Source organism: uncultured Rothia sp. (genome assembly GCF_963555405.1).
In the GTDB taxonomy this organism is placed as follows: domain Bacteria; phylum Actinomycetota; class Actinomycetes; order Actinomycetales; family Micrococcaceae; genus Rothia.
In genome coordinates, this window is the sequence record NZ_CAUVVO010000012.1 from 1 (window position 1) to 55,811 (window position 55,811).

Annotated in this window: 41 protein-coding genes, 1 tRNA gene and 1 pseudogene; 30 read left to right on the forward strand and 13 right to left on the reverse strand. The window is 58.4% G+C overall.

The window, feature by feature from the left end; genetic code table 11:
- Both RWL87_RS07770 and RWL87_RS07775 read left to right on the forward strand, forming a co-directional pair.
- A pseudogene (locus RWL87_RS07770) lies at positions 1–1,196 on the forward strand (type IV secretion protein Rhs); the annotation flags it as partial.
- A 39-nt stretch (positions 1,197–1,235) separates the two neighbouring features.
- The gene (locus RWL87_RS07775; protein WP_313969478.1) at positions 1,236–1,613 is read left to right on the forward strand and encodes a hypothetical protein; all 378 of its coding nucleotides are present in this window, start codon (positions 1,236–1,238) and stop codon (positions 1,611–1,613) included.
- Between the two features lie 80 nt (positions 1,614–1,693).
- Here RWL87_RS07775 and RWL87_RS07780 read toward each other — a convergent pair whose 3' ends face one another.
- The 3 genes from RWL87_RS07780 to RWL87_RS07790 form a co-directional block, all read right to left on the reverse strand.
- On the reverse strand, positions 1,694–2,554 hold the full coding sequence (locus RWL87_RS07780) for an IS3 family transposase (protein WP_313969479.1): 861 nt from the start codon (positions 2,552–2,554) through the stop codon (positions 1,694–1,696).
- Positions 2,554–3,069 carry a helix-turn-helix domain-containing protein gene (locus tag RWL87_RS07785; protein ID WP_313969480.1) on the reverse strand — a complete coding sequence of 172 codons (516 nt, stop codon included), beginning with the start codon at positions 3,067–3,069 and terminating at the stop codon, positions 2,554–2,556. The genes RWL87_RS07780 and RWL87_RS07785 overlap by 1 nt, the downstream gene beginning before the upstream one ends.
- A gap of 118 nt (positions 3,070–3,187) precedes the next feature.
- On the reverse strand, positions 3,188–6,220 hold the full coding sequence (locus RWL87_RS07790; RefSeq protein ID WP_313969481.1) for a choice-of-anchor M domain-containing protein: 3,033 nt from the start codon (positions 6,218–6,220) through the stop codon (positions 3,188–3,190).
- Between the two features lie 273 nt (positions 6,221–6,493).
- Between RWL87_RS07790 and RWL87_RS07795 the strand changes: the two genes are divergently transcribed.
- The 6 genes from RWL87_RS07795 to RWL87_RS07820 all read left to right on the forward strand — a co-directional run bounded on the left by RWL87_RS07795 (position 6,494) and on the right by RWL87_RS07820 (position 14,836).
- Positions 6,494–8,830, forward strand: coding sequence for a TIGR03773 family transporter-associated surface protein (locus RWL87_RS07795; RefSeq protein ID WP_313969482.1), 2,337 nt, complete (start codon positions 6,494–6,496; stop codon positions 8,828–8,830).
- On the forward strand, positions 8,817–10,568 hold the full coding sequence (locus tag RWL87_RS07800; RefSeq protein ID WP_313969483.1) for an anchored repeat ABC transporter, substrate-binding protein: 1,752 nt from the start codon (positions 8,817–8,819) through the stop codon (positions 10,566–10,568). Before RWL87_RS07795 ends, RWL87_RS07800 begins: the two co-directional genes overlap by 14 nt.
- 93 nt (positions 10,569–10,661) lie before the next feature.
- A complete protein-coding gene (locus RWL87_RS07805; RefSeq protein WP_313969484.1) occupies positions 10,662–11,753 on the forward strand; it encodes a choice-of-anchor M domain-containing protein in 1,092 nt (363 codons plus the stop codon).
- Positions 11,750–12,622, forward strand: coding sequence for an ABC transporter ATP-binding protein (locus RWL87_RS07810; RefSeq protein ID WP_313969485.1), 873 nt, complete (start codon positions 11,750–11,752; stop codon positions 12,620–12,622). The genes RWL87_RS07805 and RWL87_RS07810 overlap by 4 nt, the downstream gene beginning before the upstream one ends.
- On the forward strand, positions 12,619–13,473 hold the full coding sequence (locus RWL87_RS07815) for an anchored repeat-type ABC transporter permease subunit (protein ID WP_313969486.1): 855 nt from the start codon (positions 12,619–12,621) through the stop codon (positions 13,471–13,473). The genes RWL87_RS07810 and RWL87_RS07815 overlap by 4 nt, the downstream gene beginning before the upstream one ends.
- Positions 13,474–13,765: 292 nt before the next feature.
- On the forward strand, positions 13,766–14,836 hold the full coding sequence (locus RWL87_RS07820) for an alcohol dehydrogenase catalytic domain-containing protein (protein ID WP_313969487.1): 1,071 nt from the start codon (positions 13,766–13,768) through the stop codon (positions 14,834–14,836).
- Between the two features lie 506 nt (positions 14,837–15,342).
- Here RWL87_RS07820 and RWL87_RS07825 read toward each other — a convergent pair.
- Positions 15,343–16,680, reverse strand: coding sequence for a CoA-disulfide reductase (locus tag RWL87_RS07825; protein WP_313969488.1), 1,338 nt, complete (start codon positions 16,678–16,680; stop codon positions 15,343–15,345).
- Positions 16,681–16,890: 210 nt separating this feature from the next.
- Positions 16,891–18,456 (reverse strand): MFS transporter, encoded by a 1,566-nt coding sequence (locus RWL87_RS07830; protein WP_313969489.1) that lies wholly within the window; start codon positions 18,454–18,456, stop codon positions 16,891–16,893.
- Positions 18,457–18,664: 208 nt separating this feature from the next.
- Between RWL87_RS07830 and RWL87_RS07835 the strand changes: the two genes are divergently transcribed.
- The 6 genes from RWL87_RS07835 to RWL87_RS07860 all read left to right on the forward strand — a co-directional run bounded on the left by RWL87_RS07835 (position 18,665) and on the right by RWL87_RS07860 (position 26,903).
- The gene (locus RWL87_RS07835) at positions 18,665–19,243 is read left to right on the forward strand and encodes a TetR/AcrR family transcriptional regulator (RefSeq protein WP_313969490.1); all 579 of its coding nucleotides are present in this window, start codon (positions 18,665–18,667) and stop codon (positions 19,241–19,243) included.
- A 135-nt stretch (positions 19,244–19,378) separates the two neighbouring features.
- Positions 19,379–19,699 carry a putative quinol monooxygenase gene (locus tag RWL87_RS07840; RefSeq protein ID WP_313969491.1) on the forward strand — a complete coding sequence of 107 codons (321 nt, stop codon included), beginning with the start codon at positions 19,379–19,381 and terminating at the stop codon, positions 19,697–19,699.
- Positions 19,700–19,960: 261 nt separating this feature from the next.
- Entirely contained in the window at positions 19,961–20,773 is an 813-nt protein-coding gene (locus RWL87_RS07845) for an NrtR DNA-binding winged helix domain-containing protein (RefSeq protein WP_313969492.1), read from the forward strand.
- A gap of 475 nt (positions 20,774–21,248) precedes the next feature.
- Positions 21,249–23,036 carry an ATP-binding cassette domain-containing protein gene (locus tag RWL87_RS07850; protein WP_313969493.1) on the forward strand — a complete coding sequence of 596 codons (1,788 nt, stop codon included), beginning with the start codon at positions 21,249–21,251 and terminating at the stop codon, positions 23,034–23,036.
- Between the two features lie 416 nt (positions 23,037–23,452).
- Complete coding sequence (locus RWL87_RS07855) at positions 23,453–25,183, forward strand: ATP-binding cassette domain-containing protein (RefSeq protein WP_313969494.1); 1,731 nt, start codon at positions 23,453–23,455, stop codon at positions 25,181–25,183.
- Positions 25,184–25,433: 250 nt separating this feature from the next.
- Complete coding sequence (locus tag RWL87_RS07860) at positions 25,434–26,903, forward strand: RNA-binding domain-containing protein (protein ID WP_298699682.1); 1,470 nt, start codon at positions 25,434–25,436, stop codon at positions 26,901–26,903.
- 135 nt (positions 26,904–27,038) lie between these two features.
- Here RWL87_RS07860 and RWL87_RS07865 read toward each other — a convergent pair whose 3' ends face one another.
- Positions 27,039–27,662: a superoxide dismutase gene (locus tag RWL87_RS07865; protein WP_044150883.1), complete on the reverse strand. Its 624-nt coding sequence runs from the start codon at positions 27,660–27,662 to the stop codon at positions 27,039–27,041.
- 1,444 nt (positions 27,663–29,106) lie between these two features.
- On the opposite strand from RWL87_RS07865, the gene RWL87_RS07870 reads away from it, so the two are divergent.
- The 14 genes from RWL87_RS07870 (at position 29,107) to pknB (ending at position 48,438) form a co-directional block, all read left to right on the forward strand.
- Positions 29,107–29,658, forward strand: coding sequence for a MarR family winged helix-turn-helix transcriptional regulator (locus RWL87_RS07870; RefSeq protein ID WP_313969495.1), 552 nt, complete (start codon positions 29,107–29,109; stop codon positions 29,656–29,658).
- A 549-nt stretch (positions 29,659–30,207) separates the two neighbouring features.
- The gene (locus RWL87_RS07875) at positions 30,208–30,732 is read left to right on the forward strand and encodes a ferritin (RefSeq protein WP_049333759.1); all 525 of its coding nucleotides are present in this window, start codon (positions 30,208–30,210) and stop codon (positions 30,730–30,732) included.
- Positions 30,733–30,975: 243 nt separating this feature from the next.
- Positions 30,976–32,328 carry a Na+/H+ antiporter NhaA gene (gene nhaA, locus RWL87_RS07880; protein WP_313969496.1) on the forward strand — a complete coding sequence of 451 codons (1,353 nt, stop codon included), beginning with the start codon at positions 30,976–30,978 and terminating at the stop codon, positions 32,326–32,328.
- Positions 32,329–32,379: 51 nt separating this feature from the next.
- Positions 32,380–35,730, forward strand: coding sequence for a bifunctional lysylphosphatidylglycerol synthetase/lysine--tRNA ligase LysX (lysX, locus tag RWL87_RS07885; RefSeq protein WP_313969497.1), 3,351 nt, complete (start codon positions 32,380–32,382; stop codon positions 35,728–35,730).
- A 336-nt stretch (positions 35,731–36,066) separates the two neighbouring features.
- Positions 36,067–37,629, forward strand: coding sequence for an alanine/glycine:cation symporter family protein (locus RWL87_RS07890; RefSeq protein ID WP_313969498.1), 1,563 nt, complete (start codon positions 36,067–36,069; stop codon positions 37,627–37,629).
- A gap of 200 nt (positions 37,630–37,829) precedes the next feature.
- Positions 37,830–38,117: a PLDc N-terminal domain-containing protein gene (locus RWL87_RS07895; RefSeq protein WP_313969499.1), complete on the forward strand. Its 288-nt coding sequence runs from the start codon at positions 37,830–37,832 to the stop codon at positions 38,115–38,117.
- Between the two features lie 140 nt (positions 38,118–38,257).
- Positions 38,258–38,344 (forward strand) — tRNA-Leu (locus RWL87_RS07900).
- 228 nt (positions 38,345–38,572) lie between these two features.
- Positions 38,573–39,436: an FhaA domain-containing protein gene (locus RWL87_RS07905; RefSeq protein ID WP_311469286.1), complete on the forward strand. Its 864-nt coding sequence runs from the start codon at positions 38,573–38,575 to the stop codon at positions 39,434–39,436.
- Positions 39,436–39,900: an FHA domain-containing protein gene (locus tag RWL87_RS07910; protein ID WP_313969500.1), complete on the forward strand. Its 465-nt coding sequence runs from the start codon at positions 39,436–39,438 to the stop codon at positions 39,898–39,900. The genes RWL87_RS07905 and RWL87_RS07910 overlap by 1 nt, the downstream gene beginning before the upstream one ends.
- A gap of 3 nt (positions 39,901–39,903) precedes the next feature.
- Positions 39,904–41,673 carry a protein phosphatase 2C domain-containing protein gene (locus tag RWL87_RS07915; RefSeq protein ID WP_313969501.1) on the forward strand — a complete coding sequence of 590 codons (1,770 nt, stop codon included), beginning with the start codon at positions 39,904–39,906 and terminating at the stop codon, positions 41,671–41,673.
- Positions 41,666–43,126, forward strand: a complete 1,461-nt coding sequence (locus tag RWL87_RS07920; RefSeq protein WP_313969502.1) for an FtsW/RodA/SpoVE family cell cycle protein — start codon at positions 41,666–41,668, stop codon at positions 43,124–43,126. The genes RWL87_RS07915 and RWL87_RS07920 overlap by 8 nt, the downstream gene beginning before the upstream one ends.
- On the forward strand, positions 43,119–44,558 hold the full coding sequence (locus tag RWL87_RS07925; RefSeq protein ID WP_313969503.1) for a penicillin-binding protein 2: 1,440 nt from the start codon (positions 43,119–43,121) through the stop codon (positions 44,556–44,558). Before RWL87_RS07920 ends, RWL87_RS07925 begins: the two co-directional genes overlap by 8 nt.
- The gene (locus RWL87_RS07930) at positions 44,555–46,312 is read left to right on the forward strand and encodes a protein kinase domain-containing protein (RefSeq protein WP_313969504.1); all 1,758 of its coding nucleotides are present in this window, start codon (positions 44,555–44,557) and stop codon (positions 46,310–46,312) included. Before RWL87_RS07925 ends, RWL87_RS07930 begins: the two co-directional genes overlap by 4 nt.
- Before the next feature lie 47 nt (positions 46,313–46,359).
- Positions 46,360–48,438: a Stk1 family PASTA domain-containing Ser/Thr kinase gene (gene pknB, locus RWL87_RS07935; RefSeq protein WP_313969505.1), complete on the forward strand. Its 2,079-nt coding sequence runs from the start codon at positions 46,360–46,362 to the stop codon at positions 48,436–48,438.
- Positions 48,439–48,635: 197 nt separating this feature from the next.
- Here pknB and RWL87_RS07940 read toward each other — a convergent pair whose 3' ends face one another.
- From RWL87_RS07940 to RWL87_RS07950, 3 genes are read right to left on the reverse strand one after another with little or no spacing between them, the layout of a single operon-like run.
- Positions 48,636–49,268: an aminodeoxychorismate/anthranilate synthase component II gene (locus tag RWL87_RS07940; RefSeq protein ID WP_219100276.1), complete on the reverse strand. Its 633-nt coding sequence runs from the start codon at positions 49,266–49,268 to the stop codon at positions 48,636–48,638.
- A 15-nt stretch (positions 49,269–49,283) separates the two neighbouring features.
- Complete coding sequence (locus RWL87_RS07945) at positions 49,284–49,445, reverse strand: hypothetical protein (RefSeq protein WP_005507386.1); 162 nt, start codon at positions 49,443–49,445, stop codon at positions 49,284–49,286.
- A gap of 18 nt (positions 49,446–49,463) precedes the next feature.
- Positions 49,464–50,213, reverse strand: coding sequence for a class E sortase (locus tag RWL87_RS07950; RefSeq protein ID WP_303987398.1), 750 nt, complete (start codon positions 50,211–50,213; stop codon positions 49,464–49,466).
- A 159-nt stretch (positions 50,214–50,372) separates the two neighbouring features.
- Here RWL87_RS07950 and RWL87_RS07955 point away from each other — a divergent pair, with 159 nt between their 5' ends.
- A complete protein-coding gene (locus RWL87_RS07955) occupies positions 50,373–50,687 on the forward strand; it encodes a cell division protein CrgA (RefSeq protein WP_070684535.1) in 315 nt (104 codons plus the stop codon).
- A gap of 103 nt (positions 50,688–50,790) precedes the next feature.
- On the opposite strand, the gene RWL87_RS07960 is transcribed toward RWL87_RS07955, so the two are convergent.
- Complete coding sequence (locus RWL87_RS07960; protein ID WP_313969506.1) at positions 50,791–51,801, reverse strand: hypothetical protein; 1,011 nt, start codon at positions 51,799–51,801, stop codon at positions 50,791–50,793.
- Between the two features lie 14 nt (positions 51,802–51,815).
- A complete protein-coding gene (locus RWL87_RS07965) occupies positions 51,816–52,733 on the reverse strand; it encodes a LysR family transcriptional regulator ArgP (RefSeq protein WP_313969507.1) in 918 nt (305 codons plus the stop codon).
- A 163-nt stretch (positions 52,734–52,896) separates the two neighbouring features.
- Between RWL87_RS07965 and RWL87_RS07970 the strand changes: the two genes are divergently transcribed.
- Entirely contained in the window at positions 52,897–53,529 is a 633-nt protein-coding gene (locus RWL87_RS07970; protein WP_313969508.1) for a LysE/ArgO family amino acid transporter, read from the forward strand.
- 25 nt (positions 53,530–53,554) lie between these two features.
- Here RWL87_RS07970 and RWL87_RS07975 read toward each other — a convergent pair whose 3' ends face one another.
- Together RWL87_RS07975 and RWL87_RS07980 are read right to left on the reverse strand one after the other, a co-directional pair.
- A complete protein-coding gene (locus RWL87_RS07975) occupies positions 53,555–54,871 on the reverse strand; it encodes a D-mannonate dehydratase (RefSeq protein WP_313969509.1) in 1,317 nt (438 codons plus the stop codon).
- 164 nt (positions 54,872–55,035) lie between these two features.
- Positions 55,036–55,377 (reverse strand): hypothetical protein, encoded by a 342-nt coding sequence (locus tag RWL87_RS07980; protein ID WP_313969510.1) that lies wholly within the window; start codon positions 55,375–55,377, stop codon positions 55,036–55,038.
- Positions 55,378–55,811 lie beyond the last annotated feature (434 nt).

Here is a 55,811-nt window from a genome sequence, read left to right on the forward strand (position 1 = left end):
GTGGTAACCCGGTTTCTTTGGTGGACCCGTGGGGCCTGTCGCCGGTGTCGGTGGAAGACTTCAATAAACAGAAGGCTGTTGCCGTCTTTGTAAGGGATAGCTTGGAATATCTGGCTGGTGCCGCGATGGTTGCTACCGGTTTTATAGTTGCTGCCATTGCTACAGGTACTGGTCCTGTTGGTGGCGCTATCCTTGGTGGTATTTCCGGTGCGCTTATGGGTGCAGGCATGTCGGTATTTGATCAGAAAGCTTCCGGCGGAAAGGTTGACTGGTCAAAGGCCGGCAAGGAGGCATTTAAGGGAGCCATTACTGGTGCTGTAACTGGTTTGGTAACCGGTGGCTTGGGCAACTTGAAAAATTTGGCTACCGGAGTGACGAAAGTTACTCAAACGGTTGAGAAGGTTTCAAAGCTAAAGCAGGCTGCTTCTGCAGTGGTTGCAAAGGTAACTGCTCCAGTAGCAAAGGTAACTGCTCCTGTTAAATCTGCGCTCACTCCCTATGCCCAGAAGTTTGGAGTGGAACTGGCTGAAGATAAGATTCTCGAAGACGTAGTGAAAGATAGTGTTTCTGGAGGTATAAATAATGTAGTTTCATACTATCTGGACGATAATGTAAAAGATAAAAACCCATTGACCGCGCTAGGAATGTTTGCTTCTGGTGCTACCGCAGGTTTGGGAGGTGCCGTTTCCGGTGGAATTATAAAATCTGGGTTTGGTCTTCCTGGATATCATGATTCAAAACGCAGTCCCTTCAAGAACCTTGTACTGCCAGCAGCACCGGCACCTACCAAGCATCAGATTGCCCTGAATCAAACCTTCTCAAATAAGCCAAATAGTATTCTTGATAATGTTGCTGTTCGTGAGGTTGTTGAAAACTTTCGAGATTCCCTCATTGATGCCAGTGCAGGAATGGTTAAAAATGGACTTCAATACCACTTTGATTCAGTAGCTCAGGGTAAGTTAAAATCAGGAAAGGAACTTGAAGATAAGCTTAAAAAGGGATTCTCGGATGACCTGTTCAAAGGCTTAATGAAGGCCAAAGTAAAGATGAGTCCAACCGAGGCACAAAGCGCTCGCTCTGAAATCATCAATAAAGCACAAATGGCTGGATCTCGCGTAAAATCAGGTATTTCAGATTCTTTTGATTGGTCTGGAGAATTTTTTGATAAAATCGATTTAAATAAGTGGGACATTTAATGAGATTACCTTTTCCGCTGAGTTATAATAGGAAAGCTGATGGAAATTAATTATGCTCGCCGCCAAATAATAGGGTTGATCCTTCTGATAATGCTTGCTGCGTACATGTTTTTTGTTGTTCCTCAACATTTACGTGATGACAGTGATGGCATTACCGCAACCTGTACCGTGACTAAGGCATATTCGGTACCGCGCGGAGGAACAGTAAGTGGCAGAACTGACCTTACTCCGAAAGGTCTTTTTGAAACGGAAGAGTGCGGTACTCTCACTATGTTTGTGCCGCCGGAAGGTCGCAAGATTCCCGAGTATGTTGAGACCGTCAAACCTGGCAAAAAATATCTATTCCACGTCGCAAACTCATCTCCTGAAAAGGAACGCGATTTTGAGACGACCCGCTTTGAAGAAATCAAAGAATAACAACCTCATAAACTAAAAATAAAGCCCCCGCGGCCGGAGTGAACTGCGCCCCGAAACTTGGACGCTTTAAATACTAGCCGTTATGCGGCCTCCTGCAGGGCCTGATCCCGGTACTCTACCGGGGTCAGGCCCCTAAGCTTCACCTGGCGCCTTACCGTATTCCAATGCATGATATAGGCGTCAAGGTCAGCTTTGAAACTCTCAAAGGTCTGCCAGTCTTGGCCGCGAAAAAACTCGTCCTTGAGGTGTCCGAAAACTTGCTCGGTGGCACCATTATCAATGCAGTTGCCTTTGCGTGACATACTCTGGATAAAACCGTTCTCGGCAAGCGTGCTGATGTAAATCTCGTGCTGATACTGCCACCCCATATCCGAATGCAAAATCGGCTTAGCTCCCTCGGGTTTGGCATCCACGAGTACCTGAAGCATCTCTTGCTGCTGGACGAGGTTGGGGCACCTCGAGATGGAGTGGGCAACAATCTCCTTGCTGGCAAAGTCATAAACCGGAGCGAGATAGGCCTTACCGAAGGAGAGCTTAAACTCGGTAACATCGGTACCCAACTTCTGCCAAGGACCAGTCGCCGTGAAGTTGCGACCGATGATGTTGGCGAAACTTTGCCCCACAGACCCCTTGTAGGAGTTGTACCTGCGGTAGGCCCTCTCACGGCGTATACCGCAGCGCAACCCCATCTGACGCATCATCTTCAAAACCGTCTTATCAGCGATACGCACCCCTTCCTCAGCGCGCAGGCACATAGCTACCTGCCTGTGACCGCACCCGTTGGGGGTCCGCGAAAAGATCTGGGCAACCTTGGCACGTAGCCGCACTCTGGTTGGCTGCTGGGGGTGAGCCAGTGCGTAGTAGTAGCTCGACCTGGCAAGGCCTGCCACCTCGAGGAGGTCGTACAGCTTATGTCCATGCCCTGAAAGCTCGGCGACCACTAGGGCTTTGTCCCGGTTTGGGAGCGCTTCTGCGCCTTCAGGGCAATCGATTTTTTTAGGTACGCTACCTGCGCCTCAAGCTTGCGCACGCGCTCGGCGAGTTCCTCCTCACGCGTTGGCGGCACCGCCCCCACACCTAATCCCTTTGGCCTGCCCTTGGGCTTAGGCTTAAGCGCCTGCGCGCCGCCTTCACGGTACAGCCTGCACCACTGCTTCAACGGTGTTGCGCTTGCAATACCGAAGCGCATCATTGCTTCAGGCTTACTCATCCCACCATCAACTACAGCCTTCGCTGCGGCGACCTTGGTCTCATAGTCGTATCTGGCCTGCTTTACTCCCATGGCAAGAAACCCGCTCCTCCCGATTATGCGGTACATTTTCTGCCACTCTCTCACAGTCGCGGCGGACACACCAAGCTTCCTGGCGGTCAAACGATAGCCACATCCCTTCTCAAACATTTGCGCTGCCTGCTCCCGGAGCAGACGATCATGTCTTACTCCCAGATTTATAGACATGAAAAGCCTCCCATTTCCTGGACTTCAATTTCGTTGTCCAAGAAACGGGAGGCAGTTCAGAGTCATCCTCTCAGCCGCGGGGGCTTCACCGTATCAGCGCATCCTCACGCAGCGAACACTAGGAGGCGCGGCGGCGAGAACGCAGCACCATCACAGTACCCGCACCCAACACCAGCGCACCGCCCACAGCCACAGACACCGCACCAAAACCAGTACGCGCCAAACCGCCCTGCTGGGCGCCACCAGACGAAGCAGACACACCAGACTGACCCAGGGAACCGCCACCGGAACCACCGCCGGAGACACCACCCGGGTACACGCCGCCAGCAGAACCATCAGCCGAACCGTCAGAGGAGCCCTGCGCGTTCACGCCACCAGCGGCACCAGAAGCACCAGCCTGACCGGACTGACCAGCCTGCACGGCACCCGACTTGCCCGACTGGCCAGCCTGACCGGAACCAGCATTACCGCCAGCACCACCCGGGGTTGCCGAATCCACACGGCGCACACCACTAAAGTCGTCCGCAGCCGCGTTCGGGTCCTTCGGCACGGCAGTCTCAAACGAGCACGCATCCGACGCCTTCTTACCCACAGCAACCGCAAGCTGCTGCACCGGGCTGTTCACCTCAGTACCATCAGCCAGAGTCGCGGAATAGTGCACGTCAAACATGTACTGGCCGGGCTCAGAGAACACCCAGTTCGCGTGCGCGTGCGTCGCGTAATCAATGTCGATCGTGGTCTTGCCGGTCGTCGAATCCAGCAGCACATCCGCGCCGTTCAGCGACTCGGTGAACATGCCGAAGCGTGCACCCTCAGGCATGACCTTCGGCACCACGTGCAGGCGCACGGGGCCGCGCAGCTGACTGTAGTCAATGTCCTGCGTGTTGTAGCCGGGCCAGGGCAGGCCGCTCTGCTGGGTCTGCGGCAGGCCGTAGAAGGCGGTACCGACCGGGCCCATGAAGTTCAGCTTCTCATCAGCCATACGTTCGGTGCGTACACGGCGGGCGTTCTCGCTGACAGTCCACACGACCGAATCGAGCGGGCGCACCGTCGAATCGGCGTCAATGATGCCGCTGTCGTCGCGCAGACCCACGGACAGCTGGCGGTCCTTCAAGGTCGCCTGAATATCCAGGTGGCCGTGCGAAATCTTGGCGCGGCCGTCAATCTGGCCGGGCACGCACTGGTTACCGGGGGTTCCGGGAGTGGACGGCTGAGCAGACGGTGCCGGGGCGCTCGGTTCAGGGTTTGCGGGCGCGGGGCTGCTCGGTGCCGGAGTCGTCGGAGCCGGGCTGGAGGGCGCAGGCTCGCTGGGCACTGCGGGCACGCTCGGAACCTCGCTCGGCGAGGTCGTGGGCGCAATGCTCGGCTCGCTACTCGGAACCTCGCTGGGGGACACCGACGGTACGGTGCTGGGCTCAGCGGTCGGAGCCTCGGAAGGAGCCTCGGTCGGCTCGGCGGAGGGCGCGACGGTAGGCTCAACACTCGGCGAAGGATCCACCGGAGCAGGCTTGGGTGCATCACCAATGGGTGCGCTATCGGGTGCCAGCGCACCGTGTGCGGTGTACTTGGTGCCCGGCTCGTAGTTCGCCGCAACCTCGGTGGTGGAGGCGGAAGCGTTCATGTCCGGGTGGGTCAGCATCTTCACGCGCAGAGCCGTGCCCTTGTAGAACGACTCGTCACGGAAGGTAAAGCGCGCCACGCCATCCTCGACGGAGCCTTCCAGGTCGAGGTACGGGTACACCGGGTCGTCCTGGGCGTAGAAGCCGCCGCGCATGAAGCCGCGCACCTTCGGGTCCTTGAAGCGGACCTCAACGGTGCTGAAGCCGTTGCCGTTCGGGGTGACGGTCACGTCGTAGTCCATGCTGGTCGGCGTGTACTGCTGGGTGCTGAGCACGGTGTTCGCCGGATCCGGGATTTCCTCGGGCCAGGAGCCGTTACCGTCATCGCTGTACACGCTCTCAGCCTTGCCGGGCTCGTAGGCGAGCTTGTGCGAGATCCAGCGGGACGCCTCCGCGCTGTTCGCGTCGGAGGTGTCCGGGGTGAAGACCGCCTGCAACTGGGAGCCCTCGCTACCGAGCATTTCAGACCAAGTGGCGGTACCGTTCACGACCGGCAGATCGGTCAGGAAGTAGCCGTTGTTGTACAGGGTCAGGGTGCCCTTGAGGTTCTTGTTCGCGGCAGTGAAGGTGATGTCGCTGAGCTTGTCGTCAGCGTCCTTGTTCTTTGCCGGGTCGGCGTCCAGGCGGTGCGGCGCCACAGACAGCACGTACTTTGCGGCGTCCAGGTCACCGACGGGTGCCGCGTTGTAGCGGTCGACCGTGGGCACGGCGGTGGGAGTGCCGTCACCGAGCACCGGCTGCATGCCGCCAACCTGCCAGACCAGCTTCGACGGCTTGGAGCTGATGATGCGGCCGTCGGTGGAGCGCGCCACGGTGCGGTAGGTGACCACGTAGCGGCCCGGGCGGGTGAAGGTCGTGGTGTTGTGCGTGTGGCTACCCTTGTCGAGCAGCCAGGAGTGCCAGCCGTTGGAGCTGCTGGAGAGCATGCGGTACACGTCGGCGGGGGCGTCGTCCGGGTTGTAGCGGAAGAGCTCCATACGGCCGGGGCCCTCAACGGAAAGGATGTCGGTGGCGAACACGCCGTCACGGAAGCGTTCGGTGGGCACCTTAGCGGAGGCGCCCAGGCCAGCCCAGATGGGGTCCTGGTTGCCGGAGGTCAGGTGCGGTGCCATGTAGAGGGTCTGGCCGGGTTCGCCGAGGAACGCCAGGGAGGGCGAGTTGCCCAGGGTCATGGTGTACTGCGACTTGCCGTCGCGGCCGCTGTAGCCCTTGCCGACCCAGTTGACGGTCTTGTCCAGTTCGTAGGTGTCTGCGCCAGTCTTGTAGGGGTTCGCCTCGTTCATGAGGACGAAGGTGCCGTTCTGCTCGTCCCAGTATGCCTTGGGGGCGTCAACGTGGCCCTTGGTGGTGACGATTTTGCCGTCGTCGGGGCCTGCGGCGGCGGGCAGGGAGGGGGCAGCACCAGCGAGCGCGAGCAGTGCTGCGGCGGAGAGGAACGCGGCGGCACGGCGGAGGGCGGGCTTGCCGCCGGGGATGAAGAGTGCGGGGGTGTGTGTGGTGACCCGTCGTTGGGTCTGCTTCTGAGAGCTCATGACAACCTTTCTCATTTTTCTATTTCCTAGGGTAGCTCTTTTGCAAATAATTGTCATTTAGAACCTAAGTGAGTATAGTGATTCTCAGAAACACGTGTGCGCCGAGGCGCGCCCAAAAACGCACACCACGTACATCCACAAAGAGAAAAACACGGCAGAGCGCACCCCGGACGCAGGGGAGAAACCGGCAACAGGCCGCCGGACCCAGCACCGGGCAAGCCCCGGGGCATCGGGCAACGCGCCAGCCAACGAGCAGTCATCCAAGGAGCCACCATGCAAGGACGCACCAAACCTCTGAGCCTACTCAGCGCAACCACCCTCGGATGCACCCTCGCACTCGGGGCACCCCTCGCCCTCCCCCAGGTCGGCACCTTCACCGCCGCACAGGCGCAGGAAAACCAGACCGGCACCCAGGCAGGCACCGAGTCGCGCGGTTACGTCAACTACGAAGGCGACTACGTCATCGCGGGCGTACACACCGAAATGCTCAACGCATTCCTCGACGGCAACCAGTTCACCCTCGCCACCCTCGCAGACACCGGCCCCGGCCAGCAGGGACGATTCAACCCCGCCCGCACCGTCTTCCACCTGCCCGACGTCGAGGACGCATACACCAAGGTCGTAGCAGGCTACGACTACATTGCCCCCGAAGGCACCGACATCTTCTACATTCCCTCCACCCGCACCCGCGGCCTGCTCTACCCCGGTCTCGGCGCGGAAGGAATCCGCCCCGGCGCGCTCAAGGACAACACCATCAAACTTGAACTCGTGCGTAGCAGCGTACCCGAAGGCGGCCGCGCCGAAGTCTTCACCGAATCCGGCCGCGACAACCCGCGCGTCTTCAGCACCAACGACAAGCTCGCACCGCACACCATCACCTCTGGCGGCCACGAGCACCTCAGCTGGGCATTCACCCGCGCGGGCATCTACCAGCTGACGTTCCGCGCCACCGCAACCCTTGCCGACGGCACCCCGGTCAGCTCCGAGGCAACCTACACCATCGCCGTGGGCACTAACGCTGAGGAAGGCTTCAAGCTCCTGAACGCGCAGAACGCCGCAAAGGAAGCAACCAAGGAGGCCACGAGCGAAGCGACCGAAAGCCCCGAGGCGACCTCCACCGCTACCGAGAGCGCCACCAGCAGCCCCAGCGCATCTACCTCCGCGAGTGCTGAGGCGAGCGCATCTGCTGAGGCGAGCGCATCCACCGGTATTCGCCGCGTGGATGGATCTGTGAACGGTCAGAACGCCGCGCAGGTGACCGACCCGAACGGCGCGAAGGCGGCGGCAAACGGTGAGCAGGCATCCCAGGGTGGATCCGGTGTAACCGCTATCAGCGGCACCGACAACACCAATAACGGCTCTGACAAGGGTGAAAACAAGGACGGCAACGCCACCAGCGCGAAGGGATCCAGTGTGAAGGGCTCCAACGCCCAGAACATCAGCGCCCCCAGCAACGGCGGCGGCATTACCGGCAACGGTGTGCTGTCCTCCGGTCTGCCCGGTAGCCTGAACCAGCAGTGCATCGCCACCGAGGTTCCCGCCGAAGATGCCAAGGACTCTAAGGACTCCAAGGACGCTCAGAAGGACAACAAGCAGAGCAACCAGGCAGCCCAGGCACCGACCAGCATCCCCACCCTCGCTGTAGTCAACACCGCCGAGCACAGCGGCCGTGAAGAAGTCACCCACGGCCACTTTGACGTGGGCCCGATCCTCAACGGCGGCAACCTCACCAGCAGCGTGAAGGACGACCGCACCAGCCCCGCCCGCCACGTCTCCCCCGGCGCCCTCGAGTTCGTGCTCAATGACGCCGCCAAGATTAACCTGCCCGCAGGCATGGAGAATATCGCCCCGGCGGGCACCCCCGTGCACATGATTGGTGCAACCCAGCAGCAGGGCGTGCCCTGGCTCGGCTGGAGCACCCAGGATCCCGAACTGCTCAAGCAGCTCGACGGTCCCGTCACCATGAGCCTCAACGGTTTTGAGGGCCCCGGCACCATGTCTACTTTCCTCTCTGGCAACTTCGGTTCCGCCGGTCAGCAGGTCTTCGATTCGCGTAGCGGCGGCTCCTTCCAGGTGCCCGCAAACACCCACCAGCACAGCAACTGGGTGTTCACCGCCGAGGGTCGCTACACCGTGACCATCGGCTGGACTGCGCGTCTGAAGAACGGTCAGCAGGTCAGCAGCGAATCGGTTCTGCACTTCACCGTCGGCAACCCCGATAACGCCCCGGCAAGCGACAACGCGCAGGGTGCGGCGGGCGCCAAGCAGGACGGCGGCAACGCTAACAGCGCTAACAGCGCCAACAACGGCGGCGAGAAGAGCACCGCCAAGAACCCCGTCAACGGCACCGTCGACGAAGCCACCGGCATTGTCACCAAGCCCGACGGATCCAAGGTACGCATCGTCGGTAAGACCGCCTCCGGTGAGGATTGCGCCCTGACCAGCCAGGAACTCGCAAACGCACAGAAGGCAGCCGCGGCAGGTAAGCTGCCGAACACCGGTGTGGTCATCGACCCGTTCATGGTCAGCACCTCCATTCTGGCGCTGGCACTCGGCGCCATGATTCTGCGTTCGGCACGCCGAAAGGGCCGCAGCGGTGACGCCGCATAGCGGGCATACCGGCAAGGGGTCACACGCCTATAGTCGACGCGCCGCCCTCACCCTCGCCTCCCGTATCGCGGCAGGTGCCGGGGTGGGGGCTGGCGCCTTCGCACTGAGCGGATGCGCCAGCACCGAGAACGCCTCCTCCGACCGGATGCGCGTGGTCGCCACTACCCCGATTCTGGCGGATTTGGCGCAGCAGATTGCCGGCGACCGCGCCAGCGTGCACTCCCTCGTGCCCGCCGGTGCCGACCCGCACTCGTACGAGCCGAGCCTGCGCGATATCCGCGATGTCGCCTATGCCCGCTGCGCCCTGACGAACGGCCTGTTGCTGGAGCAGCGCAAGCTCTCCAAAATGGTTGAGGCGAACCTGCCCGCCGGGGTTGTGTCCGTAGCGGTTGCAGAGAAGATTGAGCAGTACGGCGGCAAGCTGGAAGCCATTGTTGAGGATGCCTCCCTGGATTCCATCTGGCTGGGTTTGCGCGTTGAAGAGGGCGGGCAGAACGAGTCTGCACCCGCCGATTCTTCGGATGCCGGCATGCGCTTTGAGGTGCAGAGCGTGCGGGCGCGCACCGCCACCGATTCGTCGAATGCGCAGTTGGCGGCGTTCATTACGCAGACCTTCGGTGCGGTGGAGATGCTGTGTGATTCGCATGCGCGCGGCGTGAGCCTCACCCGTGAGGGGGACACCGCGATTCGCACCGGCGATATGGGTTCGCTGGAGCTTCCCCTGCAGGCACATACGCACCTGTCCTGGGCGTTTAGCGACGCCGGCGAGTACGCCATTGAGCTGAGCGCCACCGCGGTCAACGCGCCGGAGTCGGTGCGTTCTTCGCGCGGCACCCTGTACTGCGCGGTCGGTCGCGACCCGCAGCAGCTGGTGGACCGTCTGGCGAAGGAACAGAACGTTTCTGCCTCGGACATCAAGGTTCTTTCCGCAGGTCACGCCGATATTACGGCACGCACCGGCGACGGCAGGCTCGTGCTCCGCGCGGACTCCTCCCAGGGTGCCGTCGAGCACGAACTGAACCGCACCGTGGTCGCGGTCCCCTCCCGCACCCTGCAGGAGGTGCCCGCAGGCGGCAGCTACCGTTTCCTGCGCTCGGGCGCTTCGGAGCATCGCGGTCAGGTGTACCTGCTGGCGCAGGCGGTTCTGGGCAAGCACGTGCACGGCGAAATCGACCCGCACATTTGGCATTCGGTACCGAACGCGAAGGCGAGCGTGCAGGTCATCCGTGACGCGCTCACCTCCGCCGATCCGGCGGGTGCGAGCGAGTACGCGACCCGCACCGAGCAGGTTATGAAGGAGCTCGATGCGCTGGACGCTCAGCTGCGTCAGGTGTACGGGGCCCTGCCGGAGGCGGCGCGCAACCTGGTCACCACGCACGACGGCTACCGCTACCTGGCGAGCACCTACGGGCTGCACATTGCAGGTTTTGTGAGTGCCAGCGCCAGCGGCGAGCCGAGTATTCAGCAGCGTCAGCGTCTGCGCCGCACGGTCGAGGATTTGAAGGTTCCGGCGATTTATCTGGATAAGTCCACGGCGATGCGCTCACCGGTTCTCACGGAGCTGGCTCGGGAGGCGCAGGTGCGTACCGGGGTGCTCTATTCGGACACCCTGGATGCGCAGGCTCCCCACTACGCGCAGATGATGTTGGCGAATGCTCACACGATTGCGCTGTGTTCTGGGGCTAGTTCTGGCGGCGATTCTTCGGGTGCTAGCTGCTCGGAGGCTAGCACCTCGTAACCCGACTTTAAGCTACCCACAAGCTCATATAGTCGTATCAGCATATAGATAATCTTTCACACACCACCTAGGTCATGATTCAAGGAAGTCCTCATGATGAACTCAACCACCCGCTCTTCTCGTAGCCTGTCCGCCCTGGCTCTGGGCGCCAGCCTCATGCTCGCACCCCTGGGTGTGGCACACGCGGAGACCACCCCGGCAACCGCCGAGAGCGCCTCCGCTCAGCCGAGCGACAGCAACCTGAGCCGCGGCGATCGCGCCCTCACCCAGACCCTGTCGGCGGAGCAGCCGGTCGCATCCGGCCGCACCGAAATCTCCGCCGGTCACGTGGATATGGGTCCTCGTTTCAATAACGGCAAGTTTGAGCTCATGCTCCACGACGATCACGGCGAGAGCCCCGTCTGGCGCAGTCTGGACGAGGTCATCTACCGCGGTAGCGATAAGGCCATCCTGGAGGTGCCGAACGACCCGCGCTACTCCTTCGTGGGTGCCCCCGCCGGTTCTAAGGTGTACGTGATTCCGCAGACCGAAACCAAGGGCGTGATCTGGCCGGGTTGGAACACTCAGGACCCGCAGCTGGTATCCAAGCTGAACCGCGGCGTGAACCTGACCCTGGAGCAGGTGAGCGGCCCCGGCACCTTCAGCCTGTACCTGGAGAACGGCAACTTCTCGGCACCGCAGGTGCTGTGGTCCTCGACCAAGAGCGAGCCGCAGAAGCTGTGGGTGGAGAAGAATACTCACACCCACGCGAACTGGGTGTTCACCGCTCCGGGCGAGTACCTGCTGAAGGTCACCGCGAGCGCCGAGCTCTCTGACGGTTCGACCGTGTCCGATACCCGCTACCTGAAGTTTGCGGTGGGTGACTCCGCGAGCGCCGATACCCTGTACGCGATGGAGGCGCAGGCGCGCGGTTCTGCATCCTCGGGTGCGGCTTCCTCCGATGCTTCCTCTAGCTCTGCTTCCCAGTCTGCCGGTACTCAGGCATCCGGCACTCAGGCTTCCGGTTCTTCGTCTGCCGCCGCGGCGAGCGACCAGAGCGGTTACAAGGCAGAGTTCACTATCCCCTGGGGCGCTATTGCCGCAGGCGTGGCAGCTGTGATTGCCGTGGGCGCGTTCCTTTCGTTCCGTCGCCGCTCCTCCGCGCAGCGTGAGGCACTGGATGAAGTTCGCGGTGACCGTTCGTGAGCGCGTCGGTAACAGCGGGTACTGAACCCGTTCTAGAGATTTCAAACCTGTACGCCGGCTACGCGCGCCGCTCCATCCTCAAGGATCTGTCCCTGACCCTGGAGCGCGGCGAGTTTGCGGGTCTGATTGGTGCTAATGGTGCCGGTAAGACCACGCTGCTGCGCACGATTTTGGGTCTGATTCGCCCGGCATCCGGTCAGGTTCGCGTGTTGGGTGAGTCGCCGCGTGTGGCGCGTGCGCATATTGGTTATGTGCCGCAGAAGCACCAGTTCCAGTGGGATTTTCCGCTGACCGTCAAGGATACGGTGATGACCGGTCGCGTGCGCGAGATTGGGTTCTTCCGCCGCCCGGCGAAGAAGGATTGGGTGCAGGTTTTTTCGGCGATGGAACGCACCGATGTTCTACACCTGCAGGACGCCTCCATCGCGGAGCTTTCCGGTGGTCAGCGCCAGCGAGTGCTGCTTGCGCGCGCCCTGGCGGCGAACCCCTCCCTGCTGCTGCTGGATGAGCCGTTTACGGGTGTGGATGCACCCACTCAGACCACGCTGACCCGCCTGTACCGTGAGTTGGCGGATGAGGGCATCACGATTCTGATGTCTACGCACGACATGCTGGCGGCGCGCGAGTCCTGTTCGCGTCTGTGCGGTGTGCGCGGCAATATTCACCTGGATGGCCCGGCGGCGTCCTTTAGTCTGGAGCAGCTGCACACGTGGTTGCACGGCCACGATATTGAGGAGGCGCAGGGCCACGCCCGCACGGGCTTCACCTGTGCCGGTGGTGCGCTGGACGAGTACGGCCACGAGCTGCCGGATTCCTGCACCGCTTCCCCCGCCCACGCTAATTCTGCTTCTACCGGGGGTGCCCGTTGATTACTCCTCTCGATTTTCTTGCCGATCTGTTCAACCCGTCCCTGGCGTTCCTTCCGCGCGCCCTGGCGGCGGTACTGCTCGCGTCGGTGGTCACCGGCGTGGTGGGCTGTCACGTGCTGATGCGCGGCATGGTCTTCATTGGCGATGCGGTGGCGCACTCGGTGTTCCCGGGTCTTGCGGTGGCGTTCGTGTTGGGCGGCAACCTGATGGTGGGTGGCCTGGCGGCGGGCGTGGTGACGGCTATTCTGGTGGCTATTTTTAGTCAGAATCAGCGGCTGCGCGAGGATTCGGTCATTGGTATTTTCTTCGCGGCGTCCTTTGCGTTGGGTATTGTGATTATTTCTTTGGCGCCGGGGTATTCGGGTTCGGTGCAGGATTTCTTGTTCGGCTCTATTGTGGGTGTTTCGAACGAGGATATTACTAACGCCGCGATCATGGGTGCCGTTATCCTGCTGGTGCTGTGGCTGTTCCACCGCCAGATTGTGACGGTCAGCCTGGACCGTGAGAGCGCCCGCGCAATGGGCCTGCCGGTGCTTGCCCTGGATATTGTGCTGTACGTTCTGGTGACCATTTCTGTGGTGCTGGGTCTGCAGACGCTCGGTAATGTGCTGGTGTTGGCGCTTCTGGTGATTCCGGCGTCGGCTGCGCGCCTGGCGTGCCGCCGACTGGGGTCGATGATGGTGTTCTCGCCGGTGTTTGGCGGTATCTGCTCGATTGTTGGCCTGTACCTGTCGTGGGCGTTTAACCTGCCGACCGGTGGCACGATTGTGCTGTCGATGGTGGCGGCTTTTGTGCTGGTGTGGGCGGTGACGGCGGTTCGTTCGCGAGCGCGCGCCCAGTTGAAGAGCTAAACCCAGTTGAAGGACTAACCCCAGCTCAACCCAACTTTTCTACATATAACGCACGAGGCGCATCCCTATTTTCAGGGGTGCGCCTCGTGCGTTATTTACAGGTATTAAATACCCAAACTGAATCATGTTTATGTTTAAAGAACTAAAAGATACACTCCGCGTAATAAAAGCGCTTAATTCAACACGTCGGGTTTAATGAAAATACAACCTATCAAATATTCCTTATAGGTTGATACATGTAGTGATAAAGCAGTCACTGCACCCTCATCAGAGCTTCAACGAAGGAGTCACCATGAAGGCATATGTGTACCACGGTCCCGATCAGAAGGGCGCCTGGGAGGAAGTCCCGAACCCCACCATTCTTGAGCCCACGGACGTTATCGCGCGCGTCGACACCACCACCATTTGCGGTACTGACCTGCACATCCTGAAGGGCGACTGCCCCGAGGTGGACCACGGACGTATCCTCGGCCACGAGGCTGTCGGTACCATTACCGAGGTTGGCTCCGCGGTGACTGACCTGAAGGTCGGCGACCGCATCATCATTCCCGCCGTGACTAGCTGCGGTAAGTGCTCCTACTGTAAGGCGAACCAGCCTTCGCACTGCCAGACCGTTGGTGGTGTCGGCTGGATTTTCGGTTACATGATTGACGGCACCCAGGCGGAGTACGTGCGTGTTCCCTACGCAGAGACTTCGGTTCACCTGGTTCCGGAGGGTCTGGCCGATGAGGACGTCATCTTCCTCACCGACGCACTGCCCACCGGCTTCGAGATCGGTATTCTGAACGGTCACACCAAGCCCGGCGACACCGTCGCTGTCGTGGGTGCAGGCCCTGTGGGTCTGGGCGCTATCATGACCGCTAACCTCTGCGGTGCCGGCCGCGTCATCACCGTCGACTTTGACGACAACCGCATGAACAAGGCACTGGAGCTGGGTGCAACCGATAAGGTCAACGCGGGCGACCCGGACTTCATCGAGAAGATTAAGGCTCTCTCCCCCGACGGCCTGGGCGTGGATGTGGCAATTGAGGCTGTGGGTGTTCCGCAGACCTTCGAGACCTGCACCAAGATTGTTCGCCCCTACGGCAACATCGCGAACGCTGGCGTGCACGGCAAGCCCGTTGAGCTGCCGCTGAACACCATGTGGATTTCTAACGTGAGCATCAACATGGGTCTGGTCAACTGCAACACCGTCGGTAACCTGCTGAACATGGTCCGCTCGGGTCGTCTGAACGCTAAGGCGATGGCAACCCACCGCTTCACGTTCGACCAGTTCGAGGAAGCCTACGACCTGTTCAGCCACGCTGCTGAGCACAACGTGGTGAAGGTTGTTATCTCCCGCGACCCCGAGGTTGCGGCATAGACTGCGGTAGGCTCATATACCGCTGATACTGAAACCCCGAACGTTCGTTAGGGATTTCGGTGGGATGTATTCAATACACTGCGAACATCCCCACGATTCGCCTCCGGGTGGGAGTGGGTAGGTCCCACCCGGAGCGCGAATCGTCCTCCCCTACCCCGAGATGTAGTTATTTTCTGATGATGTAAGAAATCTGAAGATGTAGAGATGCGCCAGCTCGGGGTTTTCTGTTCCCTCAGCCCCCTCTCCGGTGGGCTCTGGGGCGGTTCCTCAAGCGTGATGCACCCTCTGCCGGGCGCTCTGCCAACCTGCTTCGGCGGGTTCTTCTGCCAGGCAACCTCTACCGGTGGAGGGGCGCATCATTTGGCTCTTCTTGGTCGGGTGGTACCTCCGATTCTGCTCGCCCTTGAAGGGAAAGGAAAAGGGTCGCACGCTTACGGTTCAATGGCGAACTCGTAGGCTGCGACCCTTTTCTCCTGCCCGGTTTTTGGGTGCCTCGGGCGGGCTATTTAGTTTTTGGGCTTCTCAGTACCGGGTTTCTCAGCGCTGCTTTTCTCATGACCGTCGGCATCGTGCGGGATGCGGGTGAACGCCTCCGTGGGGTCGTCTGCCCCAGCTGCGACGGATACCTCGACTGCGGTGGAAGGTTCGGTGGCGCTTCCGGTGACGGGCTCAGTGGGCGCATCAGCCAGATCCTCGGCAGGTGCTTCAACGGGCACCTCCGCAACGATGGGCTCCTCCGAGGCGGACTCCCCAGAGGCAGGCGCCTCCGAAGCCTTCTGAGCATCCTCCGGCTTATCCTGAGCCGGAGTCTCTACGGGCTGCTCAGAAACAGGCTGTTCGGTAGCTACCGGCTCACCGTGAGCTTCCTTCTTCGCATCCTTGTGCGCGTCCTTATGTTCGAGCGTGTAGATGATGCGCGGCTCGAGGCGCTCAAAACCGATCTTGGAACGCACCCAGTTCACGAAGCGGTCGATGCGGTCCTCGCCCTCGGTGGTTTCCACAACCCGGTAGTTGCGCGGCAGCATCACGCTGTCGCTGAGCACGCGCGGGTACTCATCAATCTCCTGAATACCCGCCATGTACATGTTCTCGCGGAACTGTTGCGCGAACTCCTGCTGGCCGAGGAACAGCTGGTCGGCGTAGGTTTTAGCCGCCAGGCGCTCGCTGTAGGCTTCCTTGGAATCGCGGGCGCCCTTCTTGGAGCCGTAAATATCCCAGAAGTAAAAGTACACGTTGTTCGCGATAATGGCAGAGATAATGCGGTTCTGCAGGTACACGAGGGAACCCACCGCAATCGCGCCAACAATCAGGAGCACCACAGCGAGCGGGGAGAGCGCAAAGTCAGACAGATTGCCGCGGTGGTTCGTGAAGAGGCCAATCAGGTAGGCGATGGTGACCACGATGATGGGCACGCCGATGAAAATCACGGCCAGCGGAACCCAAATGTACAGCAGGGCACGCAGAATCAGGCGGTAGTAGCTAATCGAGTCGCCAATGGGGATGGGCGTAGGCTTCACGGAAGAGTGCGCACGCTTCATGAGCAGGCTGAAGATACGGTTGCTGTCGATGCCAACTTTACGCAGCTTCGATTCGAGGGACGCACGTTTGAGGAAGACCCGGTAGTTTTCGAGGACGACGCGCTGGTCGGAGGTGAGCTTCTCGGGGTCGGGCAGAGCATTGAGGTCCAAGCCGGCTTCGGTGAGGAGTTTGCTCCACAGTTCCAGTCGCGCCAATTCGGAGGGTTTTGCCGCCGCCTGCGCCTGGTAGTTCTTGTAGGAGATGAAGATGGTACTGGCACCGATGAGCAGTGTAATGAAGGGTGCAATCCAGTCTTTGAGTCCCATGATGGCGTTCCTCCTTGATTGTGTGGAGCCGCTGGTTCCTCGGTCTTTTTGTGGGCGTCTTTTCCGGGCGTGAGCCCACTGTTTTTACCGTACCACCGGCACCTGTGCTGAACCTTTAAATGCGCAGGTGGGTGCGTAAAAATAGCCCCGCCTCCCGATGCTTAAGAGCAACGGGAGGCGGGGTTTACGTATGCAGATTAGTGCGCTGTATTAGTGTTCAGCAGGCTTCATTTCGCGCGGCGCCTTGCGGATCATGAGGTAGCTGATAACAGCCATAACACCCATGAGCACGGCACTGAACGCGGAGCTCAGCACCACGCCGGAGTCAAAGGCGGCGAATGCGGAAGAGAGCAGCTGGTTTGCCTGCTCACCGCCCACGTGGCTTGCGACCGACACGGCACCACCGAGGGTTTCGTGGGCGTGGTCGGCGAGAGACTCATCCAGGCCGGAGGGCACGACCACGTTCGCGCGGTAGACGGCGGTGAGCATGCCACCGATGATGACGGTACCGAGCACCGCACCCGTCTCGTAGGAAGTCTCAGAAATCGCGGACGCCGCACCGGCCTTACGCGGCGGCACGCTGGAGAGCATCAGGTCGTTCGAGATGGTCTGCGCAATACCGATACCGGTACCAAGCACAATGAAGATGAGGATAATGACCACGTCACTGTGCGCACCCAGGAAGGCGAGCACCGCAAACGCGACAGCGTTGAGCGCCAGACCGAAGGACACCACCTGCGCCGGGTGGAAATGCACAGCAACGCGCGCAATCACCAGGCCGGCGATAATGGTCGCCAGGGTGCCGGGAATCAGCAGCATACCGGCGTACATGGGCGGCAGGCCGGAGACCAGCTGCAGGTGCTGGGATGCGAAGTAGATGAAGCCAACGTCCACCGTCATGGAGATGAGGTTTGCGGTAATCGCACCGGTGAACACGCTGTTGCGGAAGAGGCGCACATCCAGCATGGGCTGAATGTCGTTCTTCTCGCGGTTGAGCTGACGCAACACGAACAGGACGATGAAGCACAGGCCGGCAAGGATGGTGCTAATAGCCACCGCGTCGAAACCGGCTTCGGAGGTGTGGGTCAGGCCGAAGGTAATACCGGTCATGCCGACCATGATCAGCAGGATGCTCAGCGGATCCACCGGGCTGGGGTTCGGGTCCTTCGACTCGGGCACCATGATCGGGGCAAGAATCAGCAGAGGAATCAGAATCGGCACAGCCAGCAGGAACACGGAACCCCAGTCGAAGTGCTCCAGCAGGAAGCCACCCACAATCGGGCCCAGCGCCGCACCGGCGGAGAAGCCCGAAGCCCACACGGCAATAGCGATGCGGCGCTCGGTCGCGTCCACAAAGATATTGCGAATAATCGACAGGGTTGCCGGCATGAGCATCGCACCAAAAATACCGAGCAGGGCACGGGCAACCACGAGCATCAGCGCGGAGGGCGCGAACGCCGCGAGCGCAGAAATCGCCGCGAAGCCGGTGGAACCGATGAGCAGCAGCTTGCGGCGGCCGATGCGGTCACCGATAGCACCCATGGGCACGAGCAGGGCGGAGAGCACCAGCGGGTAGGCGTCAACAATCCACAGCTGTTCCGCGGAGGAGGGGCTCAGTGCCTTAGCGATTGCGGGCACCGCGAAGGCAAGCACCGTGTTGTCGATGGAGACCAGGAGCACCGGGAGCATGAGCACGCCGAGTGCCGCCCACCGCTTGGTCTTCTGGTCGGGGGCGTGAATGGGCAGAGCCGTGGTGTGCGGGTTGTGATTCGTCATGGGTTGTTTCGTGCGTCTATGGGGTTTCGACCGATGCGGCGGACGCGACGGCATCAGCTCGGCCTGTCTTTTGGACTAGGTCTTTTAGTAAGTCTTTTAGTGAGGTTTTGGGGCTTGTCCGGGGGTTTTAGGTGTCCGGGCGGGTCCACAAACGAAGATTAACTATACCAACTGGACGGTATAGTTTCAAGCGGTTAGACTGGTAACCATGACCACCCCCAACCACCGCAAACAGCGCGCCAACAACTCCCGCGAGCACATCCTCGACACCTACGTCGACCTGCTGATTCGCTCGGGAGAACGCGCCGCAACCCTCGACGCAGTCGCCACCGCCGCCAAGGTTTCCAAGGGCGGGCTACTCTACCACTTCGCCTCCAAGAAGGCACTGCTTGAGGCGCTCGCCGAACGCACCCTTGCCCTGGCCGAAGAGGATTTCGCGGCGATGGAGCAGGCACCCGAGGGGGCAAGCGCCTACTACATCAATTCCTCCACGCCGGATAACACCCCCTTCGACCGTGCGCTCATCGCCCTCAGCCGCCTGGCGCAGAACAACAATGAGCTCGCCCAGCAGACCATGAGCCGCGTGCAGGAGGGATGGCATGCGCTCGTCCTCGCTGAGCTGGGTGACGAGCAGATTGCCCGCGCCGTGCTGCTTCTGGGTGACGGCATGTACTACAACGCGGCGTTCGGAGGCGACTCCGCCAGCCCGCAGAGGGCCGCAGCCATCGCGGCAGACCGTGCGGCGCTCGAACGTGCACTGCAAGTGCTCAAGGCAGCGGCACGCTAGAACAAGAATCCACTCGATACAGCGGTTAAAGCCACAAGCTAAAACCGCTGTCTCACACCATATTTTTCAGCGCCGGCGAGCACCCGCGGCTTAAACTGGAAGGGTACATATCTACTCTTCAATCAAGGAGTTCCGATGATTTTCATTGCTGTAAAGTTCCCCGTCAAGCCCGAATACACTGACCAGTGGATTGAGAAGACCCGCGCTTTCACCGAGGCAACCCGCGCCGAGGAAGGCAACAAGTTCTTCGAGTGGTCCCGCAGCGTTGAGGACCCGAACGAGTTCGTTCTGCTCGAGGCTTTCAACGACAACGCAGCTGGCCCGCACGTGAACTCTGACCACTTCCAGCAGGCTCTGAAGGACATGCGCCCCATGCTGACCGCAACCCCGAAGATTATCTCTCGCCTGATTGACGGCGAGGGCTGGGACGCCATGGGCGAGCTGCAGATCGACTAGTCTGCACCGCGACTCTGCATCCAAACTTACGTAGTTAGACGTTGCATAGTTAGACCTTGAGGCGCCTCTCCGCATTGTTCTATTGGACATGCCGGAGGGGCGCTTTGCGTGTCCGGTACCTGAACTTTTTCCCCTTGACACGACGCGGATGGTACCGGTTTTCGGGTCAGCGGGTGCCTTGCGTGCATTTTTACCCTATTAACCCCTTAAAATGGGTAGAGTATGCACACCTATCGATACCCATTCGCACAGGAGGCCTGAATGAGCATCGCATCCCAGCCTCTTCCCGGCGCAGTCGCCACTGAAGAGCACAACGACGTGGACCACACTTCTGTATCTCTCGCTGTCTCGACCGTGATTCTAGCTTTGCGTCCCAAGGATAACGAGACCCACCCGACCCTGTGGCTGCCGCTGGTTCGCCGCCTCCGCGAGCCCTATAAGGGTCAGTGGGCGCTTCCTGGCGGTCCGCTCAATCCGAATCTTTCTCTGGAAGAGGCTGCCGCTTCGACCCTGAAGCGTGCCACCAACCTGCAGCCCGGCTACCTGGAGCAGCTCTACGCATTCGGTGATGTTCTGCGCACCCCCGAGGCGCGTGCCGCCCGCGTTGTGGGTGAACCCGACCCGGCACCCGGCGCCGATCACGAGCGCGTGGTTTCCGTGGTGTACTGGGCGTCGATTCCCGCCACCGAGGTCGCAAACACTCGCGTGCACGAGAACATCCGCTGGTTCCCGGTGGATGAGCTGCCCGAGCTTGCCTTCGATCACAACGAAATCATCGAGTACGCGCTCTACCGCCTGCAGAACAAGGTCGAGTACTCGCGTATCGCGCACTCGTTCCTGGGTGAGGAGTTCACCCTGGCGCAGCTGCGTGAGGTGTACGAGGCGATTCTGGGTCGCACCCTGGATCCGGCGAACTTCCGCCGCCAGATTGCGGCGTCGAAGTCGATTATTGACACCGGCCGCCGCGTGGAGGGCACCCGCCACCGCCCGCCGCGCCTGTATCGTTACAACGACGCTCAGGCGTACGCGGATGCGGGCCCGCTGGGCATGTACCGTGAGCGCCACGAGGCGTAGTAGCGTTTCGCGCGGTTTACACGGTTTACGCGCGCAGATTTAATGCCTAAAAGGAGGGGCGGCACCGAGTGGTGTCGCCCCTCCTTTTGCGTTCTCTAGGGGTATCGGAACTTGTCAGAAGGTTTTGCGGGAGGGTGTTTGACGCAATACCCGCACGCTCCCTATGCTTGAGCCATCAGCTCTCTATCCGTGTTGTCCCACCGTGGGGGAAACCTAAGAGGCTGAGCGCAATGTTTGACCGAAGCCACCCAAGGTACGACCGGGGCGGTATTCGGAATCTAGGAGGCATCAAAGAAATGACCCACCGAGCATAAGCCCGGATCCAACAACACCAGGTCAATGCGCTTTTATGCGTCCACCCCACTACCCGGGCTTACGTGTACCTACAGACCGAGCTCGGGTTTTTTCATATTCTCATGCCTAGCGTGCACTACGATGGCGGGAATCCGAGCACCCATTCGAAGGAACTCGACCCATGCCACACCACATTACACTCGACCATATTTCGTATGCGCATCCGGGTGAGCCCCCACTTTTCACCGACCTTTCCGCGGTATTTTCTGCGCCACTCACCGGACTTATCGGCGATAACGGCGCCGGAAAAACCACCCTCTTCAGACTTATTCTTGGCGACATAAACCCTAGTCAAGGCATAATCAGCACCCCACAGCGCATAGCGTACCTACCGCAAGATTTAGGGTTGAGTGGGCATCAGCATCTTGCCGATATTTTTGGAATTACAAAAATACTGCAGGCGCTTGATGCGCTGGAATCGGGCGACTATTCCCCCAGCCTTTACGACACCATAGGCGACGCCTGGGATATTGAAGAACGCACCCTCGCAGCCCTTGCCGAACATGGTTTTGGTCCTGCCCTCACTACGACCGATACACAGGCCCGTCGCAACCTTCTGATGCGTCCCCTTAGCACCTTTTCAGGTGGTCAGACGGTCACAGCCGCACTCACCGCGCTTCTGTATTCAGACCCAGAGTTCATTCTGCTGGATGAGCCCACAAATAATCTGGATTCTTCGGCGAAGAATCGGCTTTATACGGCTCTTGAAACCCTCACCTGCCCGGCGCTCATTATTAGCCACGACCGCGATCTACTGGAGCGCGTGAACGTCATTGCCGAGCTTCACGCCGACCGTCAGGGACTGGCTCATCTACGCCTCTTTGAAGGTAACTACAGCACCTACCGGCAGGCACTGGAGACCGAACAGCAGGCAGCTCAGCGTCGCGTGACCGAGGCGAAGAATGAGGCACGTAAGGCTGAGCGTGAGCGCGCCGAGAACCAGATTAAGCTCGATCGCAACACCCGCCGAGGCCGCGAATTTGAACGGTCAAAGCGGAAACCTGGCATGGCTATGGGCCTGGATAAAAACAGTTCAGAGCGCTCTGCCGGGAAACTTCACACAGCCCACGAAAGCATGGTGGCGGATGCACGTGCGGCAGTTGGAGAAGCCCAAGAGAACCTGCGCGTGCAGGAGCGTATCTATCTGGAACTTGCTCAGGATGCGCTCCCGCTGGGACGGAAAGTACTGGAATTACATCGGGTGGAGAACGACTCTTGCGCATCTACACCGCAGAGCGCCGACCTTAAGAATGCATACACCCAAAACACTGTTTCACGTGAAACACAACCATATAAAGTTGATTATCTGCTTCAAATCCAAGATTTTCCCGAGGTTCTTATCCTGACCGGACCCGAACACCTGCACATCACGGGAGCAAACGGCAGTGGCAAGACTGTGCTTCTCAATGCGATAGCGCACGCGAATGACCCTGATTACCGTTCCCCAGTGCCGCCTGCATACCAAGTGCTCTACCGTCTGGACAACACCGCATACCTGCCGCAGCGCATCATCCTCGACCCGGAGCTCACCCTCCTTGAAACCGTACAGAGGGCGAATCCCGGTGCGAGCGAACAGCATCTGCGTGACCAGCTGGCACGCCTGCTCTTCCGTCGCGAAAGCGTACATCAGCGCATTGGGGATTTATCCGGAGGTGAGCGCTTCCGTGCCGCGGTGGCGCAGGTGCTTCTGGCTGACCCGGTGCCGCAGCTACTCATATTGGATGAGCCGACGAATAACCTCGATATTTCCTCGGTGGATTGGCTGGTGCAGGCGCTCGAAGCCTATACCGGCGCACTCATTGTAGTGAGCCATGATGAGGATTTTTGCCTCCGCATCCGCATTGACCGCACACTCAACCTTTCAACAAAAACTCTCGGGAAGGAACCATTCGGGGAATCAGCATGCTGAATCTTCTCCTACATGGGAGGGTGCTTGACCCGCCGCCCATATAGTTCCTATGCTGGAATCCTCAGCTCTCTATCCGCGCTACCCCACCGTGGGGGTAGCCTAAGGGACTGAACGTATCGTTTGACCGAAGCCACCCAAGGCATGACCGGGGCGGTATTCGGAATCTAGGAGGCATCAAAGAAATGACCCACCGAGCATAAGCCCGGATCTAACAGTTTTTTCGCGCGCTCACGCAGCAACTCTACGGATACATTTTCTGCGTGTTCCAATCAGCGCGCACACCCGGGCACAGGTACACCCACCGTTACGCTCGGGTTTTTTGCGCCCTTTGAAGGCGACCTCCTTCTCATAATCTCCGCAGTACTTTTGCGCCGGCGGTTGAGGGACCCGAGCACCTACTCGAAGGAACTCAGCCCATGTCACGTCACATTACACTCGACCATATTTCGTACGCGCACCCGAGCGAGCCCGCGCTCTTCATCGACCTGTCGGCGGTGTTTTCGGCACCTCTGACCGGGCTCATTGGCGACAATGGTTGCGGAAAAACAACCCTCATGAGGTTGATTCTGGGCGATTTGACCCCGGATTCCGGTTCTTTGGCAGCACCGGAACGCATGGCGTATCTACCTCAGGATTTGGGTCTGGATCGGGAGCAGACCCTAGCCGAGCTCTGCGGAATCTCCGAGATTCTGCGGGCACTACAGGCAGTGGAATCCGGCGAATACTCCCCCGAACTCTACGACACTATTGGCGATAACTGGGACGTTGAGGAGCGCACCCTGGCGGCTCTTGCGACCTACGGTTTCACCCCGGCGACCCTAGTTGATCGCGATAGTCCGGAGGCGGTTCGCGCGCTCTTTGCTCGCAGTATGCGCAGCTTCTCCGGTGGCGAGGCGGTCATCGCCGCACTTGCCTCGCTGATGATTTCTGACCCCGAGTTCATCCTGCTGGATGAGCCGACCAATAACCTGGATTCCGCGGCGAAGGCTCAGCTCTTCACGGCGCTGGAGGCGCTGCCCTGCCCGGCGCTCATTATTAGCCACGACCGCGATCTGCTGGAGCGCGTGAATGTGATTGCCGAGCTTCACGCCAACCGGCAGGGGGTGGCTCATCTGCGCCTCTTCGAGGGTAACTACAGCACCTACCGCCAGGCGCTGGACACCGAACAGCAGGCAGCTCAGCGTCGGGTAACCGAGGCGAAAAACCGGGTACGTTCTGCGCACCGTGAGTGGGTGCATGCGCAAGAGATTATTTCGAAGAACATGGCGCAGGTGTGGAAGGACGACCAGCCGGATACGATTCTTGCCCTCGCGAAGGACGCCTCACGGCAGGCGGCGGCGAAGCTTCGAGTTCTGCGTGTCGGCAAGCAGGAGCAGGCTCAGGAGGAGTACCAGAGCGCTCAAGACGAGGTGCGCGTGCAGGAGAAAATCTATGCCGAACTGAGCCAGCAGCCCCTACCCGCAGGACGCAAGGTGCTGGAGCTGAGCAGGGTTGATAGCCACCCAGTTTCACGTGAAACATTTACCGTTCGGCAACCCACCAAGGTTGATTCTCTGCATATTTCACCCGCCGAGGCTGATAGCGAGAACCAGCAGGGAACCCCGGCGGAGCGCCCCGAGCACCTGATTCTCAGCGGCCCCGAGCACCTGCGCATCACCGGCGCAAACGGTAGCGGCAAGACCACCCTCCTTGAGGCAATTGCCCACGCCGGCGACCCGGAGTACCGCTCCCCCGTGCAGCCCGCCTACCGCGTCGAGTACTCCATCGAGGGGGCGTATATTCCTCAGCGCATCACCCTCGACCCGGAGCTCACTCTTCTGCAGTGCGTGCAGCGTGCTAACCCGGGCGTGAGTGAACAGCATCTGCGTGACCAGCTGGCGCGGCTGCTGTTCCGTCGCGAGAGTGTGCACCATAAGACCGGTGAGCTCTCCGGTGGTGAGCGGTTCCGTGCTGCGGTGGCGCAGGTGCTTCTGGCTGACCCGGTGCCGCAGCTGCTCATGTTGGACGAGCCGACGAATAACCTCGATATTTCTTCGGTGGATTGGCTGGTGCAGGCGCTCGAAGCTTACACCGGCGCGCTCATTGTGGTGAGCCATGATGAGGATTTCTGTCACCGCATCCGCATTGATCGCACGCTGGCGCTCTAGAATTCCGCGCCTAACCCCGCGGGGCAACACCTGAATACAACAAACGGGTGCCCGGCACCTCCGAATATGGAGGCGCCGGGCACCCACCATGGCAGCAGCCGGAACACATTCACCCAACTTCGCAGACCGCCTACTATTTATGTAACAAATCATCCTCGATAGTTACATATTTGTCACTAAAATCCATCTTATTTGTAATTAATGTCCCGCATGAGGCTCAAAATGTCACTCCAGGAATTACAATATGTACATGTATACGCCTGAAGAACTAACACAAACACTCAACGAGCTACGGCTTCTAGGCAGAGACAGCCTGACAGTAGAGGTTAAATCAGCCCACATGGGTTACCCCTCTTCCGTGGCGGAAACTATCTGTAGCTTTGCTAACCTTCCCGACGGAGGCACAATCATATGCGGTGTCGACGAATCTCAGGAGTTTGCACCTGTAGGTGTTTATGATGTTGAAGATTTGCGGGCAAAGATTATTGATGCTGCTCAAAATCTTAAGCCAAAAATCGTAGTAGAAACCGACGATATAACTTTGGATGGCCATCAGCTACTCATCGTAACCGTTCCGGGTCTGCCGGTGCAGGAACGTCCCTGCTTCAAAGGTAATATAGCCTACCAGCGACTCGGAGACGGCGACTACCCAATGGATGGCTACGCGCTCAGTCTAATGTACGCGCAGCGCCACAAACCACACAATGACCTACAATCAATTCCCAACACATCCAGTGAAGATTTGGACAAATCCTACACCGAGGATTTCCTACACCAGGTGCGTCTTTCCTCAGCGCGTCTACGTAATGACTCCGACGCGGAGATCCTGCGCAAACGCAACGTCATTGATGCCCATGACGAGTTGACCTTAGCCGGGCTATGCGCCCTGGGTGATTACCCGCAGCAATTCTATGCTGGGGCAAGCATTATCGGCATAGTTTCTGTAAGCGGCAACGCCCGCAATGATGACCGTTTTCGAAGTGAAGGCCCTATTCCCGCCATGCTTGAAGATACCCTTGCATGGCTTATGCGCAACATCAAGAACCGCACCGTCACAGCTCCCAATGGTGCGGGGCTCATCGATCAGCCAGAAATCCCCCTGGTAGCTCTCCGTGAGTTCGTGGCTAACGCACTCGTCCACCGGAGCTATGAACGGGATGCATCCGGAAAATTTATACAGATTTTTATCAAACGCGGCCGTATTGAAATCATCAGCCCTGGCGGTTTTTGGGGCATCCTGCCGAGTCAGGTAGGCCTCGTGCATCGCCCCGCGGCTGTAAACGAGGCGCTCTATGCTATCTGCCAGAACATTCGTCTCAGTGACGGTCACCGACTAATCGAAGGCGAAGGCGGCGGTATCCTAGCTGCACAACAGGCCCTGGTTGATGCCGGGTTGCGTAAGGCGCATATTATCGATGAGGGTATCCAGGTACGCGTCATTATCTACCGCCCTGCCGATAACACGCAGCCTACGAGCATAATGGAGGTATCCTCGCCTCCTCAACGTGCTGAGATACCGGAAAATCTATCCCCCACGGAATCCCAGGTGTACGTTGCTTTGACCCGTGGACCCGCTACCGTCGCTGATATCGCGGAAAACACCGAGTTGAGTACACGGCAGGTACGTTACGCGCTACCCAAGCTAATCCAGCGAGGTTTGGTAGAGCAAAAAGCACGTTCGGGACGCCGCGGTTTGGTGTACCGCACGCTGGCGCTCTAGGGTTCCACGCCCAACCCCGCTGGGCAACACCTGAATACAACAAACGGGTGCCCGGCACCTCCGAATATGGAGGCGCCGGGCACCCGTTTCAGTTATCTCACCGCGGCTACGTCACCGCGCTGGCGAAAACTTAGATTAGAGGACCAGGCCCTTGGTCTGGGACACTGCGCGCTCGAAGCGAGCCTGAACGTCAGCCCAGTTCACAATGTTCCAGAATGCCTTGACGTAGTCGCCCTTGACGTTCTGGTAGTCCAGGTAGAATGCGTGCTCCCACATGTCCAGCTGCAGAACGGGGATCAGTGCAACGGAGATGTTGCCCTGCTGATCGTAGAGCTGCTCGATGATGAGGCGCTTGCCAACGGTGTCCCATGCGAGGATTGCCCAGCCGGAGCCCTGAATGGTCAGTGCAACGTTGGTGAAGTGCTCGCGGAACTTGTCGAAGGAGCCGAAGAACTCGTCGATTGCTGCTGCCAGCTCGCCGGTGGGCTTGTCGCCACCCTCGGGGGACAGGTTGTTCCAGAAGATGGAGTGGTTGGTGTGACCACCCAGGTTGAATGCCAGGTCCTTGGAGAGCTTGGAGACGTTGCCGTATGCACCGTTCTCGCGTGCCTCTTCGAGCTGCTCGAGAGCTGCGTTAGCGCCTGCAACGTATGCTGCGTGGTGCTTGTCGTGGTGCAGCTCCATGATCTTTGCGGAGATGTGGGGCTCGAGCGCCGCGTAGTCGTAGGGGAGCTCGGGGAGAGTGTACTTTTCAGCCATGATGATGCCTTTCATTAGAAAACTTGGCTCGTATTAAAGATTACCAGCGTAGCGTTTACTTTACTTTTCACGAATTGGGGAGCGTCACATTTATGTAAGACCACGCTCGAGCCTGTGGATTTTAGGCAGAGACTTTTCCCCACAACTGTGGATAACCCTGTGTATCAACAGGATTTTCAGGCTCGGTGCCCTATTCTGCATTGAAATACCTGGGTATGCACTCATGTGAATAACAGTGCTGTAAGTTCTCCACACTGTGGAAAACCCCTGTGGATAACACCTCTTACTGGGGATGCGCGGGGGATAATCCGCCACTTTTTCTGCTCTCCTCCGCGGCTTTTTCCTTCTATGAGCCAAAATATTGGGCCGTAATAGCGGCACCTAGCGACAGCGTAGCCCCTCTATACGGTGGAGGCGGTGGATTAAGTGCACAGGGTTATCCACAGGTATGGAAATTCTTGAGTTCCGCGGATTTAAAGGTGAAAAGACCTTCTGTTTAAGAACTTCCTCTCGGTTTTAACGCCCGCAGAAGCCTGTAATTACAAGAATTTCCCTGCGGCAGCCTCATTTTTAACGCTCAGCGAGCTCGATACCGCCTCCATAAAATCACACGCGTGTAAGTTCTCCACACTGTGGATAACCCCTGTGGATAACCATTTCGGCACGATGCGGCACAGCAATAGTGCAGCCGCACGGTACAGATGGGCACACCACCTCATACGCCCCTCCCCTAGCTCGTATCACACCTTTGCTGGCGCCCATATGAGGGCAAAGAAAAAGAGCATCCGCCGCGGGATGCTCTTGGAGTGAGTTGATAGAGATTCGAGTTAAAAAGATACGGTACGGAATGCAGCCCAACCACGAACTGCATCCGCACCGCACATCCGTCGGTAGAAATACGAGTTACTCGTACACCGACGACAATCACCGATAAATAGAGAGTCGAACCTATCGAAGCGAGCTTCCGGTCTCGCCTCGGAGGCTTCCTTCGACCCCGTTATGTAATTAGTGTACACGGTTTCATTACGGTTGCAAAGCCAAAACCGAGATTTTTTTAAAATTTTTGTTATCGTTTCGTTATTTTTCACCCTTGGCAACCTCTTTGCACCCCTCAGAATTTTCATCACACCCCCTAAAACCCTTGATATTCCGCGGAACTTGGCTCGGCACACGAGTATGCCTCTTGGTACGTTCTCATCTATACTTGTACCGGAAATCTTTTAATGTATGTTGTAAATCACCCCTCTATCCGGGGTATTTGCAGTCACTGCGTGCAAAAAGATGACCCTAGCACCCCTCAAAAAATTAGCACTAAAGTGTCAAGCATTACTTGACCGTACCAATTTTGAGTTTCAGGTAAGACCTTTCGCTACAATGGGTGCCAACACACCGCATCTCCCCTTAATAAGGGAGCTCCATATCCGATAAAAGAGGAACCAATCCCGTGTCCACACCAACCACGTCTGCGCAGCGGTCTGAAAACACCGCACACAGCGAACCCGTCCAGTGGCTCAGCCCGCAGGAACGAGAAGGCTGGCTCTTTATCAGCTCCATCATCTTCAGCCTCACCCGCAAGCTGGAAAACCAGCTGCAGAGCGAAGCTGGTATTAGTTTTGTTGAATACATGGTGCTCGCGATGCTATCCGAGTCCGAGGATCATTCCCTCACCATGACCGAGCTGGCGATTACCACCAACACCCTGCCCGCACGCCTCTCTCGCGTCGTCGCGCGTCTAGAGAAGGATGGCTACGTCCGTCGCTCTCTCAGTGCAGAAGACCGCCGCGTCAGCATCTGTCATCTGCTCCCCGCAGGCGAGCAGAAGGTGCAGGAGGTGGCACCCGGCCACGTTAACGAAGTGCGCCGCCAGATTTTCGACCACCTGACTACCCAGCAGGTTGAGAACCTTGCAGAGATTGGTGAGGCCATCCTGGGGAGCACCCCTTCGAATGTCATCTCAATTGATGCACTCAAGCGTGGGGACTACCCCACTCAATAACCTCCTCCACCCGTCTCGTGGGTGAGAGTTGAGAGAACAAGAGATAAGGCACATTCCTCCGGCGGGGACTGTGCCTTATCTCTTTAACACCGTCTTTTAACACCTCGCCAATGCCTCAATGCCTCGCCCGCAAGAAGGTGTCTGAGCTGCATTGCATCGGCTTGAAGGGCGTCACGGAAGACCCCGTATTGTTACATGCAAAAAAATTTTTAAAATTTTTACGGCTTCTTACCCCGCGCCGAAGCACCAAGGTATCAAGTGATACCGCCTCCGGCATAGTGCGTGTTTGAGGGATATTGAGGGGGTGAACGACCCGTTAAACCGCGAAATATCAAGGAAACACACCTAATACCACCCAAACCAAAGGGTATATTCAGGTCACCCACACTAAGGGTAGTGGTGACAATATGTCAGGATTACCTCATCTACCCCACCGATTAGCCTTTTCTCTCTGTACACGACCCACTGCACACCGTACGATAAACATCAACAGGTTGCACCGCGCCATCCGGCGCCTACGAAGCAATCACCATATAAGGAGAAACCACAATGTCTAAGTCTTTCTACGACCTTCTGAACGAGCAGATCGGCCACGAGTTCGCAGCATCTCACCAGTACCTGTCCATGGCTATCTGGCTCGACGGCGAAGACCTGCCCCAGCTGGCTAAGTTCTTCTACCGCCAGTCCCTCGAGGAGCGCGAGCACGCACTCATGATGGTTCAGTACAAGCTGGACCGCGGCCACAAGGTTGAGATCCCCGCTGTTCCCGCCGTCAAGAACGACTTCGAGAACGTCCAGGAAATCGTTGACATGTCCCTGGCACAGGAGAAGGTTGTCACCGGCCAGATCGAGGCACTGTTCTCCGCAGCACGCGCTGAGAACTACGCACTGGGCGAGCAGTTCATCCTCTGGTTCCTGAAGGAACAGGTTGAGGAAGTTGCAACCATGGAGACCCTCGTAACCGTTGTAAAGCGCGCAAACGGCAACCTCTTCGACCTGGAGAACTACGTTGCACGCGAGCTGGGCGACGACCACGGTCAGGAGTCCGGCGCACCCGCAATCGCAGGCGCATAATCTCATATTCGTGCGACTAGGCCCCTAGTCGAACCCGCAGAATACCTGCAGAATATTTAACGTTCCGCCCTCCCCGCACACCGCGGCGAGGGCGGAACGTTTATGCATTTAACACCTGAAAACTCACCACTGTGCACCGTCCAGGAGCTAAAAGCCGCCAGCGGATACTCGAATACTCATACAGCGCAGAGTAAACTTAAAAACCTTAGATGCCGCGTAATACCACGGCAGAAAGAGGAGAGAATGACTCACACCAACCCAGATACCCTCAGCCGCGGCTCCTATAGCAACTCACGCCGCGTAGCCGACATTCTGCGTGCCGAATCCGTCGGCGGTACCGTGCTTCTGATTGCGACGGTGCTGGCAGTAGTACTCGCCAACACCCCCGCCTCCAGCTTCTACTTTGGTCTGCGAGACACCGTTGTTGGCCCGGTCATCCCCGGTTTCAACCACCTGCAGATGAGCATCGGCACCTGGGCGGCAGACGGTCTGCTCGTCGTTTTCTTCTTCCTCACCGGCCTGGAGCTGAAGAAGGAATTCGTGATTGGTGACCTCAAGTCGCCCTCCACCGCTATTGTGCCGATTGCGGCTGCCTTCGGTGGTGTTGCGGTGCCTGCAATTATCTACACGGCACTGAACTTCACCAGCCCCACCGCTCTGCACGGTTGGGCTATCCCCACCGCAACCGATATTGCGTTTGCGGTGTCCGTTCTTGCTGCCGTGGGTACTTTCCTCCCCTCGGCAATGCGCGTCTTCCTACTGACCCTGGCTGTGGTCGACGACCTCATCGCAATCTGCATTATCGCGATTTTCTATACCAATAACTTCCATGGCGAGTACCTGCTCTTCGCGCTGATTCCCCTCGCCCTGTTCGCGTTCATCGCGTACCGAGGCGAGACCATGCTGCACCTGAAGCCTCTCGCCGCATGGGTTCTGCTGCTGCCCCTGGGCATCATCACCTGGGCGCTCTTCCTCGAATCCGGTATTCACGCCACTATTTCCGGTGTGGTTCTCGGCTTCCTGGTGCCCGTGAAGATGACCGCACGCTCCGAGGCAGCGCACGCAGAGCACGGCCTGGCAGAGGTGCTGGAGCACCGCTTCCGCCCCCTCTCTACCGGCATCTGCGTGCCCATCTTCGCGTTCTTCAGCGCGGGTGTGGCTGTAGGCGGCTTTGAAGGCCTCGGACGCGCCCTCACCGACTCTGTAGCGGTCGGCATTATGGTTGCGCTGGTTGCCGGTAAGACCATCGGTATTTTCGGTACCACCTGGCTCGTGACCCGCTTCAAGAACGCTAACCTCGACCCGGACGTCGCCTGGATTGACGTGGTCGGCCTGGCTGCAACCGGCGGTATCGGCTTCACCGTGTCCCTGCTGGTGGCTGAGCTGTCCTTCCCGCACGGCTCTCCGCACACCGAAGATGCCAAGATTGCAATTCTTTTCGGCTCTGTGCTCGCCGCAATTGTTGGTGCCATCATCCTTTCACGCCGTAACAAGCACTACCGTGCCCTGGCTGAGAAGGAAAGCGTGGACGCTGACGACAACGGCATCCCCGATATCTTCGAGGGCACCTACCGTGACCCGAAGGCTGAAGCCTAGCAAGAACTCCTAAGGTCTAGTACCTTCCTACACCCCGATCCTCCGCTGATAATGATGTCTCACCGCACTACCTCACGTCGCCGTACAGCACGAGCAGGGCAGGCGCCCGCGCCTCCCTCAAGGTATGCAGAGATATCAGCACGCGTGGTGATCGGGGTGTATTCTTTTGCCGCGCTTCTGACCACGTTCGCGTGGATTATTTCTCCTCTGCGGCACGGTCGCGGCTTCACTTGGTGGGAAGTCACCGCCGACCTGCTGAATATTCCCTCCACGCACACGCTGCCCAGCGCCATCACGATGATTGTGATGGTTTCCGGGCTGATTGTGCGCAAGCGCGCTGCCCTCATTGCCGCCATCGTTTTTCAGGTGCTGGGTGCGCTACTTGCGACCCATAGCGCCTTCACGCTGGTGTTCCCTGAGGGAATCATGCATAAGGACCGTATTTTCTCCTCGACGGTCGATACGCTCTCCATCGTGTTTGCGTGCGTGCTGGTGCCGTTCCTCTTCTCGATTCGTTCGGCGTTCCCGGCGCGTATTGGTCGCCTCTCGTGGGCGGGTGCGGCTGCAACGGCGGCTGGCGGTATTCTGCTGACTACGCTGGTGCTCTGGTACCTGTGCCGTATTGGTGTGTGGGAGCCGCTGCGTTCCATCACCCCGTGGGAGCTGCTGATGCACGGCATGGGTATTGAGCGTACCCATCCTGGCGTGTGGGCTGCCGATGTAGTGGGTTTCTTGGCGTCTTTTGGCTACGGTGCTTCGCTGGTTGCGGCACTGTACCTGTTGGCGCGCGGTTACCGCGCCCTGGACGCGTGGACCGGCGAGAAGGAATTGAAGATTCGCGCCCTGCTGCAGCAGTACGGTGCCAATGATTCGCTCTCCTATTTCGCGACGCGTCGCGATAAGCAGGTGGTTTTCTCTCCGGATCAGAGGGCGGCGATTACGTACCGTTCGGTTGGTTCGGTGTGTTTGGCGTCGAGTGACCCGGTGGGTGACCCGGATTCGTGGGATGCCGCGATTGAGCAGTGGATGTTGCAGGCGCGCAGCTACGGCTGGGTTCCTGCGGCTCTGAGCGTGAGCGAGGCGGGCGCCCGCGCCTACAACCGTGCGGGTCTGTCGATTATTCAGATGGGTGAGGAGGCGGTCCTAGAGGCGGACCGTTTCACGCTCAATGACACGTCGATGCTACCGGTGCGTCAGGCGGTTCAGCGTGTGCGTCGCGGCGGGTACACGGCGCAGATGCGTCGCTTTGCGGAGCTGGATGAGCAGCAGCGTCAGCAGGTTGCAGAGAATATTTCGGCGTGGCGTCATGGGCGTGTGGAGCGCGGCTTCTCGATGGCTCTGAACCGTGTGAATGATCCGGCGGATTCTTCGTCTGTTCTGGTGTCGGCTCATGATGAGGCTGGTCAGATGGTGGCTCTGCTGTCGTTTGTTCCGTGGGGTCCGACCGGTCTGTCTCTGGACGTTATGCGCCGCTCTCCCGAGGCACCTAATGGTGTGGTGGAGTTTATGGTTGCGTCGCTGATGGAGCAGGCGGCGTCGCTGGGTGTGCGTCGGGTGTCGCTGAATTTTGCGATGTTTGGCCATATTTTTGAGGCTGCCGATCAGGTGGGCGCTTCGGCATGGAACCGTTTCGCTTCCCGCTCTTTGGGCGTGCTGGATCGTTTTCTGCAGTTGCGCCGTCTGTATCGTTTCAATCTGAAGTTTGCCCCGCTTTGGGTTCCTCGTTTTTTGGCGACGGAGCCGACTTTGGCGATGGTGAATGTGGTGGTTGCTGCGGGTATGGCGGAGGGCTTTTTGCCGAATCTGTCGGCTCGCCGTTTGCAGGATCAGGAGCAGGTTCTTTCTGCCGATGAGTTGGAGACTCTTCGCCAGTTGCAGGTATCTGCTGTAGAAGAGCTTCCTGAGGTGTCGCGTAGTGATCAGACTCAGCATCGTCTGCGTCATTTGGAGGCGCTGCGTTCGGCGGGTATGGAGCCGTATCCGCTGGGTGGTGAGATACGCAGTAATAGTGCGCCTATTCTAGGCGTGAAGGATGCTCTGCGTATATTCTCTTCTGAAAATATTCCTAATTCAGAATTTATTGTTTCGGGGCGTATTCGCGCGCTTCGCAACCATGGTGGAGTCCTCTTCGCAACCCTGATTGAAGGCGGCGAAACCCTGCAGGTCGTCATGGAACGAGCCCTGGTGGGCGAGCACCTACTGAGCCTTGCCTCCCGCGACCTGGACACCGGTGACATCATCACTGTGCAGGGTACTTACGGGGCGAGCCGCAACGGCACCCCTTCGTTGATTGCTTCCTCGTGGCGCATGGCGTCGAAGAGCCTGCACCCCATCCCCTTTGATTCGTTTACCGACCCGGAGGCGCGTCTGCGTCGCCGCTCCACGGACCTGTTGGTGCATCCGGATCAGATGCAGAATCTGCGCCTGCGTACCGCGGTGATTAAGGCGCTACGTGCACGCCTGGATGGGGAGGGTTTCCTTGAGGTGGAGACCCCGATTCTGCATACGGTGCACGGTGGTGCGAGCGCGCGCCCGTTCCGCACGTATATCAATGCGTACGGTGAGGATTTGACGCTGCGTATTGCGCCGGAGCTGTATCTGAAGCGTCTGGTGGTGGGCGGTAGCGGTCCGGTATATGAGTTGGGTCGTGATTTCCGTAATGAGGGTGCTGATGCAACCCATAATCCGGAGTTCACGGTGCTTGAGGCATACCGCCCGTTCGCGGATTATGTGCAGATGCGCGAGTTGACGGAGCGCCTGATTAAGGATGCCGCACAGTCGGTGTTTGGTTCGGTATCTTTGCCGCTGGGCCATATGGCTTCGAGCGAGCGCGTTGTGCGTGATGTGTCGGGTCCGTGGCGTGTGGTGTCGGTGTGTGATGCCCTGTCGGAGGCGCTGGGTCGCCGCGTGGATGTGCAGACGGATTTTGAGGAGTTGCTGGCTTTGGCGCAGCAGCACGGTGTGCGTGTTCATGAGGGTATGGGTCCGGGCGCAATCGTTGAGGAGCTGTATGGTGAGCTGGTTGAGGCACATACGGTGGAGCCGACGTTCTATACGGATTTCCCGGCGGAGACGAGTCCGCTTGCGGCGCCGCATCGCAGTGTTCCGGGGTTGGCGGAGCGTTGGGATTTGGTGATTAACGGCATGGAGATGGGCTGCGCTTATTCGGAGCTGGCGGATCCGTTGGTGCAGCGTGAGCGTTTGACGGAGCAGTCGTTGAAGGCGACTTCGGGTGATCTGGAGGCGATGGAGGTGGATGAGGATTTCCTCTACGCCTTGGAGACGGGTATGCCGCCGACGGGTGGTTTGGGTCTGGGCGTGGATCGCTTGGTGATGCTGTTGGCTCAGACGCAGATTCGTGGGGTGTTGTCGTTCCCGTTTGTGAAGCCTGAACGTTCATAACCCAACCGATACCTCCGCTTATTTACTGTGCCCGGTGCGAGGTTTTGTGCCTTGCGCCGGGCTCTTCACGCCCGTCCCGTCCGTATCGGCAACACCCGCACGGAGCCTATATTTACTCTGCCCGTATATTAAGTATTCGTTACATTTTGGTTTGGTCCCCTTTTTTAAGTTGCCGAGCGGGGGTTGCACCCGACACAATGGGGTGACTAATCATGCGGAGTGTGTTTGGCTCCGCTGCGCGGCATGAGTCCGCATCACCCAGCAATGTAGCCCACACGTTGTCCGCCTTCCGGGTTTGAGCGTGCGGGCTTTTTGCTTTCAAGATTGGAGTACCGAGTGGATTTTCTTCTGAATATCATCGGGGACATTAATGAGCAGACTGCGGGACTGACTTCCTCCGTGGATGCTGTGCAGAACTGGATGTGGAGCAACTTCCTCTACTACGCTCTGATTGCGGCTGGTCTGTACATTACGATCCGTACCCGCGGCGTGCAGTGGCGCTCCATTAAGGAAATGGTTCGTGTCCTGGGTGACCCGGTTGCTCGTGAGGCTGATGGTAAGAAGAGCATTTCTTCGTTCCGTGCGTTTACTGTTTCGGCTGCTTCTCGTGTGGGCACCGGTACTGTTGCGGGTGTTGCTTTGGCTATTGCTATGGGCGGCCCGGGTGCTGTGTTCTGGATGTGGGTTATTGCTGCTGTTGGTGCGGCGTCCGCTTTTGCGGAGTCCCTTCTGGGTCAGCTGTACAAGGAGCGCGGTAAGGATTCCTATATTGGTGGTCCGGCGTACTACATGAAGCGCGGCCTGAATGCTCCGTGGATGGGTTACATCTTCGTGGCGTTCATTGTGGTCACTTACGCATTTGTGTTTGTGGCGGTTCAGACGAATGCTGTGGTGGATGCTGCGGCGAACTCGTTCAATATTGATGTTTCGGGTACTAACTCGATGGGCTTCCGCATCACTATTGGTCTGATTATGGTGGCGCTGACTGCGGCTATTATTTTCGGTGGTATTCGCGCGATTTCTTCGGTGACTGAGTGGCTGGTGCCGATTATGGCGGTGCTGTATCTGCTGCTGGGCCTGCTGGTTGTTCTGCTGAACATCACTGAGGTTCCGAACATGCTACTGATGATTTTCCAGGGTGCTTTCGGCATTAAGGAGTTCGTGACCGGCGGTACCATGGGTGCCGTGATTTGGGGTATGAAGCGTGGCCTGCTGACTAATGAGGCGGGTATGGGTACCGCTCCGAACGCTGGTGCGACCGCTACTATTTCTCACCCGGCTAAGCAGGGTTACGTGCAGACTTTGGGTGTTTACTTTGACACCATGATGGCGTGTACTGTGACTGCGTTTATTGTTCTGCTGTCGAACCCGACTTATGGTGATCGTTCTCGTGGTGCGTCGCTGACTCAGTCGGCGCTGGCTATGCAGCTGGGCGATTGGGCGGTTCACTTCCTGACTATCGCGATTTTCATGTTTGCGTTCTCGACTGTGATTGGTAACTACTACTACGGCGAGTCGAATATGCGTTTCGTGACTGAGCGTAAGCTGCCGATGAATATTTTCCGTGCGCTGGTTCTCGTGTTTGTGTTCTTCGGCGCGATTTCTTCGCTGGATCTGGTGTGGACTACCGCGGATATGTTGAATGCCGGCATGGTGATTGTGAACTTGACGGCGGTTCTGTTGATGACTCCGCAGGTTGTTGCGGTGTTGAAGAACTATGAGGCTCAGCGTAAGGCTGGTTTGGAGCCGATTTTCAAGGCTTCGGATATGCCTGAGTTGAAGAATCTTGCGGCGTGGGATGGTACTGATGCGGTGACTACCCGTGAGTTCTGGGCTGAGTATGATGCGAAGGCTGCTGAGCGTCGTGCCGCGAAGAAGGCTAAGAAGGTTAGCCGCTAGTTTGTGAGCCGCGCGCAAGATTGCGTGTAAGGCATTGTTGGAGGGTCCGTCCTGCTGTGTGCGGGGCGGGCCCTTTTGCGTGTCCGAGGCGCGTATTGGGCAGCCCGTCAGCGGTAGGCTCTGAACGCCTCCTTGGACTACCCTGAGGGCTTGTGAGCTCCTCCGGGTCTGTATCCTTAGGGAGGATATTAGGAGGGTTTATGGATTGGCATGCCGTACTGGAGCTGGTGGTCACGGTTGTTTTTCTGGCGGGTATTGCGTTGGCGTTGCTGTGCCTGGTAACGATTCACCGGAACCCGCATTTTTCGGAGGTGCAGAAGCTAAAGTGGCTTCTGCTGGTGCTGTGTCTGCCGTATGTGGGTCCGGTGACGTGGTTGTTGCGTGCGCGTCTGGAACGCATTGATCGGGAGCGTACTGAGCAGGAACGCGGAGCGCAGGCTTCTGCGGCTACTTCCGATACGGCAGCTTCCGAGGAGGGCGGCTGGTAACGGCTCGGAGGCTCTTCCTGAGCCCACCACCACCTCCACATAGCACAAGTAACGAAGGTCACACTCTCTCAATTGGACAGCGCCGCGTGCAGTCCGTATAGTTTTATGTGTTGCCTGCGGTGATACACCGTAAGACACATGCGCGAGTGGCGGAATAGGCAGACGCGCACGGTTCAGGTCCGTGTGCCCGTGAGGGCGTGGGGGTTCAACTCCCCCCTCGCGCACCAACGATCCCCGGTTCGAAAGAACCGGGGATTTTTTCATATCCATAACCAATCCCCCGCTAAATGACGGGGTTCCAGAGCGATGGCGAGTGCATCACCTAAAATAGAATCGGGTGTGTTCATTCACAGGACACACAGCTAACGCACAGACACGCTCGTTAAACTGAGCCTTTCGGATAAAGACCGTTTACGCGGTCTGTTGCTCGGAATGGTCGTTGAGAAGGAGGCGGCATGAAGTTTTTCGACAAGCTGGGCAAGCTGGAGCAAGGCATCGGTCGCACTGTCGGCCTTTCCAAGGGCTTCGGCACCTTTGCGAAGGCGGATGTTGCTAACCGCGTCCGCATCATGATGGATGACGAGTCCTACGTGGACGGTAGCGGTCGCACCATGGCTCCTAATGTCTACACTCTCCGTTTCGCGCCGGTCGATTTCCCGCGCGTACGCGAGTGGGGTAACCCGTTCGCTGTTGAGCTGTGCGATCTGGCGATTTCGCACGCCCGCGCGCAGGGTTACACCCTCATTGGCGCGGTTCGCGTGACCTTCAACGTTCTTGATTCTCTCTCTGAGGGCGAGTTTGAGGTTGTTGCGACTTTCGAGCCGTTCTCTGTGCCGGAGGCTCCGGCGTCCCCGTCTCTGCGCGGTGCTACTAACTACGCGCCGGTGCGTCCGCCGCGTGAGTCTTCTTTGCCGACCCGCATTACGAAGCCCGCTGCTCAGCCGGCGCAGCCTGTTCAGCCTGCGCCTCAGCAGGTTCCTGCGGCGCGCCCGAACATGCCTGTAGCACCCCCGGCAACGGCTGCACCGCGTTTCTTCTTGGAGATTGAGGGTCGCATGCACCCGGTGAACCACCTGCCGTTTGTGCTGGGTCGCGGTTCTGATGCTGATCTTCGTCTGGATGATAAGGGCGTTTCTCGCCGTCACCTGCAGCTTACGATGCAGGGTGGTGCGGTGGTCGCCTCCGATATGGGTTCTACTAACGGCACGTTGATTAATGGTGCGCCTCTGCGTGCGCCGGTGGTGCTGGCGAACGGTTCGCTGCTTCGCATGGGTAATACCCGCATCATCTTCCATAGTTCGACCGGAGGTGTCCGTTAATGGCATCTGAATTGACCGTTACTATCCTTCGTTACGCTTTTCTGGCTCTGATTTGGTTCTTTGTTTTCCTGGTGGTTTCGGCGGCTCGCCGTGACCTGGGTTTGGGCAAGAACTATCGTGCAGCACCGGTTGATGCGATTCCGGAGGCTACCCACATTGCGCCTCCGCCGACTCGCCCTTCGCAGCTTGTGATTACTGCGGGTGCGCAGGCTGGCGCCATGATGCAGCTGGGCGACCAGCCGATTACTATTGGCCGCGCTAATGACATTGAGGTGTCCCTGCAGGATGATTACGCCTCGGGCCGCCATGCGCGCCTGTTCCCTCAGGGTTCCCGTTGGTTCCTGGAGGATTTGAATTCTACTAATGGTACGTTCGTCAATGGCGAGCGTCTGACTCGTGCGACCCCGATTGAGCCCGGTGATGATTTCCGCGTTGGCGGTACCACCATGCAGTTGAGGGGCTAGTGTATGAAGATTGCTTTTCGTTTTGAGGCCCGCTCTGATACGGGTCTGAAACGCTCGAAGAATGATGACTCCGGCTATGGTGGTCGTTTCCTTGCTGTCGTTGCTGACGGCATGGGCGGCCACGTGGGCGGCGATGTCGCGTCGGCTACGACGGTTCTGAACCTGACTCCGCTTGATCACCCTGATTTTGAGGATGGTACCGGCGGCGTTTACCTGGCTGATGAGATTCAGAGCGCGAACCTGATTATCAATGAGCTGGCGGCGAATGATCCGCAGCTGGCGGGTATGGGTACGACCTGTACTGCCCTGCTGATTGACGGTGACTGCATTGAGCTGGCTCATATTGGTGACTCGCGTGCGTACCGTCTGCGCCCGGGTGCTGATGGCGAGTTTGAGCAGATTTCTACTGACCATACGTTTGTGCAGCGCCTACTCAATGAGGGTCGTATTACCCCGCAGGAGGCGGAGAACCACCCGCATAAGAACGTGATTATGCGCGTTCTGGGTGATGTTGACGCGTCCCCCGAGCTGGAGTTGAAGACTCTGGACGCCGTTCCCGGCGAGCGCTGGGTACTCTCTTCGGACGGTTTGGATGCTGTGGTGTCCCTGCCGGAGATTGAGCAGGTGATGCGTTCTACCGATGACCTGTCTGAAATTGCTGACACCCTCATTGCGATGACTTTGGAGCGTGGCGCTCCGGATAACGTGACGGTTGTGTCTCTGCAGGTGATTGACCGTGAGGTTCTGCCGGTGGATGAGCCGGTGGGTCCTTCGAGTCTGCCTGAGTCTGCTCTGCCTGATTCGATTGTGGCGGAGCAGGAGGTCAGCACGAACACTCAGAAGCTTCCCGAGGTTGCTGCCACGGCTGAGGCTGCTGAGGCTCTTTTGGGTGCGCACCATGATGAGGACTCTGATGAGCATCATCGTCGGTCGTTGCGCCGTTTCCGTCGTGCCCGTGACTTCTCTGGCACCCTGTTGCACAGCGGTTCTGGGGCGGTGCGTCACCATATCGGTACGTACGATAACGCCGTGGATGCGGCTCTTACGAACGCTGCGATTCTGCGTAGTGAGTTGGGTTCCCGCCCGCATCAGCTGGTTGGTGCTGCTTCGGTGGCTACTGAGACCGGCATGATTCCGGCGGTGACTTCTCGTACCCTGGAGCATCGTGCGACGGTGGCTCAGCGTGTGCCGTTGAAGGTTGAGTCTGATGAGGCGGCCCTGCCGGCTGAGCTGGAGGAGCTGATCGCTGAGGACACTGAGGAGCGTTCGCGTCCGCGATCGTGGCCGATTCGCTTGTTCATTACTCTGCTGGTTGCGGCTGTTTTGACGTTGGCTGCATGGACCGGTCTGCGCTATGTGGAGCGTAGCTACTATGTGGGTGAGAGTGACGGCACGGTTGCGGTGTATAACGGTATTCCGCATGCGTTGGGCCCGATTCGCCTTTCTCACGTGGTGGAGAATACCGATATTCCTACGAGTGAGCTGAGCGATCATACGCGTTCTTTGTTGCGTAATGCGATTACGGCGAAGGACCTGGATGATGCGCACCAGATTGTGTCTCGTTTGAAGACTCAGGCGGATCAGACGCGTGAGAAGGCTGAGCAGGCCGCTGCTTCTGCTTCCGCCTCTGCCTCGGCTTCCGCTTCCCCGAGCTCTGTGGCTCCCAGTGAGGCTCCGACCTCTGGGGCACCGGGCTCTGATTCGGCGTCCCCGGCTCCTGAGCAGGCTTCTTCGGAGGCTCCTGCTGCAGTAGGCGGTGAGAACAATGGCTAAGTTCTCGTTCCGTCGTGAGTCGGAAGCGCCTCGTGCACGCCGTTTCACGGAGCTTTTCCTGCTGGTTTTGGCGGTGGGTATCAGCTCGTTCGGTATGTATCTGATTGATCCGGAGCATGCTTTTGATACGTCGAAGAGCCAGTGGCTGCCGTGCACGGTGGTGCTGGGTGCCGGTGCTCTTCTGATTCACCTGGTCATGCAGTTCCGTGCGCGTTATGCTGATCCGTTTATTCTGCCGCTCGTGGTGGCGTTGAACGGTATTGGTTTGACCATGATTTATCGTCTGGATCCGCAGATTGCGGCTCCGGTGGGTGATGGTCAGCTGATGTGGACCGGCGTGTCTATGGTGCTGTGCGCGATTATCGTGTTCGTGCTCAGGGATTACCGTCTGCTGCGTAAGGTCACGTACACCTCGCTGGTGCTGTCGATGGTTCTGCTCATCATGCCGCTGGTTCCGGGTCTGGGTATGGAGCTCAATGGTGCTCGTATTTGGATTCATATCGGTAACCGCACGTTCCAGCCGGGTGAGGTCGCGAAGATTACTTTGGCGATTTTCTTCGCCGGCTATTTGGCGACGCACCGCGACCTGATTCTGGTGGCTGGCCGCCGTATTGGTCCGATTAATCTGCCGCGTCTGCGTGATTTGGCGCCGGTGTTCTTGGCGTGGATTGTGAGCCTGGGTGTTCTGGTGTTCCAGAAGGACCTTGGTTCGGCAATCATGTTCTTTGGTCTGTTCATGGCGATGCTGTACCTGTCGACCGGTCGTATTTCGTGGCTGGTGGTTGCGGGTATCGGTATGGCTGTGGGTGGCTATTTCGCGTACCACTATGTCTCGCACGTGCATGCCCGCATTTATGCGTGGGTGCACGCTTTTGATCCGGAGATTTACCAGGCGTCTCCTGGCGGTTCGGGTCAGATTCTGCAGGGCGTTTTTGGTCTGGCTTACGGCGGTCTTTTTGGCCGCGGTTGGGGTCAGGGCCGCGCGAACCTCGTCCCGTACGCTAACTCGGACATGATTATTTCCTCGTTGGGTGAGGAGCTGGGCCTGGTGGGCCTGGGTGCGATCCTGATGATGTTCATGCTCCTGGTCTCGCGCGGTTACCGTGCGGCGTTGGGTACTCGTGATGGTTTCGGTAAGCTGCTGGCTGCCGGCCTGTCTACGGTCATGGTTCTGCAGCTGTTCGTGGTGATTGGCGGCGTGACTCGCTTGATTCCGCTGACTGGTCTGACGACTCCTTTCATGTCTGCCGGTGGCTCCTCGTTGGTGGCTAACTGGATTATTGTGGCGCTGTGGCTGTCGATTTCTCATAGTGCCCGCGCACCTCACCTGGTGGCTGGTTACGATGCTCCGCAGGGTATTGACCATGCGGACACTAGCTACGAGCCGGAGGGTGCTACTAGCGTTCTGGCGCGTATTACGGCTAAGGATTCTGGAGGTGAGAAGAATGGATAGGGCTATTCGCCGCATGTGGATGTCTGCCGCGTGCGTGTTTGTCCTGCTGATGGGTACCCTCAGCTATATTCAGTTCTTCGATTCGAAGACGCTGATGAATAATCAGTGGAATTCTCGAGCACTCTACGACAATTACGGTTCGGCACGTGGTTCGATTGTGGTTGACGGTACGGAGATTGCTTCGTCGGTGAAGTCCGATGATGAGTACAACTACCAGCGTGTGTATAACCACCCGCTCAAGTATGCGGCTCTGACGGGTTATTTCTCCACGATTTATGGCGCGACCGGCCTGGAGGCTGCTCTCGATAAGGAGCTTGCGGGCACGAGCGATAGCCAGTTCTACGACCGTGTGGCGCAGCTGTTTAGCGGTTCTTCCGCGCAGGGCGCTAGCGTGGAGCTGACCATCAATTCGAAGCTTCAGGACATTGCCTACAACGCGCTGCAGGGCCGTAAGGGTGCTGTGGTGGCGTTGAACCCGAAGACCGGTGAGATTCTGGCGATGGCTTCTTCGCCGTCCTATGATCCGAATCTTCTGTCGTCTCATACGAGCTCTTCGGTTTTGGCGAATTACCAGGCGCTGACTTCTGACGAGGACAGCCCCCTGTTTAACCGTGCGATTGCGGGTAACACCTATTCGCCGGGTTCGCCCTTCAAGATTATTGATGCGGTGGCGGCGCTGGAATCCGGCAAGTACAACGCATCCTCGGTCATTCCGAACCCCGCGCAGTTGCCGCTGCCTGGCACGAACATTACCCTGCCGAACTATACGGGCGGTCAGTGTTCGACCCGCACTCAGGCGACGATTGAGTGGGCTTTGGCTCAGTCCTGTAATACGCCGTTTGCGCAGATTGCAATGGATCTGGGTCAGGAGCGTATCGCGAAGACCGCTGAGAATTTTGGTTACGGCCAGGATTTGAAGATTCCTTTGACGGTTTCTAAGTCGTCTTTCCCGTCGAATCTGACGCAGAGCCAGCTGGCTCAGTCGGCGATTGGTCAGTACGACGTGAAGACCACTCCGCTGCAGGTGGCGATGACTTCTGCGGCGATTGCAAATGGCGGCGTGCAGATGAAGCCGAACCTGATTCGTTCGGTGAAGACCAGCAACCTGAGCACTTTGCAGGAGTTCTCTCCTGAGAAGCTGCGTACGTCCACTAGCCCTGAAATTGCTAACCAGGTGAAGCAGTGGATGGTGAATGCGGTTGATAATGGTATTGCACGTAATGCTGGTGTCTCCGGTGTTAAGGTGGCGGGTAAGACCGGTACCGCGGAGACCACGGCAGGTTTGAATAATTCTTGGTTTACCGGTTTCGCGCCGGCTGATGATCCTCAGATTGCGATTGCTGTGGTTTATGAGGATATTGACGCGGCGACCGGTGCCCAGTTGGCAACCAGTACTAGTAAGCAACTCTTTGAGGCGGTGTTGAACAAGTGAGGCCTGCGGCTGATATCACTTTGGGCGGGCGCTACACCCTAACCGAACGTATCGCGATTGGCGGTATGGGCGAGGTGTGGAAAGCTCGCGACAAGGTGCTTGGGCGCATCGTTGCGGTCAAGATCCTCAAGGAGGAGTACACCGGTGACCCGGGCTTCTTGGAGCGTTTCCGTGCTGAGGCCCGTAATACGGCGCTGTTGAACCACCCCGGCGTAGCGAATGTTTTCGACTACGGCGAGGAGGACAACTCGGCGTACCTGGTCATGGAGCTGGTTCCGGGTAACCCGCTATCGAGCATCATTGAGCATGAGACTACCCTGCCGCCCGATCGTATTCTGAACTTCATTGCTCAGACGGCTCGTGCGTTGGCTGCGGCTCATTCGCAGGGTCTGGTGCATCGTGACGTGAAGCCGGGTAACCTCATCATCACCCCGGATGACCGCGTGAAGGTGACCGATTTCGGTATTGCTCGTCTGGCTAATCAGGTGCCGTTGACGGCTACCGGACAGGTGATGGGTACTGCCCAGTATCTGGCGCCGGAGCAGGCGACCGGTCAGGCGGCTACCGCCTCGTCGGATATGTACTCGTTGGGCATTATTGGTTATGAGTGCCTGGTGGGTCGTCGTCCGTTTACGGGTGAGTCGCAGATTGCGATTGCATTGGCTCAGGTGAATGATCCGCCGCCGCCGCTTCCGGAGACCATTCCGGCTCCTGCTCGTGCGCTGATTATGTGCCTGTTGGCGAAGGACCCGGCTCAGCGTCCTAAGGATGCGACCGCTCTGGCGTCTGCAGTGGATGCGATTCGTCGCCGCGACCTGAAGGCTGCGGTGAAGGCTGTTCCTTCTCTAGCTCAGTTCTTAGCTGAGGAGAATGCTGACGACGCTACTGTCGCGATGACCGCTATGGATGTTGCGGCTGAGCCGATTAGTGCTTCTGCTACTCCGCGTTTTGGTTCTGGTGGTCGTTTCTCGCCGGAGCCGACGACGGCGCCGATTCCTCGCACGAGTGAGCAGACGATGCGTCCGGCTTCGGGTCGCGTGAAGTCTACTCCTGCTCCTGCAGCGAAGCGTGGCCCGAACGTCTGGATGTGGGTTGCTCTGCTTCTGGCAATCGTGCTGATTGCTGGCGGTATTTGGACGGTTCTTTCCTCCAATAATGGTGGCGGTTCGTCTGATCCGGTTCCGAGCGCTTCTTCGTCTGTTGTTCCGACGAACACGGGTACCGTTTCGACGGTGGAGCCGACTGAGTCTGCTTCTGCCCGTGCCGCTAAGCAGAAGGTGACCGTCAACGCGATTAACTACGAGGGTCGCGAGCTGCAGGATGCGGTGAACGAGCTGAAGAACCTTGGCCTGTCCCCCAAGACTGAGGGTGTTGAGTCGACTCAGCCGGAGAACACGGTGATTTCGGTTTCTCCGACGGGTACTTTGGAGCAGGGTAATAGCGTGACTGTTCGCTATTCGACCGGTCCGAAGTCGGTGACTTTGCCCTCGAACCTTGAAGGTAAGAACGTTGACGAGGCGTCGAAGGCTGTTGCCGCTCTGGGTGTGAACGTTTCTCTGCATTATGAGAATTCGGACACTGCGGCCCCCGGTACGGTGCTTCGTACTACCCCCTCATCTGGCACCAAGGTCACGGTTGGTAGTAATGTAGACATGTATGTGGCCTCTTCCAGTTCGGGTAGGGGTTCGAGTGCGAGCGCTTCTGCTGCACCGTCTGCGTCGGCTTCTGCTTCCGCTTCTGCGTCGGCGCGTTAGCCCCTACGTTTTGATTTAGTTTTAGTCTTAGTGATCCAGGAGAACTTATGGACCTGTCGGTTCCCGACACGGTTGATAACCGTTACAAGGTACTCGAGGTAATCGGTACCGGTGCGATGGCAACCGTTTATGCTGCTGAGGATACTCGCCTCGGCCGCAAGGTTGCGCTTAAGATTCTGCGCCCGGAGCAGGCCCAGGACGATACGTTCCGCGCACGCTTTAAGCGTGAGGCGGAGGCTGTGGCGTCTCTGAACAATCCTGCGATTGTTGCTGTCTATGACACCGGTTCGTATAACCCCTCGCAGGATGGTGGGGAGGCTGCTTCTTCGGAAGAGGGCACCGCTATTCCTTATATCGTGATGGAATACGTGGAGGGTCATACTCTGCGTTCCATCCTGTCCCGTGGCGGCCACCTGCCGGTCCGTGATGCTTTGGGCTATTCCGAGCAGCTTCTGGGTGCTTTGCAGTACAGCCACTCGATGGGCATTATTCACCGCGATATTAAGCCGGCGAATATTATGGTGCTGGACCGTACCAGCGAGAATATCGCTAAGGGACAGCCCGGCCAGATTAAGGTCATGGATTTCGGTATTTCCCGTGCCATTGAGGAAGCTGGCGAGGCGCTGACCAAGGCTAACGTGGTGATGGGTAGCGCACGCTACATGTCTCCTGAGCAGGTGAGCGGCAAGGATGTTGACGCTCGTAGCGACCTGTATTCTGCTGCGTGCGTGATTTACGAGATGATTGCTGGTCGTTCTCCGTTCGATGCTGAGTCGAATGTTGACCTGGCGGCTAAGCACCTCTCTGACACTCCGGAGCCTCCGAGCAAGTTCACCCCGCTTGAGGTTCCGGCGGGTCTGGATGCTGTGATTCTGAAGGGTCTGGCGAAGAACCCGGATGAGCGTTATCAGAGCGCGGCTGAGTTCGCTCAGGCTCTGGTGTCGGTTGTTCGCCCGGGTGAAGAGACCGTGGTTCAGGATGCAGCGATGACTACTGCTTTTGTTCCTTCGGCGACTACCGCTTCCCTAGGTGAGGATTATGCCCCGTACACCACCTCGATTACTGAGGCTTCGGTGGAGGATGGTGGACTCAACGGCTTCTTCGACTATGAAGATGATGAGGAGCTGTACGACGATGAAGAGTACGCGGAGTACGATGAGTCTTCGCCGCGTAAGCGTGCGTGGGTTCGTTTCCTCGTGGGTACTCTGATTGCAGCTCTGCTGGTCTTCAGTGTCGGCTCGGTGCTGTACTACCAGAACAAGCTCAATGAGGTTCCGCAGGTTTCGGTTCCGGCTGTGGTGAATGTTTCCCGCGATGATGCCGATAACCAGCTACGTAACCTGGGCTTCGTGCTGGATTACCGTACGGCTTACTCTGACAACATCAAGAAGGGCGACGTGATCAGCGTCGAGCCGGGTGTTGGCTCGAAGGTTAACAAGGGTTCGACCGTGACTGTGACCGTTTCGAGTGGTCCGGAGAAGGTCAAGCTGCCGGATAACCTGCAGGGTCAGAGTGAGGCGTATGTCCGTAACGCTCTGAAGGACCTGGGTCTGGTGGATGGTCGTGTCTCCACTGTGGAGAGCGCTTCCGTGCCTGCGGGTATGGTTGTGGAGCTGTCCCCGGAGAAGGGCTCGACTGATGACAAGGGTGCTCAGACCGTTGAGGCTGGTAGCACCGTGAACATCGTCCTGTCTTCCGGTAAGGTGAAGGTCCCCTCGCTGGTGGGTCTGACCAAGGATCAGGCGATTGCTGCTCTGACTGCTCAGGATGTTCTGCTGAACACCAACATTGAGACCGTTCAGACCACTGAGCGTCCTGCGGGTACCGTCCTTTCGCAGAGCTCTGCGGCGGGTACTCTGGTGGCTCAGAACAGCACCGTGACGATTCGTGTGGCAGCTACTCCGACTCAGACGACCGCTCCGACTACTGCGGCTACTCAGCCGGCAGCGTCGACCGGTAACCAGAACTCTACTACTGGTAACCAGAACCAGCAGCGTTCTACCGCTTCGGCTACTCCGGCACCGGCTACGTCCGCTACTGCGGGTACCCGTACGATTCAGGGTACTAACGCGAATACCAATGCGGACAACGCAACTAATGCAAACGCTAACGCGAATGCCCGCTAAGGGGTTCTAGCGGTTAGCAAAAAAGGGGCGGCGCTCCACACCGTTGGGTGTGGGGTGCCGCCCCTTTTTGTGTACCTGGGTTCGGGTTAGGAAGTGTGCAGGGGTAAAGTTATCGCCTCCAGTTTCCCTGTAGCATGCCTGCTACGGGGCTTCTGGAGGCGATATAAGCCGTTGAGGGCTTCTAAGCTAGAAGTTTACTAGGCCATGAGGGGCGAGAGGCTCTTAGCGCGCTCTGCGGCTCCCTGCAGGCCGGTTTCTTCGAGCCAGTTGCCGAGCATGAGGTATCCGCTTTCGGTCAGGACCGATTCGGGGTGGAACTGCACGCCGTGCATGGGGGCCTCGCGGTGGCGCAGGCCCATGATGATGCCGTTGTCGGTAGTGGAGGTGGTTTCCAGGACCTCGGGCATGGTTTCGGGTACGACAGCCAGGGAGTGGTAGCGGGTCGCGGTGAAGGGGCAGGGCACGTCCTTGAACACGGAGACGTTCTCGTGCACGAGGCGGGAGGTCTTGCCGTGCATCAGCTCGGGGGCGTGGGTGACGGTGCCGCCGAATGCCTCCGCGATGGCCTGGTGACCGAGGCAGACGCCCAGCAGCGGCTTCTTCGCTTCGGCGGCCCAGCGGATGGTGTCGATGATGACGCCCGCCTCTGCGGGGGCACCGGGACCGGGAGAGACGAGCACGCCGTCGTGTTCTTCGGCGAGCTTGATGACGGTGTCGAGGTCGTATTCGTCGTTACGGATGACGGTGGTTTCGGCGCCGAGTTGCTGAATGTAGCCGACGAGGGTGAACACGAAGCTGTCGTAGTTGTCGATAACAAGGATGCGGGTCATGGCACGTCCTTAGCGCTAATGGTTGATGGTGACGTTCAGGTTGAAGGGGCCGTACTCTGCGAAGTGGGGGAAGACGAATTCCATGAGCAGGTAGACTACGGCGAGTATCAGCACGATGGCGATGATGATGCGAACCCACAGGGGGCCGGGGAGGTGGCGGAAAATCCATGCGTACATCTGCTTTTCCTCTCAGATTTAGGATTTTGCGACGGAGGCGGCAATTTCTGCGGGTGCTCCGGCTGCTGCGGGCCGCCAGGATTCGAGGCGGGCGTGGACAATGTATCGTTCGGTGTCGCCGTAGCGCGGGTGGCAGGTGGTGAGCGTCAGGAGGCGCTCGGTGGGTGCTACGCCGGGCTGTCCGGGGACGGGTTCGATGACTTCTACCTGGTCGGGCTGCACGATTTCGTGGCTGTAGACGGTGTAGGTGTAGTAGCCGTCTTTGGTGCGCACGTAGATGTGGTCGCCTTCGGTGAGCAGGTCGATGTCGTTGAGGACTTTTCCGCGGGTTTGGCGGTGGCCTGCGAGGGAGAAGTTGCCGACCTGACCGGGCATGGCGCTTCCTTCGTAGTGGCCGAGTCCGAGAGAGTCGAGAACGTCGGAGCTGGTGCCCTGGGTTGCGGGGCGCTGGTAGTCGGATCCGAACTTGGGGATGTAGACGACGCCGAAGACTTCACCGTGGCCGGGTTCGCTCAGACCGGCGGGCGGGGTGTTGGGGTCCCAGTCGGGGACGGACTCACCGGGATTGGAGTCAAACTCCTGAACGAGGGTGCTGACGGCTTGGGATTGGGTGCGGTCGGCGTCGATGTTGGTCCACCAGAGCTGCCAGGCAACGAAGAGGAGCAGTACGACTCCGATGGTGATGAGGAGTTCGCCTGTAATCTGGATGACCCAGTGCAGCACGCTACGGGGGCGGCGCTCTGCGGTGGGTGCCGTTCCTTGACTCATGCGTTCTCCTCTGTCCTCTGGGTTGTGTATGTTCTTGGGCGCCGGGTGGCGTTCCTTATCTTTCAACGCGGGGAGAAGGTGAAATCATCCCGTAAGTCTGCAAAGATAGGTGTGAACATATATTTTTAGGTTACCCATACAACAATAAGCGGAGGAAGTATGTCGACCAACTCGGCTAAGGCATCGTCCAAGAAGAAGTCTCAGAAGTCTGCTAAGTCTGAGGTGGAAGATGCGAGCGAGCTGCGTCTGCGTGAGATTGCTCGTGAGATGGAGAGCGGCACGCAGCTGAAGGAGCAGACTCCGCTGTGGTACCGCGTGATTATGTTCTCGCTGTTGGCGGTGGGCATTCTGTGGATTATTATTTTCTACATTACGCAGGGCCTGTTCCCGATTCCTGATTTGGGTATGTGGAATGTGAGTGTTGGTGTGGGCGCCATGATGGTGAGCATGCTGATGATGACTCGCTGGCGTTAAGACTTAGGCATTAGGGCTTAGGCGTTAGAGCTTATAGAGAGGCGGTCGTCCTGTGTGGGGCGGCCGCCTCTCTGTATGTTTCACCTGTTTGGCAGGGCTGGAGTTAGAGCGCCTCCGCGTTACCTGTCTTTGTTCTGACCCGGAAGATTGCGGTCATGGCGACCATGATGAGCAGCTCGGTGAGGGTTTGAGTGAGTACGGTGGCGCCCATGAGGCTCGCTTCGGGGTTCCCGTTGTGTGCCAGGCGTTGTGCGCAGAGCGCTACGACGGGGTAGATGATGAGGGCGTTGCGGGTGACAGCACTGAAGGTTACGGAGATGCGTTCCGGTCGGCTCATCACTCTGCTAAAGAGCCATGCAGCGCCTCCTGCGAGGATGGCGTAGGTGAGGTAGAGTCCGGCGAGTCGGGGAATGAGCTGTGCCTGGTTGAGCACCGCCGGGGTGTAGGCGGAGCACATGAGCACAAGGAGCAGGCACATGAGGGGAATCATCGCGGTATCGCTCATGGTGCGTACGCGTTCGTAGGTTTGTTGGCGCTGCGGTGAGCGGGTTGACCAACGTTGCGCGAGGTAGGCGGCTACTAGGGGCACGATGAGCGGAGCGAGGCTGAGGTAGCTTTCAGCGGGGAGGGGGAATATTTCTCCCATCACCCCAATATCTAATATTCCCATATATGCATATGCACTAGTCCAGGCTGTAATAGAAATGATTTGGGCACCAAGCAGATAGGGCGTTGCCGCCAGCAAACCGCGATATTCCCCTCCAGCAATACACGCAAAAACCACAACGTAATCCACGCATGGAGCCAGCAAAACAATCACCGTGGCTAGAGCAACGGGACCGCCCTCGGGAATGAAGAGGGAGACCAGCGGCGCAACCAGAATCGGAGTCCCTGAAACGGCAACGAGTACCACCGTGTGGGTGAGCCTCTTGTACTGACCGGCACTCATACCAGTTAGGGGCATGAGAGCGAAGTTGGTCCACAGGAGCGCGCCGAGCGCGTAGGGCACGAGCTGCTCAGAAACCAGGCTCCACCCACTCAGCCCCGCGCAGGCAACTCCCACGGCCATGGAGACGAGGTAGAGAGCCACCTGGTGACGTTCCATAAAGCTCACGGAACCACCCTCTTCTAGTAGATCAGGTCGCCTCGTGCCGCTTCGTGGACGCGGCGAGTTACGGTCTCCATAACGGGCGAGTTGATGTTCCAGCGCTGCCAGTAGAGGGGGAATTCTACGGGGGTTGCGGCGAGCTTCACGAGGTGCCCACTTGCAAGCTCTTCGGCGCATTGTGCTTCGGGAATGAGACCCCAGGCGATACCAGCACTAACGGCGCGCGCATAGTCCGGGGAGGAGGGAATGTAGATGGTGGGGCTTTGGGTGAAGGTTTCTTCAGCCTCCAGACCTACTTCTTGTTCAATGAGGACTCGCGCTACGTCCTGCACGAAGTCTTTGCGGTCGTATTCGACGACGGGGGCACGGTTGAGCTCTTCGCGGCTTACGCGCTTGGGCCAGCCGGGTAGGTATCGCTGTACGTAGTCGGGGGTTGCGACGCACCAGTAGCGTGCCACTCCGAGGGTTTCAACGGAGCAGCCGGGGATTTTTTCGGGTTTGGAGGTAATAACAGCCATGACTTCTCCGGAGCGGAGCATGGCGGATGAGTGGAATTCTCCTTCTCGTCGCAGGTCGCAGAAGATGCTGTCTTCGCGGCTGAGGGTTCCGACGGCGTCGATGAACCAGGTGGCGAGCGAGTCGGCATTGACCGCCACGGAGACGCTCTGAAAGCCACCGGCACCCATGAGTTCGCGTTCCATTTCTTGCTGCAGGAATTCACTCTGGCGGGCGATGCGCAGCACGCTCTGTCCGGCATCCGTGGGGGTCACGGGATTGCTTCGGCGTAGCAGGACCTTTCCGGCAATCTGTTCCATGGCTTTGATGCGCTGGGAGATGGCGGAGGGGCTCACTCGCAGGATGTCTGCCGCCGCGTCGAAGGTGCCGTATTCGATGACGGCGGCAAAGGTGGAGAGCTGGTCGGTGCTGAAACGTGTCATAAGAATATCTTACGCAAAATAAGAAATATTTAGACAAGCTGAGGTTACCTTCGAAACACGAAGTTTGCCAGCTCATTATCTACCGTCTCCAGCTCTTTTCCTGGCAAGCTGGTTGTAGAAGGATGCGCGTCCCGCCCGTCCCGCAACCGAAAGCACCGTCGCTATGCATATCTCACTGTCCCTCATCCTGCTGGGTGCCACCACCACGATTTCTTTGGTGGCGGCTATTGGCGCCCAGGGCACGTTTGTGTTGCGTCAGGGCATTACGGGTCGGCATATTACCCCGATTATTATCTTCTGCGTGCTCTCGGATGCGCTCATGATTGGCTTGGGTGTCGTGGGTCTTGGTGCGCTACTTGACGCCGCCCCGTGGGTTATGGAGGTTCTCCGCTACGTCGGCGCAGCTTTTCTGGCGTGGTTCGGCTACGAGTCGGCGAAGCGTGTTTTCATCCCGCATGCGGTTGTCGTTGAGGAGGGTACCGAGGATGCGCAGTCGTTGAAAGCGGCCCTGCTAACCACGGCGGCGGTCACCTACCTCAACCCGCTGGCGTGGTTGGACACAACGATTTTCCTCGGTTCTCTGGCTAATACGCAGGGCGATCCCGGCCGCTGGTGGTATTACCTAGGCTGCTGCTGCGGTAGCGTGCTGTGGTTCCTCATGATCGGCTACGGCTCACGAATTTTACGTCCGCTCTTCGCCCGCCCGGAGGCCTGGCGTGTACTTGACGCGGCGGTGGCCCTACTCATGGTGTATCTGGTATTCAACCTGTTAACGATGAACCTGTCGACCCACTAGCTTCTACTCCCCTGCCCGACCGCTTTTACGCCTTGTCAGACTCTTTTTCCGTGTTTTCCTCTTCTTCGTGGAGTACGAGCACTTCGTTTTTGGGCATGGTGAGCAGCCCCAGGTAGATATCGCGAATAATCAGGATGTGCTTGATTCGCGCAATCATGGGCTTGAGGAAGCTTCGGGCGTATTTTTCGTCGCTACTGGTGGTTGCGACGAAGCTGAGCCCGGAGAACACGGCAACGATCATGGACACCTTGATGACCACGGCGTTGATGTTGGTGTCTACGCCGAGGATTTTGAGGTGTTCGGGTTTGACGGTCATCCAGGATTCGATGGTGGTGTCGCTAATGGCGATGGAGGAGAACCCCATGAAGAACCCGAAGACGAGCAGCATGAAGAAGGTTGCCTGAATAATCTGCCCAATCATGGGGATAATAATGAGGTTGCCCCAGGGCGCGATTTTGAGGGGTCGGTGTTCGAGGATTTTCTTCTCTTCGACCCAGTCTTGGGCGGTGTTCCATATTCCGCCTTCGAGGGCTGCGGCATGCTCGTAGTCACTTTCGGTGAACCTTGCGATGTCGTCGCCTCTATTGCGGCCCAGAAGGCGCGCTGTGCGCTCTAGGGAGGTTGTGACGACCACGAACACGGCGAGGAGCCCCATGAGCCCCAGAACAGCCCAGGTGCGCGGGAAGCTGAGCCCGTTGGCGAGCTTCCAGAGGTCTGCGTTCACGAAGATGAAGAGCACGGACACCATGAGTACGGGTAGTACTTTCGCGATCATGGGCGGCAGGGAGGCGAGCTGGTGGATGGCGTGCTTGAGGGACCAGCCAAGTACGGTATCTACACCCAGGAAGATGGCGAGGTAGATTCCAATAACGATGAGCGGGAAGACTTGACCTCCGTCGTAGACGAAGTCGAGGCCATCGAGGCTACTGGATTCAAAGACACCGGCGATAAAGAGCATGCCGGCAAAAAGTACGGTAAGAATACCCGTGGTGATTTGAACCCATTTCGGGGTGCGGACCATCAGCTTGTGGGCAAGAGTAATGAACACACCGGAGATTATCGGCATCACGAGGAAGATGCCGCCGAGCACGAGCATGGGTAGCACTTCATCGCTGAGTGCAGTGTTGGTCGTGATGGCTTTAATGTATTCCGGGAGGGAACCGTTTGCATCATCAACGATGAAGATGAGGATATCGCGCAGGAAGATATAACAGACGTGCATGATGCTCGCCCACAGGATCCAGGGTACGGAGCGCGGGAACGCGTCGAGAGCACGCTGACGTGCAGGAATGATGAGGGGTACGCCCTGTTTGCGGAACCAGGTATTGCTCTGCTTCAGCATATCAGTCTTGCTGTAGTGCTGAGGTTGTACCTCTCCCGCAGCCGTTTTGGTACGCAGTCGTGCCCGGATAGAGCGTGTATCCTTCTGCTGCGGGGTGTTCTGCTCCTGTGTGCTCATGACATACCACTCTACAGGGTCGAGCAGGCCCTTTGATTATGTACCTTTTAGAGTTCTTCTTTCTCGAGCTCAGATCCAATAAAGCGAGCGTATGCGCCCATGAGTAGCGCGGCTGCTTCTTCTTGTTCCTCGTAAATGCCCAGTTCCTCGTCCTCACGACCTGCGTAGGTGCCGCTACTGATCTCGAGTAGGGATAGCGGTCCTTCTGCAGTCTCCGGAGCTAGGGCATCCAGGATGATGCTCAGGCTTTCTTCCGATTCTTCAGCTACTCCCATGAGGCGTCCTAGGCGTGTGCCCTGGTAGGGCGCAATGGTGAGGACATCTTCGTTCTCGTGCTGAACAACTCGAGCTACAGGAATGATGTCACCGTCTGCTGTCTCTTCAAGCAATAGCTCAGTGGAGAGGTCTATATGGCTTTCCTCGCTCTGCAGGAGCTGCCTGGGCCACCAGAGGTGGATGTATTCGGTGAGCGCTGCCCATGATTCGTGAGGCTCCAGTGTGCTCTCTACGTAGAGGGCTACGGTTCGTTCTTCGTTAGTCTGCTGCGGCTAATCGACTGGCTCGGGTGCGTGGGAGAACATGGGGTAGTGCATGGTTCTACTCTATCCCAGTGCGCTCCTCTCTGGAGGGCACGGTAGATTCATGGGGTTCTGAGGGTACAAAAAAAAGGGGGGCAGACCCGCGTGGGTCTGCCCCCCCTTTTCCAGCTTTAGCTGTTAAAGCAAAAGAGCCCGCGTAAGCGGGCTCTTTTTATTGCCTATTGGATTGTTATCCAAAAACCATACAGTGAACGCAAACAACAAACAACTCTCTTGAAAAGTAA

Coding starts and splice junctions, on each gene's coding strand:
- RWL87_RS07895 (WP_313969499.1), top strand. CDS start 37,830: ATGGATTGGCATGCCGTACTGGAGCTGGTGGTCACGGTTGTTTTTCTG.
- RWL87_RS07825 (WP_313969488.1), bottom strand. CDS start 16,680: ATGGGACTCAAAGACTGGATTGCACCCTTCATTACACTGCTCATCGGT.
- RWL87_RS07840 (WP_313969491.1), top strand. CDS start 19,379: ATGATTTTCATTGCTGTAAAGTTCCCCGTCAAGCCCGAATACACTGAC.
- pknB (WP_313969505.1), top strand. CDS start 46,360: ATGGACCTGTCGGTTCCCGACACGGTTGATAACCGTTACAAGGTACTC.
- RWL87_RS07965 (WP_313969507.1), bottom strand. CDS start 52,733: ATGACACGTTTCAGCACCGACCAGCTCTCCACCTTTGCCGCCGTCATC.
- RWL87_RS07975 (WP_313969509.1), bottom strand. CDS start 54,871: ATGCTGAAGCAGAGCAATACCTGGTTCCGCAAACAGGGCGTACCCCTC.
- RWL87_RS07785 (WP_313969480.1), bottom strand. CDS start 3,069: ATGTCTATAAATCTGGGAGTAAGACATGATCGTCTGCTCCGGGAGCAG.
- RWL87_RS07925 (WP_313969503.1), top strand. CDS start 43,119: ATGGATAGGGCTATTCGCCGCATGTGGATGTCTGCCGCGTGCGTGTTT.
- nhaA (WP_313969496.1), top strand. CDS start 30,976: ATGACTCACACCAACCCAGATACCCTCAGCCGCGGCTCCTATAGCAAC.
- RWL87_RS07855 (WP_313969494.1), top strand. CDS start 23,453: ATGTCACGTCACATTACACTCGACCATATTTCGTACGCGCACCCGAGC.
- RWL87_RS07915 (WP_313969501.1), top strand. CDS start 39,904: ATGAAGATTGCTTTTCGTTTTGAGGCCCGCTCTGATACGGGTCTGAAA.
- RWL87_RS07790 (WP_313969481.1), bottom strand. CDS start 6,220: ATGAGCTCTCAGAAGCAGACCCAACGACGGGTCACCACACACACCCCC.
- RWL87_RS07875 (WP_049333759.1), top strand. CDS start 30,208: ATGTCTAAGTCTTTCTACGACCTTCTGAACGAGCAGATCGGCCACGAG.
- RWL87_RS07820 (WP_313969487.1), top strand. CDS start 13,766: ATGAAGGCATATGTGTACCACGGTCCCGATCAGAAGGGCGCCTGGGAG.
- RWL87_RS07920 (WP_313969502.1), top strand. CDS start 41,666: ATGGCTAAGTTCTCGTTCCGTCGTGAGTCGGAAGCGCCTCGTGCACGC.
- RWL87_RS07795 (WP_313969482.1), top strand. CDS start 6,494: ATGCAAGGACGCACCAAACCTCTGAGCCTACTCAGCGCAACCACCCTC.
- RWL87_RS07945 (WP_005507386.1), bottom strand. CDS start 49,445: ATGTACGCATGGATTTTCCGCCACCTCCCCGGCCCCCTGTGGGTTCGC.
- RWL87_RS07775 (WP_313969478.1), top strand. CDS start 1,236: ATGGAAATTAATTATGCTCGCCGCCAAATAATAGGGTTGATCCTTCTG.
- RWL87_RS07940 (WP_219100276.1), bottom strand. CDS start 49,268: ATGACCCGCATCCTTGTTATCGACAACTACGACAGCTTCGTGTTCACC.
- RWL87_RS07905 (WP_311469286.1), top strand. CDS start 38,573: ATGAAGTTTTTCGACAAGCTGGGCAAGCTGGAGCAAGGCATCGGTCGC.
- RWL87_RS07860 (WP_298699682.1), top strand. CDS start 25,434: ATGTATACGCCTGAAGAACTAACACAAACACTCAACGAGCTACGGCTT.
- RWL87_RS07910 (WP_313969500.1), top strand. CDS start 39,436: ATGGCATCTGAATTGACCGTTACTATCCTTCGTTACGCTTTTCTGGCT.
- RWL87_RS07950 (WP_303987398.1), bottom strand. CDS start 50,213: ATGAGTCAAGGAACGGCACCCACCGCAGAGCGCCGCCCCCGTAGCGTG.
- lysX (WP_313969497.1), top strand. CDS start 32,380: ATGATGTCTCACCGCACTACCTCACGTCGCCGTACAGCACGAGCAGGG.
- RWL87_RS07865 (WP_044150883.1), bottom strand. CDS start 27,662: ATGGCTGAAAAGTACACTCTCCCCGAGCTCCCCTACGACTACGCGGCG.
- RWL87_RS07805 (WP_313969484.1), top strand. CDS start 10,662: ATGATGAACTCAACCACCCGCTCTTCTCGTAGCCTGTCCGCCCTGGCT.
- RWL87_RS07850 (WP_313969493.1), top strand. CDS start 21,249: ATGCCACACCACATTACACTCGACCATATTTCGTATGCGCATCCGGGT.
- RWL87_RS07835 (WP_313969490.1), top strand. CDS start 18,665: ATGACCACCCCCAACCACCGCAAACAGCGCGCCAACAACTCCCGCGAG.
- RWL87_RS07830 (WP_313969489.1), bottom strand. CDS start 18,456: ATGACGAATCACAACCCGCACACCACGGCTCTGCCCATTCACGCCCCC.
- RWL87_RS07955 (WP_070684535.1), top strand. CDS start 50,373: ATGTCGACCAACTCGGCTAAGGCATCGTCCAAGAAGAAGTCTCAGAAG.
- RWL87_RS07845 (WP_313969492.1), top strand. CDS start 19,961: ATGAGCATCGCATCCCAGCCTCTTCCCGGCGCAGTCGCCACTGAAGAG.
- RWL87_RS07970 (WP_313969508.1), top strand. CDS start 52,897: ATGCATATCTCACTGTCCCTCATCCTGCTGGGTGCCACCACCACGATT.